34 protein-coding genes (1 of these 34 only partly in view) are annotated in these 41,244 nt (G+C 61.3%); 16 read left to right on the plus strand and 18 right to left on the minus strand.

The window, feature by feature from the left end; translation table 11 throughout:
- Both BCY88_RS14785 and BCY88_RS14790 read left to right on the plus strand, forming a co-directional pair.
- On the plus strand, window positions 1–250 hold the end of the coding sequence (locus tag BCY88_RS14785; protein ID WP_120344955.1) for a DUF1697 domain-containing protein. The gene continues 269 nt to the left of window position 1, outside the view; the window shows 250 of its 519 coding nt (coding positions 270–519); its start codon lies beyond the left edge, outside the window; it ends in the stop codon at window positions 248–250.
- Between the two features lie 53 nt (window positions 251–303).
- Window positions 304–1,164 carry a PhzF family phenazine biosynthesis protein gene (locus tag BCY88_RS14790; RefSeq protein WP_120344956.1) on the plus strand — a complete coding sequence of 287 codons (861 nt, stop codon included), beginning with the start codon at window positions 304–306 and terminating at the stop codon, window positions 1,162–1,164.
- Here the strand turns inward: BCY88_RS14790 and BCY88_RS14795 are convergent.
- Window positions 1,154–2,344, minus strand: a complete 1,191-nt coding sequence (locus tag BCY88_RS14795; RefSeq protein WP_183081370.1) for an aminotransferase-like domain-containing protein — start codon at window positions 2,342–2,344, stop codon at window positions 1,154–1,156. The genes BCY88_RS14790 and BCY88_RS14795 overlap by 11 nt on opposite strands.
- A gap of 148 nt (window positions 2,345–2,492) precedes the next feature.
- Here BCY88_RS14795 and BCY88_RS14800 point away from each other — a divergent pair, with 148 nt between their 5' ends.
- Both BCY88_RS14800 and BCY88_RS14805 read left to right on the plus strand, forming a co-directional pair.
- Complete coding sequence (locus BCY88_RS14800; protein WP_120344958.1) at window positions 2,493–2,960, plus strand: Lrp/AsnC family transcriptional regulator; 468 nt, start codon at window positions 2,493–2,495, stop codon at window positions 2,958–2,960.
- Window positions 2,961–3,254: 294 nt separating this feature from the next.
- The gene (locus tag BCY88_RS14805; protein ID WP_120344959.1) at window positions 3,255–4,982 is read left to right on the plus strand and encodes an ATP-binding cassette domain-containing protein; all 1,728 of its coding nucleotides are present in this window, start codon (window positions 3,255–3,257) and stop codon (window positions 4,980–4,982) included.
- Between the two features lie 212 nt (window positions 4,983–5,194).
- On the opposite strand, the gene BCY88_RS14810 is transcribed toward BCY88_RS14805, so the two are convergent.
- Window positions 5,195–6,046, minus strand: coding sequence for an aldo/keto reductase (locus tag BCY88_RS14810; protein ID WP_120344960.1), 852 nt, complete (start codon window positions 6,044–6,046; stop codon window positions 5,195–5,197).
- Between the two features lie 207 nt (window positions 6,047–6,253).
- Between BCY88_RS14810 and BCY88_RS14815 the strand changes: the two genes are divergently transcribed.
- Together BCY88_RS14815 and BCY88_RS14820 are read left to right on the plus strand one after the other, a co-directional pair.
- Window positions 6,254–7,225, plus strand: a complete 972-nt coding sequence (locus tag BCY88_RS14815) for a LysR family transcriptional regulator (RefSeq protein WP_120344961.1) — start codon at window positions 6,254–6,256, stop codon at window positions 7,223–7,225.
- Window positions 7,226–7,677: 452 nt separating this feature from the next.
- Window positions 7,678–9,093 carry a phospholipase D-like domain-containing protein gene (locus BCY88_RS14820; RefSeq protein ID WP_259461396.1) on the plus strand — a complete coding sequence of 472 codons (1,416 nt, stop codon included), beginning with the start codon at window positions 7,678–7,680 and terminating at the stop codon, window positions 9,091–9,093.
- 250 nt (window positions 9,094–9,343) lie between these two features.
- Here BCY88_RS14820 and BCY88_RS14825 read toward each other — a convergent pair whose 3' ends face one another.
- Complete coding sequence (locus tag BCY88_RS14825; RefSeq protein ID WP_120345030.1) at window positions 9,344–10,255, minus strand: LysR family transcriptional regulator; 912 nt, start codon at window positions 10,253–10,255, stop codon at window positions 9,344–9,346.
- Window positions 10,256–10,420: 165 nt separating this feature from the next.
- On the opposite strand from BCY88_RS14825, the gene BCY88_RS14830 reads away from it, so the two are divergent.
- Genes BCY88_RS14830 through BCY88_RS14840 form a run of 3 tightly spaced genes read left to right on the plus strand, consistent with a single transcriptional unit; the run spans window position 10,421 to window position 16,304 of the window.
- Window positions 10,421–13,867 carry a molybdopterin-dependent oxidoreductase gene (locus BCY88_RS14830; RefSeq protein WP_120345031.1) on the plus strand — a complete coding sequence of 1,149 codons (3,447 nt, stop codon included), beginning with the start codon at window positions 10,421–10,423 and terminating at the stop codon, window positions 13,865–13,867.
- Between the two features lie 25 nt (window positions 13,868–13,892).
- A complete protein-coding gene (lhpI, locus tag BCY88_RS14835; protein WP_120344963.1) occupies window positions 13,893–14,828 on the plus strand; it encodes a bifunctional Delta(1)-pyrroline-2-carboxylate/Delta(1)-piperideine-2-carboxylate reductase in 936 nt (311 codons plus the stop codon).
- Between the two features lie 24 nt (window positions 14,829–14,852).
- Window positions 14,853–16,304: a short-chain fatty acid transporter gene (locus BCY88_RS14840; protein WP_120344964.1), complete on the plus strand. Its 1,452-nt coding sequence runs from the start codon at window positions 14,853–14,855 to the stop codon at window positions 16,302–16,304.
- A gap of 316 nt (window positions 16,305–16,620) precedes the next feature.
- Here BCY88_RS14840 and BCY88_RS14850 read toward each other — a convergent pair whose 3' ends face one another.
- The 4 genes from BCY88_RS14850 to BCY88_RS14865 form a co-directional block, all read right to left on the minus strand.
- Window positions 16,621–16,944 carry a VOC family protein gene (locus BCY88_RS14850; protein ID WP_259461398.1) on the minus strand — a complete coding sequence of 108 codons (324 nt, stop codon included), beginning with the start codon at window positions 16,942–16,944 and terminating at the stop codon, window positions 16,621–16,623.
- 176 nt (window positions 16,945–17,120) lie between these two features.
- Window positions 17,121–17,786, minus strand: a complete 666-nt coding sequence (locus BCY88_RS14855) for a glutathione S-transferase family protein (RefSeq protein WP_120344967.1) — start codon at window positions 17,784–17,786, stop codon at window positions 17,121–17,123.
- Window positions 17,787–17,966: 180 nt separating this feature from the next.
- Window positions 17,967–18,431, minus strand: a complete 465-nt coding sequence (locus tag BCY88_RS14860; protein ID WP_120344968.1) for a cupin domain-containing protein — start codon at window positions 18,429–18,431, stop codon at window positions 17,967–17,969.
- Window positions 18,432–18,644: 213 nt separating this feature from the next.
- Window positions 18,645–21,011, minus strand: a complete 2,367-nt coding sequence (locus tag BCY88_RS14865) for a DNA polymerase II (protein ID WP_120344969.1) — start codon at window positions 21,009–21,011, stop codon at window positions 18,645–18,647.
- 169 nt (window positions 21,012–21,180) lie between these two features.
- Here BCY88_RS14865 and BCY88_RS14870 point away from each other — a divergent pair, with 169 nt between their 5' ends.
- On the plus strand, window positions 21,181–21,606 hold the full coding sequence (locus BCY88_RS14870) for a PRC-barrel domain-containing protein (protein ID WP_120345032.1): 426 nt from the start codon (window positions 21,181–21,183) through the stop codon (window positions 21,604–21,606).
- 70 nt (window positions 21,607–21,676) lie between these two features.
- On the opposite strand, the gene BCY88_RS14875 is transcribed toward BCY88_RS14870, so the two are convergent.
- The 4 genes from BCY88_RS14875 to BCY88_RS14890 all read right to left on the minus strand — a co-directional run bounded on the left by BCY88_RS14875 (window position 21,677) and on the right by BCY88_RS14890 (window position 25,606).
- Window positions 21,677–22,687: a DUF2891 domain-containing protein gene (locus BCY88_RS14875; protein WP_120344970.1), complete on the minus strand. Its 1,011-nt coding sequence runs from the start codon at window positions 22,685–22,687 to the stop codon at window positions 21,677–21,679.
- A 10-nt stretch (window positions 22,688–22,697) separates the two neighbouring features.
- Window positions 22,698–23,648, minus strand: a complete 951-nt coding sequence (locus BCY88_RS14880) for a DUF979 domain-containing protein (RefSeq protein ID WP_120345033.1) — start codon at window positions 23,646–23,648, stop codon at window positions 22,698–22,700.
- A complete protein-coding gene (locus tag BCY88_RS14885; protein WP_120344971.1) occupies window positions 23,648–24,373 on the minus strand; it encodes a DUF969 domain-containing protein in 726 nt (241 codons plus the stop codon). Before BCY88_RS14885 ends, BCY88_RS14880 begins: the two co-directional genes overlap by 1 nt.
- Before the next feature lie 324 nt (window positions 24,374–24,697).
- On the minus strand, window positions 24,698–25,606 hold the full coding sequence (locus tag BCY88_RS14890; protein WP_120344972.1) for a LysR family transcriptional regulator: 909 nt from the start codon (window positions 25,604–25,606) through the stop codon (window positions 24,698–24,700).
- A gap of 135 nt (window positions 25,607–25,741) precedes the next feature.
- On the opposite strand from BCY88_RS14890, the gene BCY88_RS14895 reads away from it, so the two are divergent.
- From BCY88_RS14895 to BCY88_RS14915, 5 genes are all read left to right on the plus strand, one after another.
- Window positions 25,742–26,905 (plus strand): amidohydrolase, encoded by a 1,164-nt coding sequence (locus tag BCY88_RS14895; protein WP_120344973.1) that lies wholly within the window; start codon window positions 25,742–25,744, stop codon window positions 26,903–26,905.
- 52 nt (window positions 26,906–26,957) lie between these two features.
- Window positions 26,958–27,737, plus strand: a complete 780-nt coding sequence (locus BCY88_RS14900) for a transporter substrate-binding domain-containing protein (RefSeq protein ID WP_120344974.1) — start codon at window positions 26,958–26,960, stop codon at window positions 27,735–27,737.
- 91 nt (window positions 27,738–27,828) lie between these two features.
- On the plus strand, window positions 27,829–28,977 hold the full coding sequence (locus BCY88_RS14905; RefSeq protein ID WP_120344975.1) for a porin: 1,149 nt from the start codon (window positions 27,829–27,831) through the stop codon (window positions 28,975–28,977).
- Between the two features lie 186 nt (window positions 28,978–29,163).
- Window positions 29,164–30,381, plus strand: coding sequence for an amidohydrolase family protein (locus tag BCY88_RS14910; RefSeq protein WP_120344976.1), 1,218 nt, complete (start codon window positions 29,164–29,166; stop codon window positions 30,379–30,381).
- 78 nt (window positions 30,382–30,459) lie between these two features.
- Window positions 30,460–31,296 carry a bifunctional allantoicase/(S)-ureidoglycine aminohydrolase gene (locus tag BCY88_RS14915; RefSeq protein WP_120344977.1) on the plus strand — a complete coding sequence of 279 codons (837 nt, stop codon included), beginning with the start codon at window positions 30,460–30,462 and terminating at the stop codon, window positions 31,294–31,296.
- Window positions 31,297–31,309: 13 nt separating this feature from the next.
- Here the strand turns inward: BCY88_RS14915 and BCY88_RS14920 are convergent, their stop codons facing one another.
- From BCY88_RS14920 to BCY88_RS14935, 4 genes are read right to left on the minus strand one after another with little or no spacing between them, the layout of a single operon-like run.
- Entirely contained in the window at window positions 31,310–32,761 is a 1,452-nt protein-coding gene (locus tag BCY88_RS14920) for an amidohydrolase family protein (RefSeq protein WP_120344978.1), read from the minus strand.
- Window positions 32,762–32,796: 35 nt separating this feature from the next.
- Complete coding sequence (locus tag BCY88_RS14925) at window positions 32,797–33,993, minus strand: amidohydrolase family protein (protein WP_120345034.1); 1,197 nt, start codon at window positions 33,991–33,993, stop codon at window positions 32,797–32,799.
- 5 nt (window positions 33,994–33,998) lie between these two features.
- Window positions 33,999–35,477, minus strand: a complete 1,479-nt coding sequence (locus BCY88_RS14930; protein WP_120344979.1) for a sodium:solute symporter family protein — start codon at window positions 35,475–35,477, stop codon at window positions 33,999–34,001.
- Window positions 35,474–35,692: a DUF3311 domain-containing protein gene (locus tag BCY88_RS14935; RefSeq protein ID WP_120344980.1), complete on the minus strand. Its 219-nt coding sequence runs from the start codon at window positions 35,690–35,692 to the stop codon at window positions 35,474–35,476. The genes BCY88_RS14930 and BCY88_RS14935 overlap by 4 nt, the downstream gene beginning before the upstream one ends.
- Before the next feature lie 349 nt (window positions 35,693–36,041).
- Between BCY88_RS14935 and BCY88_RS14940 the strand changes: the two genes are divergently transcribed.
- Entirely contained in the window at window positions 36,042–36,923 is an 882-nt protein-coding gene (locus BCY88_RS14940) for a LysR family transcriptional regulator (protein WP_120344981.1), read from the plus strand.
- 16 nt (window positions 36,924–36,939) lie between these two features.
- On the opposite strand, the gene BCY88_RS14945 is transcribed toward BCY88_RS14940, so the two are convergent.
- The 3 genes from BCY88_RS14945 to BCY88_RS14955 all read right to left on the minus strand — a co-directional run bounded on the left by BCY88_RS14945 (window position 36,940) and on the right by BCY88_RS14955 (window position 41,217).
- Window positions 36,940–38,262 carry an NAD(P)/FAD-dependent oxidoreductase gene (locus tag BCY88_RS14945; protein ID WP_120344982.1) on the minus strand — a complete coding sequence of 441 codons (1,323 nt, stop codon included), beginning with the start codon at window positions 38,260–38,262 and terminating at the stop codon, window positions 36,940–36,942.
- A complete protein-coding gene (locus tag BCY88_RS14950) occupies window positions 38,262–39,554 on the minus strand; it encodes an NAD(P)/FAD-dependent oxidoreductase (RefSeq protein ID WP_120344983.1) in 1,293 nt (430 codons plus the stop codon). Before BCY88_RS14950 ends, BCY88_RS14945 begins: the two co-directional genes overlap by 1 nt.
- Window positions 39,555–39,627: 73 nt before the next feature.
- Window positions 39,628–41,217, minus strand: coding sequence for a DUF3138 family protein (locus tag BCY88_RS14955; RefSeq protein ID WP_120344984.1), 1,590 nt, complete (start codon window positions 41,215–41,217; stop codon window positions 39,628–39,630).
- Between the last annotated feature and the right edge of the window lie 27 nt (window positions 41,218–41,244).

Here is a 41,244-nt window from a genome sequence, read left to right on the forward strand (position 1 = left end):
CGAGTTCAAGCTCGGGTCGTCGGTCAAACCGGTTGTCACTTTTCTCCACAGTCCCGTCTCGCCAGACGTGAAGCTGCCCATCGAGCGCGACGGAGCAAGCATCGTCAAGGCGAATGACACGGAGGTCTTCAGCGCCTACGTGCCTGACCCGAAGAAGGGCCCCGTATTCATGAGCCTGCTCGAACGCATATTCGGCAAGGACATCACCACTCGAACGCTCGACACAGTTATCAAGTGCGCCAAGGCATAAACCTGATGCGCGAGCATAGCCGATAGCCGACCCGTCACCAAGGTAACCATTGAATGAAATCCTACGCATTCCGCCTGCTAAACGTGTTCGCCGAATCTACTTTTGGCGGCAATCCGTTGTGCGTGTTCGAAGATGCACGGGGCCTGGATGATTCAAGCATGCTTGCGCTTGCCGCCCAGTTCAATCTTTCCGAAACGACGTTTGTTTTGCCTTCAGATCGAGCAAGCGCCCAGGTTCGCGTTTTCACGCCTGGCTATGAAATGCCTTTTGCGGGACATCCGGCGCTTGGCACTGCACACGTGGTGCGAGACGTCGTTCATACCGGTGACAGCCTCACGCTCGAGTTCAAGGCGGGGGTTGTACCGGTAAGCGCACGCGAGGACGTGTGGACCTTCGCAGCGCCGCATGCCGGCAAGCCGAAAACAGCAGTCTGTACCTTGAGCGACGCAGAAATGGCGTCGCTGCTAGGCTTGCACGAAGACGATCTGCTCACGTCGCCCGTGTGGGTCGATACGGGTTCAGATCAGTTACTGGTCGCGCTGAACAGCACAGACGCGGTTCGCCGTGCACGGCCCGACAGCACGCGCCTGGATATCTGGCCGCAAAGCAGTCTCGGTAGAAAGACTGCTTACGTGTTCGCATTCGATGCTGCCCGGCCGGGACGAGTGCTGTCGCGCTATTTCTTTGCAAAGCAGAGCGGAGGCTTTGCCGAAGACCCAGGCACAGGTTCCGCCTGCGCAAACCTGGGCGGCTGGCTGCTCGCCAACGAGCGTGAATTGCCGGCGGCATTTGAGATCGAGCAGGGCGACGCGGTAGGCCGCCCCAGTCTGCTGCGGCTTTCAGTGACTGAGAGCGGCGAAATCCGTGTGGGTGGACGTGTGATTGAGCTGGGGCGGGGTGTCATCACGCTTTGAGTTCGGCGGCTATGGTGTCGGCAAGCCGGCGAATGGCTTCGTCCATAAACTGAGGATCGGTGCTTGAAAAGCTGAGACGGAGATTCGGCGAGCCATGCGCGTCATGATGAAATTCCGAACCGGGCACATACGCAACCCCGTTCTCAATGGCCTTGTTCAGTAGCTCGCGTGCGTCGATGGGAACACTGAGTGTTACCCATACAAAGAATCCGCCCTCTGGCGCGTTCCACGTTGCGTACGGAGCCAGGTGTGTTTGCAACGCGTCGAGCATTGCATCGCGCCGCGCCTGGTATCGTTCCTGAACACGCGCCACGTGCCCGTCTATCCCGCGCTTGAGCAGATTGACCACAATCTCCTGCGAGAGCGTGCCGGGCTGGAGATCGCCGCCCTGTCGCAGGAGCGTCAGCAGCGAGATGAGGTTTGCCGGACCAACAATCCAGCCAATCCGAAGTCCCGGGGCAATGATTTTGGAGAACGAACCGATAAATAACGTCCTGCCTGTGTCGGGTGATGCGTTGCCGCAATCCATTTCGAGAAGTGTGGGCGGAAGCTCACGCTCCGAGAATCTGATCTCACGATACGGGCTGTCTTCGACCAGAAATGTGCCGCGTTGACGTGCAGTCGCGAGGAGCGTCGCACGCTCGTCGGCGCTGAGAATCTCTCCAGTGGGATTCTGGAAATCGGTCATTGCGTAAATAAACTTCGTATTGCCCCCTTGCATGGCGTCATCTCGATCAGCGAGCGATGCGACCCTCGCGCCCCGGGCTCGAAACACCTGCAATGCGCCCGGATAGGTATTGGGCTGCACCAGCACGGCATCGCCATCATCTATGAGCAACTGGGTAATCAGGTCGATTGCCTGCTGGGCGCCCGCGGTAATAAGAATGTTCGACGCGTTGCATGTGACGCCCCGCTTGAGCATGTGCTGTGCCAAAAGCGCCAGCAGTTCCGGATTGCCCTGAGATTGGCCGTACTGCAGAGCGCGTGCGGCCGCATCCGGACTGTCGAGCACAACGCTCAGCGCGCTGAAAATCTCGGTGGACGGAAACAGCGTGCCATCGGGTTGCCCTGGTCCTAACGAAATGAGACCGGGCGTGTCCTGGGCCAGTTGCTCGAGTTTCCGGATGCCCGACGGTGCAAGGCGGGTAGACAGGCGCGACAGCAGATTCGGGTGCGGCATTGTTTGGCCTCGCATGGTTCAGTTGGCGATTCGTTCGAATTCTCTGAAAATTATCGTAAGTCCATTTGTTATCGTGGGTAGAGGGATAATTTTGTGATTAAAATCGGTAGAAAGTGAAAATCACCGATGAATTCGCAAGGAATCCACCATGATTGACGACCGCGACCGACGAATCCTCACCGCTCTTGCCGGAAACAGCCGGATAAGCTTTCGTGAGCTCGGCGAGGTGGCGAACCTGAGTGCCAACGCGACGGCCGAACGGGTGCAACGACTGGTGGAAACCGGCGTGATCTCAAAGTTTTCGATCGAAATTCCTGCGGCCGCGATGGGCCTCGGTCTGCAAGCCTTCATCGACGTGCGGTTGCAGCCGGGAACGACCATGGCGGCCTTCGAGAAAGCGATTCAGCGCATGGACAGTGTTCTCGAGGGGACGGTTCTGACGGGCACGTTCGACGCTAGGCTTCGTGTTGCGTGTTCGGACCCGGAACACCTCAACCGGATCATCGAGGAGTTGCGTGGCGCCTGCGGCATACTGGAAACCAGCAGCGCGATCATATGCCGGCAGATGCAGTTGATTTCGCATAGCCGGGGAGGCAGCCGGCTTCCATTGAAATAGCAGGCAGTGTTGATCGATCGTTCCTGCGGATCGATCAGCCTGAATCGTTATAAACTCTCCAGTCGAATCTAACTTTTTTAGAAAGGAGGTAAATATGGTTCTGCTTGCGCGCCCACTGATGTTGGCGCATCTGTTCAGCACATTTGCCCGCTCTTACCTGAGTTCTATCGCGCTGCGATAACCTGGTCAGAGCAAAGTCCACTCCACATTCCCGGGTCCTTTCTCGACTCACTGTTGTCGCCAGCGCTCCTGTTGACAGGGACGAACACGTCCCGCAAAAACGAGAGCACAAGCATGACAACCCTGATCTCCGCACTTTCCCTGCAACTGGAAACCGGCCATGGCCCATTGTTCCAGGATCTTTCTTTTACCGTAAGACTTGGCGACCGTATCGGCCTTCTGGGCCACAACGGCTGCGGCAAGAGCAGTCTGCTCGGCATACTGGCCGGCAGCCGTGAACCCAGTGCAGGCAAAGTGCACTATGCCGGGCTGTGTCGGTTGCAGCACGTCGAACAGCATCTGCCGGCAAGACTTGCGGGTCTAACGGCACGCGAGGCCTTGCTGGAGGCAATAGACAGGCAACCGGCACAGCGTTGGCGAGTAGACGGCCTGTTGGACGAACTGGCGTTATCGGCGGCGGCAGACGCGCCGATTGCCAGTCTCAGCGGCGGTCAACATACCCGTTTGCTGCTGGGGCGTGCCGTCCTGCCCGAACCGAATCTACTTTTGCTGGATGAGCCGAGCAACCATCTGGACCTGCCGTCGCTACTGTGGCTGGAGGACTTCCTGCGCCGCTGGCAGGGCGGTTTCATCCTGGTATCGCATGATCCGCGGCTTCTGGACACGCTGAGCGACAAGAGCTGGATTCTGCGCGATCAGCGCTTGTACAGCTTCGATCTGCCGTGCAGCCGCGCTTTGGCTGCGTTGGCCGACGCGGACGTGGCAGCGCAGGCTCGCCATATTGGCGAACAAAGGGAAATCGACCGGTTGGCCGCCAGCAGCAAGCGCGTGGCTATCTGGGGGCGCGAGCACGACAACGAAAAGCTGCTGCGTCAGGCCAGATCCATGCAAAGGCGCGTCGACCGGATGAAGGATGAGCAGACCTTTGTCAGCCGTGGCAGCCCATGGCGCCTGAAGCTGCCAGGTAGCACGCTGGATGCGGATCGTCTGCTGGCATTCGAAGGTTTTCAGGTACGGGCTCAGCCCGAGCAACCGCCGTTGTTTCAGATCGATAGCTTGTGGTTGCGGCCAGGTGACAAGGTAGCGCTGCTGGGCAGCAACGGCACGGGAAAGTCATCGTTACTTCGCCAGTGCTGGGGCGACGTGCAGCAAGGTGAGGCACGCGCCGGCTGGCGTTACCATCCCGCGGCGCGCATCGCGTACTACGATCAGTCTTTGCAGCAACTGCCCGACGACGCCACGCTATCCGACGCGCTGTACAAGTTTGCGCGGGTCAGTGACCAGGCGCGGCGGCAAGCCTTGATCGCCGCTGGATTTGCCTATCCGCGTCACAATCAGATCGTGGCTGCTCTCAGTGGCGGCGAGCGGGCACGCCTGCTATTCCTGGCGCTCTCCCTCGTCAGCTATCACCTGCTGTGGCTTGATGAACCGACCAATCACCTGGATATGGAAGGCAAGCGCGAACTTGCTGCAGCGCTGGCCGAGTTCGCCGGGGGTTTCATCCTGGTTTCGCACGACCGGGAATTGATCGAGCACAGTTGCAATCGCTTCTGGGCGATCAATGACGGGCAGTTGCAGGAATGGCCGGATGCTGAAAGTGCCTATCAACGTCTGTTTACCGCCCGCGACACTGCAGTAGCCGCGCCTGCGCCGGCAGCGCCGCCCCCCGTCAATGCTGCTGAATCCGCGGATAGCGAAGCTGAGGCGCAATGGCAGCGCTGGTGCCAGTTGGAGGCCTGGCTGACGATGGATCTCGCGCGGAAGCCGAAACATCAGAAGCCGAATTTGCAACAGGAATGGCGTGAAGAGATGTTGCAACTGGAGCGGGCACTTGGGCTTTAGAAGTTAAGCGTAGCTTCGCAATCCACCATGCCCATCGTTCATTTTTGAACGATGGGCGTACTATCAGTTTCGATTGGGTAGCAGTGCAAATCACCTGCTTGTAAGCCGCATTGCTTGCGTGCAGGCGCATTCACCGATGTCGCTAGAGGCGCCTTGGTCGAGGCACCTTTCGCGTGCAGGTCCTGAATTTTCCTCGTCAACCAGAACGCTCGTCAGAGGCCAAGTTTTCGTTCGCTCATCCACTTCACGATTGCCGGATCGCGATGCGAGAAGAAGCTGCTCGTGCCGGTCTCCAGCGCAGCAACGGCCTGCATGTCTTCTCCGGACAACTCGAAGTCGAAGACCGCCAGGTTTTCCAGCATCCGTTCCTTTCGCACGGACTTCGCGAGGGTAACGACGCCGCGCTGAACCAGCCATCGCAGCACGACTTGCCCCACGGTCTTGCCGTGGAGCGCGGCAATCGTCATCAGTTGCTCGTTCTGGAACAGGTTGTTCCGTCCTTCGGCGAAGGGCGCCCAAGCCTCCGGCTGAACGCCAAGCTCGCGCATGAAATCGATGCTCCCGGTCTGTTGATGAAAGGGGTTGATTTCGATCTGATTGACGGCGGCCGTGATCTCATTGAAAGCCGTGATGTCCATGAGACGATCCGGGTGAAAGTTGCTCACTCCGATCGCACGCAGCTTGCCGGCGCGATGCGCCTCCTCCATCGCTCGCCATGCGCCGTGAACGTCTGAGAACGGTTGGTGGATCAGGAACAGATCGAGGTAATCCAGGTCGAGCCGCTTCAGCGATTTGTCGATGGCCAGTCGAGCACGTTCATAGCCGGCATCTTCAACCCACAGCTTGCTCGTGACAAAAAGCTGGTCGCGGGGTATCCCGCAACGCTTGAGGCCACGCCCCGTCGCCGCTTCGTTCTTGTAGGACGCAGCGGTGTCGATGAGGCGATAGCCAGCCTGTACCGCGTCTACGACGCAGCGTTCGCATTCCGCCTCGTCGGCGATCTGGAAGACGCCATAGCCGAGGATCGGCATCTTCATCCCATTGTTCAGGGTCACGTGTTGCATGGTCTGTCCTTAGTGTTGAGAGCCGTTGGCGGTGTCCAGGAGGCGCTCCTCGCTGTAGACGACGAGGGCGGTGGCCCGATGTCCGTTACTTTAGGGGGTGCACTTTCAAGCGACTAGTCGATTGCACCTTGCACCAGTATCAAGCTCAGGTTGATACTGGATGGCCCGCGCGACACTTCCGTCCGTGCTTCTGCAGAAGAACCGACTATGCCCATCAACGATTTCAAGGCCATTGCGACGTTCGCCAGAGCAGTGGAGCTCGGCAGCATCCGGCAGGCGGCGCTGGCCCAGGGCGTCACGCCCCAGGCCGCCAGTCAGGCCATTGCGCAGCTGGAACAGCATCTGGGAGTCCGCCTGTTGCATCGGACAACGCGCAGCCTGGCGCTAACCGAGGAAGGCCAACGGTTCCTGGAGAACACCCAGCCCGCCCTGGCTGCGCTGGATAGGGCGCTAGCGCTGGCGCGCGAGTCCAAGGATGAGATCGCGGGGCCGCTGCGGATCGTTGGGCCGAAATCGTCGTTCGCCGCCATCCTGATGCCGCTGCTCGACGAGTTCTGCCGGGACTACCCCGGTATCCAGCCGGACGTCCAGCTTGATGACGGTATCGGCAACTGGGTGCTGGACCGGGTCGATGTCGGCTTCAGGATCGGGGCGTCGGCCAGCGAGGGCGTGATCGGCCGGCAACTCTTCCCGATCCAGATGATCGTGTGCGCGGCGCCCGCCTACCTGAAGGCGTATGGAGCACCGTCGACGCTTGGCGAGCTGGCGGCGCATCGCTGCAGCGTGTTCCGGCATTCGGTCACCGGCAAGGTGGCGCCCTGGTACTTGACCGTGGATGGCAAGCTCGAATATCGGCAGATGTCCCCTGCGTTCTCGACGAACGACTCGGAGTTGGAACTGCAGGCGGTGCTCTCAGGGCAAGTCATCGGTCAGCTTGCGAGCTTCTCGGCGGCGCCCCACATCCGGGCGGGACGACTGGAGCCGGTTCTCGTGCAGCATATGAGTGCACATATCGGTTTGCATGTGTACTACGGAAGCCGGGCGGCTCAGCCCAAACGAGTACGAGCGTTTCTGGATCTCGCCTTCGCCCGTCTGCTTGATTCCAGAGAATACGCGCTTGCCGACAAGGAGTTGGCACAGTTCAGGTCGCGATCGATACGATCCGGCCGGGTTCGCTAGTGTGCCTGGTTCGTCGAGAATGGGGCTTGCGCTTTCAAACTGAACGCGCTGTGGCTGGTTGTGAAGCCGTTGTTCACCGTGCTTGGCCGAGGAGGGGAGTGGGGTGAACTGAGCCGGTCGTCATCCAGCTGGGTTTGGCCAGTTTGAGACCTTCGACTTCTTCGGTCGAATGGTTGACAATCCTGCGCAGAAACCGGTGCAAGGGTCATCTACGATACCAGCGGCGTCGATTGACAAGCCTGCACATTAATTTTTAACTGACAAACACAAATGCAATTTCAGGCGGCATCGGGGAACCCCGGCGCGTGGGTCGCCCCGAGAGCTGTGAGCGTGAACGTCAGCTATGTAGCGTGACAATTGTCCGTTCAGGATCGACCTGAGCTAGCGCGACAAAGCCTTCCAGACCTTCACGGACCTGGAGCCCGAGACACATCGAACCAGTTCGCCACATCATGACGACAACGAGAAGCCTGGCGCTCATTCTGGCATGCGTGTTTGCCTTTTCTCAGCACGGCCACGCGCAATGTGTCGACCTGGTCGCCAGTCTTGACGACGGTCAGTTGATGCAGTCGCGGCTTGCGCTGGTCGACCGTGCCACGCCTACCGAGCAGATTCACATCCTCGCCTACATCTTCGAAATCGATCAGACCGGCGGCCTGCTGTTGCGTCATCTGGTCGACGCCGCGCGCCGAGGCGTGCCGGTCAAGCTGCTGATCGACGGCATCGGTCCCGAGCCGCACTTCCCGTTCGAGGACGAGCTCATCGTCGCCCTGCACGAGGTGGCTCCCGGCATCGAACTCCGAATCTTCCATCCACGATCAGATCTCGTCGAGATTTCGCATCGCATGCACGACAAGCTGTTCCTGGTTGGCGACACGGCCGTGATCGGCAGTACCTCGATCTGGGATGCGAGCTTCCGCAACTGGCTCAGCGAACGCGATCTGATAGTGTCGGGCGACGCCGGCCAGGACGCCTCCTCACTGCACGCCATGTACCAGCATTTCGCCTTGTTCTGGAATAGCCCGGAAGTGGTTCGCCCCGAGCCGGAAAAATTCCTCGAAATCGCAAGTCCTTATCGCGTCTCACAGAGTTATGCGACGCTGGACCCGGCGCGCATCCATTATTGGCGCGAATGGCTGCTGGCTCCGCCCGACGCCGCAGCCCAGGCGACGGACCTGGCCGCTACCGATACACCAACTGCCTCCGATACGCCCGATGATCCCGCCGCTCCCGGGGCGTATTTTGATCCCGCCTGGACGCCGATCGCCTGCGAGCGCCTGCGCTATGTTCACGACTGGCCCGACAAGCGCTCACCCGGCACGTTGCGGGACATGCTGCAAGCGTTCGATACGGCGCAGCACGAGATCCTGATCATCAACCCCTACCTGATCCTGGTGCCGGAACTGCGCGAGGTGCTTGAGCGCAAGCAGCGCGAAGGTGTCCACGTGATCCTGGTGAGCGCCTCGCTGGCGAGCATCACGCAGGAATTCCCCGCAGTCGGGCGCGCCTATGCCGACGATCTGCCCGGCCTGGTGAATGCCGGGATCGAGGTGCGCGAATATTCCGACCGGGAGAACCGCATGATGCACGCCAAGCTGGTCCTCATCGACGGCCATCGATACTATCTCGGCAGTTTCAATTTCGATTCGCTGTCGGCCCGCCTGAATACCGAAAACGGGCTGTGGATAGATATCCCTGAGGACGGGCTCGATCCCTTGCAAGACAGCGTGGCGTACTTCCTGCGCAACTCAAGTTCGGTGAGCGACGCCAATGGCCGCCTTCTGGCGGATCCCAATGCGCGCTGCCGGGCCGTCGGCTGCGGCGGTGCCTGGCGATGGGTGACGACGCTGATCAGGAACTTCCTCTGAGCGCGGCGTGCCCTGTCGCTAAACTACGTGGCCAGTTCGGGTCGCCGTCCGCATTGTGTCGCGCAGTAGTCGGCCATGAGTGGTCCCTCACCTGGCTCGTAGGTATGACGTTCGTGTGTTGGCTTCGCATCAGTTCCCGGCCGCTCGCGTACCGATGATGCATGCCGCCTCTTCCGCCGGAGCGGTCGGTCAGCAGCCGCGGCTGCGAAGGCGATCACGAACGTCCGCTATGCCCGTGAGGCAAGATCAACTATTGGATTGTCTTCTTCCAGGACCGGAAGAGATCTAACAGCACTCTCGCGGGCGTCGGCAGGATGCCCTTTCGGTGCCAGACGGCGCCGACGTCCATGGTCGGGATCGGAATGCTCAGATCACGCCTCATAATCCGGTTCCCTTCGAGCGACCACGGACGATAGACGAGGTCCGAAAGAATCGTCACGCCCAACCCGAGCGCGACCATGCTTCGCACGGCTTCGATCGACTTGCTCTGGATACGCACGTGCGGTTCGAGGCCATACTTTCCCCAATACTTGCGAACAGTGCGGACATGCTCGTCCATGTCGAGTAAAAGGTAGTCCTCCTGCACAATGTCCTGCAGCGTGACCTGTTGTGCATCTTGCAACGGGTGATCCGGATGGGTCCAAAGCCGGCGCGTGGAGCGCAGAATCGTTTCATATTTCAGCTCGTCCACGTTGGCCGTATTGGACACAAGCATCAGACCGATATCAAGCTGATTGTCGACGAGACGTTGCTCGATATCCTCGCGCGCGTCTTCGATGACCTCGACAGTCAGGTGCTCGAAGCGCTGCGCGACGGTAGCAAGCATTGACGGCATCAGGTAAGCCGAGACGGTTTCCGTGACGCCGACCCGAACGTGGCCCGAAATCTGTTCAGGTTCCTCCTGGGCCGCGACCACGGCGCGCCCGATGGACACATTAGCGTTCTGCACATGCCGAAGAAATCGCTCGCCGGCTCGGGTCAGCCGGACGCCCCTCGCGTGGCGCTGCAGCAGCGGCACCCCCACGGTGTCTTCGAGATTCTTCAGCGCGATCGTCATCGACGACTGCGAAACGGCGCAGAGATTGGCGGACCTGGAGATCTGCCCGGTATCAGCCACCGAGATGAAGTATTCGATCTGGCGAAGCGTAATGTGTGTGGCCACGTTGACGTACTCCGCTGGGTTGTGGCGCCGTGCAAACCGGCGGCGCGAACCGACGGCCAATCTGAGGTATTGAAAAATTATATATCGCGAGGCATGAAATATGAATTAGGCAGGGCGATTTCGGCTGCATAGCATCCCGTCATGAAAGGAAACAGTGGAACGATGATGGAGACGCAGGAGAAGAAGGGATACTGCACGCTATGCCGGTCAAGATGCGGCACGATCAACACGGTCCGCGGCGACGCGTTGCTGAAGGTGCGTCCCGACAATACGCACCCGACCGGCAACGCGATGTGCATGAAAGGCAAGGCCGCGCCGGAACTCGTACACAGCCCCGACCGGGTGTTGTATCCCATGCGCCGCACTGCTCCAAAAGGGGCGGCCGATCCGCATTGGAAACGGATCAGCTGGGACGAGGCGCTTGACGAGATCGCGACGATGCTCGCGCACATCAAGCGGGAAAACGGCGCCGAATCGGTGGTGTTCGGTGTGACCACCCCGAGCGGTACGCCGATGAGCGACAGTATCGACTGGGTGGAGCGATTCGTCTGGTCCTTCGGAAGTCCGAATATCTGCTACGCGACCGAGATCTGCAACTGGCACAAGGATTTCGCGCACGTGTTTACGTTCGGCTGTGGCATGCCAACGGCCGATTACCGGAATTCCGACGTCATCGTGCTTTGGGGTACGAATCCAGCCAACACGTGGCTGGCCCAGGCGGACAGTATTGCAGCGGGTCGGCGCAACGGCGCGAAGCTGATTGTCGTGGACCCGAGACCCACGGCGCTTGCGCGCGATGCGGATGTATGGCTGCGCGTGCAGCCAGGCACGGACGGCGCGCTTGCTATGGGAATTGCCCGGCAAATGATCGCGACGGGAAATATCGACGATACATTTGTCCGCGAGTGGACGAATGGCGCGTTCCTGGTTCGTCGTGACAGCGGACATTTTTTGCGTGAGCGCGACATCGATCCGGAGTCGCCGAACAATCGATATGCGGTCTGGAATGACACGCTCAATCGACTCGAACTCGTCGGAGAAGAGGCGCGCACGTCGCCGTCCGATCTTTCGATTTCAGGCTCGCACCAGATTTCCGTATTCGACCTGACCGGCCGGGTGATCGAGGTCACGTGTACGCCCGCTTTCGAGTTGTACTGGGGTGCGCTGTCTGATTACACGCCCGAACACGTGAGCAAAATCACCGGTGTCGACGCCTCGGCGATCGAAATCGTGGCGGCGATGCTCAGCCCACGCCAGCGCATTGCCTATCACGCGTGGTCTGGCGTTGGACAGCACACGAACGCGACGCAAACGGAGCGGGCGATCGCTACGCTGTATGCACTGACAGGTGCATTCGATACGCAGGGTTCAAACCGCGAGTGGCGGAAGCAACCAGCAAATCCCCTCAGTAACTACGCCATGCTGAGTCCCCAGCAGCGGACAAAGGCACTCGGACTTGACGAGCGGCCGCTCGGTCCGCCGTCCCAGGGATGGGTGACCGCGCGCGACGTTTATCGCGCGATTCTCGAGTCCAAGCCCTATCGGGTGCGCGCGCTTGTCGCGTTCGGCACCAACATGGTGATGTCGCAAGCCGACAGCGCATTGGCGCACGACGCGCTGTGCGCACTGGATTTTCATGTTCATTGCGACCTGTTCGAAACGCCATCCGCCCGCTACGCGGATATCCTCCTTCCGGTCAACACGCCTTGGGAACGGGAAGGACTGCGTCTGGGCTTCGAGATCAATGAACGGGCCGTCGAACTGGTCCAGTTGCGGCAGCGGATGGTGACGCCCCGCGGGGAGAGCCGGGCAGACTACAACATCGTGCTGGATCTGGCGGTCAGGCTCGGGATGGGGGATCAATTCTTCGGTGGCGACGTCGAAAAAGGATGGAACCATGTTCTCGAACCGTTGGGCCTGGACGTCGCGACGCTGCGCTCACATCCCCAGGGCATTTACCGGCCGCTCAAGCAGCAGGAAAGGCAATACGCTTGCACGACGCCGAATGGCCCGCGAGGCTTTGCGACCGAAACGCGGTGCGTCGAGTTCTATTCGGAGAAGCTGCATCGGTACGGCTATCCGGCCGTACCTCAGTATGTACCGCCGAGCGGCGGAGAAGGAGCACGCGCAGCTGACCGCCGACGCTTCCCGTACACGCTCACTTCCGTCAAGAACGGCTACTACTGCCACAGCCAGCATCGTGGCCTGCCAAGCCTGCGTCGCCGTGCCCCTTATCCCGTCGCGGAACTGAGCGCCGATCTGGCGGCCATCAAGGGCATTGTCGACGGCGACTGGATACGCGTCGCCAGTACCAACGGCACCGCGCGATTTCGTGCACTAGTGGTTCCCGAACTCGCGCCGGATGTCGTAGTCGCGGAGTATGGCTGGTGGCAGGCGTGCGACGAAATCGGCATGGAATCGTCGGCGGCCCTGGGAAGCACCAACAGTAACTACAACAGTATCGTGTCCGGCGCCGTCGGCGATCCGCTGAGCGGTTCGACACCGCTTCGTGCCGTGCCATGCGACGTCACGCTCGACCCGTCGGTCGATCCCGCGCGACGTGCATGGCAGGGATTCCGGGACTTTCTCGTCTCGGCTATACATGAAGAAGCGGAGGGCGTTCGCACGGTTACGTTCAGCGCAGCCGACGGTGGACCGCTCCCCGACTATCTGCCCGGACAGCATGTGACGATTCATATTCCGGAATTGCGCGAAGGAGGAACGACGCGTGCCTATTCGCTCACTGGCCATGCGATTGAAAACGATCGCCGGACATACTCGATCTCCGTGCGCCATCAGCGAGGCCGAAGTGTCGATGGTGAGCAGTTCGAGGGTGTCATGTCCTCGTATATTCATCGCGAGCTGGCAGTTGGACACAGGGTCTTGCTTCAAGCGCCCAGCGGCACCTTCATCGTGCCCCCGGCTTCGAAGCGACCGGTCGTCATATTCGCGGGTGGGATTGGAATAACGCCCTTCATTTCGTGGCTGGAAACGATCGGACAGCTGGGCACACAAGCGCCCGAATCCCAGCTGTTTTACGCGAATCTCAATAGCTCGACTCATGCGTTCCGGAATCGAATTGCGCAATTGCAGCGTGCGTTGCCAACGCTCAAGATCGTAAATTGCTATAACAAACCGCGCGACGAAGTACTCGGACGCGACTTCGAGATGCAGGGCTACCTCACTGCGGACGTCGTGGACGACGCATTGATACAGCACCGCGCGCGATTCTATTTATGCGGCCCAGAACCGATGATGAACGCAATCACGGAGGGCCTTGTCGAGCGTGGCGTACCGCCGTTCGATATCTTCAGCGAGGCCTTTCGGTCTCCATCGAAGCCGGTCCTCGATCCATCAAAGCGCTTTGCCGTCGAATTCCGGCGCTCGCGGATCAAGGCTGAATGGGCGCCCGAACGGGGAAGCCTGCTCAGCTTCGGCGAGAGCCTCGGCATCAGCATGCCGAGCGGCTGCCGGGTCGGGCAATGCGAGAGCTGCGCCGTCAAGGTCCTGGCGGGCAAGGTGTCGCATATGACAGGGCATGGGCCGGATGAAGCCGATATGTGCCTCGCCTGCCAGGCGATCCCGGCCACTGATATTTCCATTGAAGCGTGAACGACTCACGAGGAGCAAATCGAGTATGAAATTTTTCGACACGTCGGCGACACGCGAAGCGCTGGACTTCGCCACGTTGATTCCGTCACTGAAGCAGGCGTTCATCAAGGGGTGTGAGGTACCACGCCGACACTCGCACACGATCAATAGCGGCGACGGCAACACCGGCACCGTATTGATCATGCCGGCGTGGGAGGCGGACCGATATCTCGGCATCAAGACCGTGAACATTTTCCCGGGTAACCAGGGCCGCGGAATGCCTGGCTTGCACTCGACTTACGTGCTGTACGACGCCAGCACGGGCGAGCCACTCGCGCAGATGGACGGCAATGAAATCACCTCACGCCGGACCGCCGCCGCCTCGGCACTCGCTGCCACCCTTCTGGCGCGCGAAGACTCGTCTCACATGGTGCTGTTGGGCGCCGGGCGCGTGGGAAGCCTGGTGCCGGCAGCGTATCGAAGCCAGCTGCCAATCACGCATGTCGAGGTCTGGGACATCTATCCGGAGTCGGCCGCGCGACTCGTGCGGCAACTGCAAGACGAAGGTTTCAATGCGGCAGTTGTCTCCAGCCTGCCGGACAGTGTGGCGCGCGCGGATGTCGTGAGCTGCGCGACGCTCGCCACTGAGGCGATCGTACGCGGCTCGTGGCTGAAACCGGGAACGCATCTCGATCTCATCGGAAGCTTCACGCCGCAGATGCGCGAGGCTGACGACGATTGTTTCCGCCACGCACGCGTGTTTGTCGATACGGACGAGGCAGCGCAGAAGTCCGGCGACCTGATTGGGCCGTTGTCGCGCAACGTGATTTCACCGGCGGACCTGAACGGTACGCTCGCCGCCCTGTGCCGGGGCGACGTCGGTGGGCGATTCGACCGCAGCGAGCGCACGGTATTCAAAGCGGTGGGGACCGCACTCGAAGACCTGGCGGCGGCAGCGCTGGTTTATGAAAAGCATGTTTAATCACTTGAAGCGTCGGAGACCATGATGAAGGAATTGAACCGTCAGCAAGACCTGGCCGCCTCGACAGCCGACGATGCAGTCGGTCTCGAGCGTATGGCGGCAGCCGTGACCCGTTGGTCGGAAAAGTGGTTTCCCGACGCCTACATATTCGCGGCGATCGCGGTTGTCGTCGTCGCTGTCGGCGCTCTGGCGACGGGCGCGCCTGCACAACGTGTGGGCGTTGCCTTCGGAGACGGATTCTGGAGCCTGATTCCCTTTACGATGCAGATGGCGATCGTGGCCATTTCAGGCTACGTTGTCGCGGTATCTCCGCCTGCCGCGAAATTGATCGCATGGCTTGCCCGCTTGCCGTCGAACGGCAAGTCTGCGGTGGCATTCGTCGCGCTGGTCAGCATTTCGGCGTCGCTTTTCAACTGGGCGATCAGCCTGATCTTCAGCGGCCTGCTGGTTCGTGCGCTCGCTCGTCGCACCGGACTCCGTATGGACTACCGAGCGGCAGGTGCCGCCGCCTATCTCGGCATGGGCGCGACCTGGGCGCTGGGATTGAGTTCGTCGGCATCGCAATTGCAGGCGAATCCGGACAGTTTGCCGAAAGCGCTGCTGGCGATCACTGGTGTCATTCCGTTCTCCGAGACAATTTTCCTTCCCCAATCGTTACTGTTAGTCGCCGTTCTGACTGTCGTATCGCTTTTGATCGCGTATCACTCGGCGCCCGGCGCGGAACGCGCCAAAACCGCGCAGTACCTGGGTGTCTCGCTGAACGAGGCGGAACTTGAAGTAGCAGCGCCTGCACGTCCCGGTGACTGGCTCGAGCACAGTCCCCTAATCACAATCCTGATCGTTGCACTCGGTTCAGTTTGGGCCTGGCACGAATTCAGCACTAAAAATCCGGTGCTGGCCATTTCGAATCTCAATACCTACAACTTCGTGTTCCTGTTGGCCGGGATGCTGTTGAACTGGCGCCCCCGCCGCTTCCTGAACGCCGTGGCGAAATCGGTGCCGTCTGTGGCTGGTGTGTTGATCCAGTTTCCTCTCTATGGGGGCATTGCGTACATGCTAACGAAAGCCTCCGCGCCGGCGGGACTACCGTTGGCCGATCATCTTTCTCATTTCTTCGTCACAGTGTCGTCGCACGCGTCGTTTCCGGCGCTGATGGGCATCTACTCCGCCGTCCTTGGATTCTTCGTGCCGTCGGGTGGCGGGAAATGGATCATTGAAGCACCGTACGTGATCGCGGCAGCCAGGGAACTGCAGGTTCATCTGGGCTGGGCGGTAACCGTCTACAACGCGGCGGAGGCGTTGCCGAATCTGATCAACCCTTTCTGGATGCTGCCGTTGCTCGGCGTGCTCGGATTGCGGGCGCGTGACGTGGTGGGCTTCACGTTTACCCAGTTCATCGTGCATCTTCCGCTCGTGATCTTCATGCTGTGGATTCTTGCAGGGACGCTGACCTTCCATCCCCCCGTCATGCCTTGATCCGTCTGTGGCGCGAGCCCGGTGCAGCAGGTTGTCAGTTTGGTCTGCTCGTCGTCCTGACAGGTAACGAGCAGACGGACGTTGATCTGGCGATGTCGCTCGCCTCGGCGCGCGACTGGGCGCGTTTTGGCACGCTGTATCTCGACGACGGTATGGCCAACGGAAAACGCATCCTTCTCGCTGAGTGGATTCGGGAGAATGCGTGCCGTGTCAGGCATGGGCCGGCTACAACCCGGCACTCGAACGAAGCCCTGACGGTTGACAACGCGCTCTGGAAACGAAGCACCCAACTTGCTCCTGCTCCCCAGATCTCGGCCTATCCGTCGTTGGCCAAGCTTGAACGGATCTCTGCATCCGGGAAATCGCGCTGATGTGTAGCAATTTGCCAGGTGTTGCCCCACGCATCTCTCACCATCGCGCGCCTGTCGCCGTATGGCGTGTCGGCCGGAACCTCGAGCGAGATCGCATTTGCGGCAATGGCTCGCCGATAGGTCGAATCGGCGTCCTCAACATAGACATACAGAAACGCCGGCATCGGATCGCGAAGGCCGTCTTCGCCGCTAACCATCACGATGGAATCGCCGATCATGATTTCGGCAGGCCGCCCGCGACGGAATTCGCCCTGTGCCTGAAACACCATTTTGATGAATGCGATCAGGTTTTCCGGATCCCGTACGACGATTCGGGGCGTAACGGTATGCCATCCATCAGGTTGAAATTTAGCCATGTTGCGCAGCCTCGGAAGAGATTCGCATGGGCATTGTCCTCCGCGCGTGGGATGTCCGCAAACGGTCGAACGCGCAGAGCCGACCTTTATCAGCTGGTCGCAGGCTGGCCCGTGAAAACCGCCAATTGAGCGGCGAAAGCGCGCTTGTACGCGGGCCGTGCCTCGCCGCGGGCGACGTAGGCGGAGAGGTTCGGATATTCGTCGAGGAGACCCGATGCTCTCAACCTGAGCAGCACCGTAACCATCACCAGGTCGCCCACACTGAACGCACCATCGAGCCAGTCCGCGTTGCCAAGGCGATCGGCAAGCTCGCCCAGCCGGCCGCGGATGCGATTCTCGACGAGGGGCAGGCGCTCTTCATACCATGTCCTGTCGCGCTCCAGGAATCTGGTGGTCTGGAGATCGAGGATCGGCGGTTCAACCGTGTTGAGCGCGGCAAACATCCATGTGATCGCACGTGCCCTGGCATTCGCATCGTCAGGTAGCAGGCCTGCATGGCGCTCCGCGATATGGAACACGATCGCCCCCGATTCGAACAGGGCAAGCGTGCCTTCTTCATAGGTCGGAATCTGCCCAAAAGGATGAAGCGCCCGATGCGCGGGTTCCTTCATCGCACTGAAAGAAACAAGGCGGACCTCGTAAGCCTGGCCCACTTCTTCAAGCGCCCAGCGAACACGCATGTCACGCGCGAGTCCCCGGCCGCGATCGGGCGACCGTTCAAAGACGGTGATAACGGGGGTAAGTGGAGAGGGCACGGTGATTTCTCCTTGGCTGGATGTCTGGTTGGGTGCCGGATACGCAAATCCGGCGCTCACCTACCAGACGTTCGAGATAAGGTTAAATCGACATCGCTGAACGAATTTCTTCTCAAGGGTTGGGTAAACCAGCGGTACCTGTCCGGCGTCGATCAGGGCACGCCGGATATCAACGGCACGTCATGGAACCATCTGCATGTCGCCTGGCGCTTGCGGCGGCAGCTTGATGGAAATGACCTTGAATTCGCCGCTGGTCGGCTCGGACCCCGCATGGACCGTGCCCTTCGGGATAATGATCAGGTCGCCGGCGTGAATCTGGCGCTGTTCGTTACCTAGCCAGAAAGTGCCGCTTCCCGACACCACATACTGGATTTCGTCAGAATCCCGATGCGTATGCTTGGGTACGTTACCGGTCTGCACGGCGATGGTCCCGCTCGGTGTGACCACAAGGCCTTTCGAGCGCAAGCTGCCCATGTTCGGAATCTGTGGGCCGAGATCGGCATCGGTCAAGGCTGCCACGTCGACGATCTGCGCTGTTAGCGGTACGTCTGACGCCTGGGCGTGCGCCAGTGTGCCCAGATGGGATGCAAACATGCCGGCAACGAAGGCGGCAGGCAATGCCGCGAGATAGATGTATCGACGCATGTTCTTATCCTTTCAGATTGAGCGGACCATCGGTGGGCAGTGTCAATGCATGGCTTGCGCTCATTCGATTGTCGCACCATCGGGAAGGCAACTCATAACCAGGGCAACACCTGAGTACCCGCCCGGTCAGGGCAGGCCGCGCTGCTGCCAATCGGGTTGATGGGCGCTCGTACGACGGGGCTGGAATTGAAGAAGATGCCGAAGTAGATCGGTTCAGAACAACTGTCTTTGCCCCGACATCAAGGTCGTAAAGTCATCGCGCAGGAGCGGCAGGATCGCATCCGCAACGGGTTGCAACTGCCGTGTCAGGTAGTGTTCGTAGTCGATTGCCGAGCGCAGCGTTTCGAGCGGTTCCGGTCCGGCGGTGGTCATCACATAGCTGATCCAGCCGCCGTTCTGGTATTGCAGTGGACGCCCCTGTTGCCGGTTGAATTCGTCGGCCACGCGTGCCGCTCGCACGTGCGGGGGCACGTTGCGTTCGTACTCGCCGAGCGAGCGGCGCAACCGCTTGCGGTACACGAGTTGATCGTCCATTTTCCCCGCCAGCGTATCGCGCACGTAGTCGCGCACATAGTCCTGATACGGCTGTTGCCTGAATATGCGCCCATAGAGTTCCTGCTGGAACTGCTGGGCGAGTGGCGTCCAGTCGGTCCGCACCGTTTCGAGCCCTTTGTAGACGATGTTTTCGCTGCCGTCCGGCAAAACAGTGAGTCCTGCGTAGCGTTTCTTGCTGCCTTCCTCGGCACCGCGAATCGTCGGCATGAAAAAGCGCTTGTAGTGCCGCTCAAATTGCAATTCGAGCGCGCTCTCGAGGCCGAAACGCGTCTGCAGATTCTGCTGCCACCGCGTGTTGATATGCTCGACAAGCGCGCGGCCAATACGGCTCGCTTCTTCTTCGCTATGCGCGTGCTTCAGCCACACGAAAGTCGAATCCGTGTCGCCGTAAATGACTTCATAGCCTTGTGCCTCGATCAACTCGCGCGTGGCGTGCATGATTTCATGGCCGCGCATGGTGATCGACGAGGCGAGACGCGGATCGAAAAACCGGCAGCCCGTGGAACCAAGCACGCCGTAGAACGCGTTCATGATGATTTTCAACGCCTGCGAAAGCGGCCCGTTGTGCTCGCGTTTGGCGGCTTCGCGCCCTTGCCACACCTGGCCGACGATCGCCGGCAGACAATGGCGCGTGCGCGAGAAACGTGCGCCGAGAAAGCCCGGCACCGATTGATCGTCGGCCGGATTCAGCATGCCTTCCACGAGCCCCACCGGGTCGATCAGAAACGTGCGGATGATCGACGGGTACAGGCTCTTGTAGTCGAGCACCAGCACGGAATCGTAGAGGCCGGGCCGTGAATCCATCACGAAGCCACCCGGGCTCGCGGCGCCGGCCACGTCGCCGAGATTGGGCGCGACATAGCCTTGCCGATGCATTCGCGGCATATACAGATGCGTGAACGCCGCGACCGAGCCGCCGCTGCGGTCCGCGGGCAGGCCGGTGACGGTGGCGCGCTCCAGCAGAAACGACAGCAACTCGGTCTTCGCAAAGATGCGCGTGACCAGCTCGCAATCTTTCAGGTTGTAGCGGGCGAGGGCGGGCTTGTCTTCGTCGAAGCGGCGCTGGATTTCGTCCATGCGTTGATAGGGATTGTCGATCGCCTTGCCTTCGCCCAGCACGGAACGCGCCACATATTCGAGGCTGAACGAAGGGAAGCTCCACGTTGCGGAACGCAACGCTTCGATACCGTCGATGATCAGTCTGCCCGCGGCGCCGGCGAAGAAATGATTCTGTTTATGGCCGTGTTCGCGCCATTCCATCACCGCACCACCGCGGCCGAGCCGTAGCGGTACGCGATATTGTTCAGCGTGCTGCTGCAGCACGCGTAAATCGAACTGCACGAGATTCCAGCCGATGATCGCGTCGGGATCGTGCCGTTCCAGCCACGTGTTCAATTTTTCGAGCAACTGTGCGCGCGTTTCGCAGTATTCGAGGTCGAAGTCGACAGCGCCGGCCTCGCCATTCGGCGGTCCGAGCATATAGACCTGACGCTGTCCGCAGCCTTCGAGCGCGATCGAATAGAGCTCGGCGTGCGCGCTGGTTTCGATATCGAGCGACACCAGCTTCAATGACGGACGGTAGTCCGTAGCCGGCTTCAGTTCACTGTTCAACCGTGGGCCGTCATGCTGTGCATCGCCGCCGAACCATACCGGCGCGGTGATGAACCGCTCCATCATGTAGCGCTCGGGCGGGAAAATATCGGCCTCGTAGACGTCGACACCGCCTTGTTTCAGGCGCTTCTCGAAGCCCGTCAACTGACGGTATTGCGCACAGTAAAGCCCCATCACGGGGCGATGCTGGAAATCGCATAGATCGAGCGGGCGCAGATCGAGCGGCGCCTCGCGGCGCAGGATCGTTTCGGCGCGCTCGCGGTGCGCGGCCGGAATGAAAGCCACGGAAGGCTGCGGCCGCAGACGGATATGACGGGGCCCGCCGTCTGTTGCCAGCCAGAAATCCACTTCCGTGCCGGCGGGCGTATCCCGCCAGTGTCGGGTCAGAATGAAACCCTGTTCAAGCTCAGTCAAACTGCCACCTCTAAACGGGCGTCATCGCCTGGCTCGATTTTACCGTCATGCGCTTGCCGCCGTGGCACGCTGAATGCAGACGCGCCGCGTAGTCTGTATGATCGTTTTGCAGCGATTCCTTTGGCGCGGGCCATGCGCCGTCAAGTCCATCAAAAACGGAGTGAACAATATGAGGTTGAGCAAGCTTGTTATTGTGGTCGCGGTAGCTGCAACCAGCTTTGGCGCGCAGGCGCAAGTAGCCGGCACGCAGCCCCTGAGCGTCACGGTCGAGCAATCGAATGCGCTGCTGAGCGGCTGGAGTGTGAAGAAGAGCATTCTCGGCAAGGGCGTGTACAACGACCAGAACGAAAAGATCGGTACGATCCGCGATCTGGTGGTTGCGCCTGATGGCTCGCTGTCCGCCGCCATTGTCTCGGCCGGCGGATTTCTGGGCGTGGCGTCGCATGACGTAGCGGTGCCTATCGCCGCGTTGGATATTCGGTCGGGGAATTTCTATCTGGCCGGCGCGACCAAGGACGCCTTGAAGGCAACGCCCGCGTTCCAGTACAACAAGGTTCAGTCGCCGCCGAAGCCTAAAAAGCTGACTGGCCAGTAAGGCACGAAACCCCGCACGGAGCCGGCGAGTTCGCCGGCTGGGCCGCGACAGGCGGCCCGCAGTGCGCCGCTTACGCTTCCAGCGCGAGCGTGGCGAACGTGCCCAGCCAATGTTCACCCATGTAGTCGCCGGCTACGTGCGGCAGGGCGCTCTGAAGATGACGCTCGGCCGAATCGAACAATATGGTCCGGCGCACGTCGCCCGCCGGCAGCGCGCGCGCTAGCGAACGCTGGCACCATGCGCGGCTCAGGTTCAGGCCATCCAGGTGGGCAATCTTGCCGTCGGTGCGGTCGGTCACGGTGACGGGTTCGAACAGCGTGGCCGGCTTCTTCGCGCCGAGATCGGGCAGAAAGCGCCGGAACCATTCGCTGAATTGCGCGGGCGGCAAGATGCGCCGCATCAGTTCCGCTTCCATCAGCGAAGGCGACAGGAATTCGTCGCCGGCGGGCTCCCAGGCCTGACATGCAACGTCGTTCAGAAACCAGCGCTCTGCCGTATTCACCAGCAGCGCCTCGAGCGATTCGTGCGACGTCTGGCGCGCGAAATCGAGCGTGAGCGCAAGCGCGAACGCCATGTTGAAGTGCGTGCCGACCCGCAACGGGTAGGTCGCTTTCGGCAGAAATTCCTCGAAGCGTTCGACAAAAGCCGCGGTCAGCGGCGCAAAAACCCTGGACCAGCGCGCGGCTTCCGATAGCTTCAGCGTATGGAGTTGCGCGCTCAACGCAAGCAGCCATGCCCATCCATACGGACGTTCGAAACCGCGGTTGTGCGGCAGGTCGAGATAGGCGAGCTCGCCGGCTACATTCGCCTCGGTGAAATGCTCGTCGACCACCGCCACGATGCGCGATGCCTCGGGCAGATCGGGAAAACGATCGAGCAGATGCAGGATCAACCAGTAACCATGCACGCACGAATGCCAATCGTAGCTGCCGTAAAAAATCGGATGCAGCGCGCGCGGCCCTTGCACGTCTTGTGGGCCGGCAAGCGAATGGGTCAGCTTGTTCGGATACTCGCGCGTGAGATGGGCGAGTGCGAGATTGGCGAATTTAGACGCGAATTCGGGCGTGAGTTGAACAGTCATCGGCGCCTCCTCAAAAGCGGAAAACAAATAAATACAACAGTATGGTGTTGACGATCAGCAATAGTAAAGCAGTTGGCCACTGCGCCTTGATTACGCCATTCTGGTCTTTCAGTTCAAGCAGCGCGGCCGGCACGATATTGAAGTTGGCGGCCATTGGAGTCATCAAAGTGCCGCAGAAGCCGCACAGCATGCCGATCGCGCCGAGAATGGCCGGGTTGCCGTGGAATTGATGCACGATCAATGGCAGGCCGATGCCGGCCGTCATCACCGGGAAAGCGGCGAACGCATTACCCATGATCATCGTGAAGATCGCCATGCCGAATGTATAGGCCGCGACCACCGCGAAAGCGGAGTCGACCGGAATCCAGGTTTTCACGAGATCCGACACCACGTGACCCACACCGGCAACCGCGAACAGCGCGCCGAGGGCGGCCAGCATCTGCGGCAGAATGGCGGCCCAACCCACCGTATCCATGGTGTGCCGCGCGTCTTTCAGCGCGTGCACTGGTGAGTCGCGCAACATGAACAGCGCGGCGCCGAACGCGACCAGCGTGCCCAGCACCAGCGAAATCAGTGTGACGTTCTTTGGTTCAACGAACGGTACGTACTTCAGCGTCAAGGTGCCGAGCAAGGTGATGACCGGAATCAGCAATGCCGGAATGAAAAGCTTATTGCCGAAACGCTGTGCGTTGGCTTCGCGGCGCGTGGCGGCCGCTTCGCTATTGCTATCTGTCTTGCCTTTGCCGAGCTTGCCGGAACCGGCGATCAGGGCGAGTGCAATGGCGAGGCAGCCGGTCACGAAATGCGGCAGTTCTCCGCCGAACATGAAAGTGATCGAGTAGATGCCCCAGAACAGAAAGTTGACGACGCGGCGCGGATTCGAGCGGTCCTGCAGATTGAAGAGCGCGAACGCGGCAAACATCAAACCGGCCAGCACGTAGAGGGATTCGAGCTTGATCATCATGGTGCGATACCTCGTTTCTGTCCCTGTGCCGCCTGGGCCACCTGTGCCATGCCAAGCTTGTTCATCTTGTGCGAGAGATTACGGTCGAGCAGCATCAGGCGCACGACGTGAATCACGAGTGCCGCCACGGCCGTGGGAATCGCCCACACGGAAACGTGCAACGGTTCGACGATGATGCCGTTCTGTTCGAGAAAGCCTTTGATCAGCAGGATCGACTGGATCGCAATGAAAATGTCCTCGCCGAAGAACACGGCAATGTTGTCGACTGCCGACGCATTCGCGCGAATCTGCTGACGCACCGCATCAGGCAATTCGCCGTAGCGGTTCGCGGCGGCCGCTTCGGCCATCGGCGCGATCAGCGGGCGCACCATCTGCGCATGGCCGCCGAGCGAGGTCAGTCCAAGCGCGGCCGTGAGCTGGCGGATCACGAAATAGAGCATCAGCACGCGGCCGGTGGTGGCGGCGTGCAGGCGCGAAATCAGGTGCTTGGCCTGTTCTTTCAGGCCGTTGCGTTCGAGCAGCGCGATCACGGGCAACGTGAGCCAGATCAAGCCCATGTAGCGGTTATCGGCGAATGCCTTGCCGAATGCGCTGACGATCTCGACCGGTTGCAAGCCCCCGGCGATGCCGGTGGCGATTCCCGCGATCGTCACCACCAGTAGTGCGTTGAAGCGCAATGCGAAGCCGAGTACGACGATCGGCACGCCAATCAAAACCCACATGCTGCTCTCCTGTATCGCTGCTATGTCGTTGTTTTATCGCTGTGCGCGCTGCCCCAAATGCCAGGCGAAGACCGGTTGCGCCTGCGAAATGGCAGGTTGCGCCTGGTTGCAATGGCATGCAGGCGACGAAATCTAACACGATAATTTATCGATAAATAGTCAACAAAATGCGCTTTTCGGGTAAACGCCAGGGCGGCAGGCGCATCGGCCGGTGAGTTTGCGGGGTGGGACGCTGTTGTTAGGGCGCTGCGTTCAAGCAGGCTGCCTGTGGTGCTCCGGCACGGCGCGGCGTGGACGTGTTCCGTTTCGCGCCGTGCTGCGCATTCAATCCGGCAGCGCGTTGTGCCTGAGGCAATCGATGAAATATTCCGCCGCATCGCCCAGCACGTCATCCTTGCGATGAATCAGGCTGAGCGCGAGACGCGGTAGCGCGATATCGAGCGCCACACGCTCCAGCGCGCCGCGTTCGATTTCCTCGTTCAACTGGAAGTCCGGCCAGACGCTCACCACACCCGCTTCGCTGGCGAGCTCTGCATAGAGCCGCCGCGCGGTGCAGACCGTGATGCGTGAGGGCGGGGGAATCGTCCCGGCGGTGTCGCCCGTGCGCGCGCTCAGCGCAGTCCAGAATGCGGGCACGCTCTTGCGCGTGTAGTTGTAGAGCCAGTGCGCTTCGCGCAAACGCGCAAGCCTGGTCTCACCCGCCAGCGGATCGCCTCGTTTGACCGCCAGCGATTGCGATACCTTGCCGAGCGAGGTCACGCGAAACTCGTTGCTCGGATCCCCTTCACCGGTAAAACCGATGCACATGTCGAACGAACCGTCGCGCAGGCCGTCGATGAGCCGCATGGTCTGGTACTCGTGCACGTCGAGCTGCACATCGGGAAACCGTGCACGGAACGCGTGAATCGCCTCCGGTACGACGATCGACGCGGCGAGCAGCGACACGCCGATCTCGAGCGTGCGCCCAACCGACGACTTCATCTCCTCCAGTTCCTGCTCCGCGCGCGCGATCTCCGTTACGACCGTTCGCGCGCGCCTGAGCAGCGCTTCGCCATACGGTGTCAGGCGAATGCCCGAGCCGCTGCGCAACAGCAACTGGACGCCGAGGCGCGCCTCCAGCTCCTTGATGCTTTTGGTGACGGCAGGTTGCGACAGGCACAGCGCCTCGGCGGCGGCCATCAGCGTGCCGTGCTCGGCAATCGCCACAAGGGTGCGTAGTTGAGTGGTTTTCATGATTTCCGCGGCCCATAAGCGTTGGCTATGTACATAAAAAACTGGAAATTGACCAGTCGCGGAGCTGGCTAGTATAGCCACTCCGCTGCTGCCCAGGAGGCGCGCGGCCGGGAGTACTCAAGACAAGGAGGGAAAGTGGGACTGAACGTCATCGATGCGGACATCGACGAACTCGTTGCATTGCGGCGAGACATTCACGCCAATCCGGAGACAGCGTTCGACGAGACGCGCACAAGCGAACTCGTCGCCGCGAAATTGCGTGCCTGGGACATCGAAACATGCACGGGCGTGGGCAAGACGGGCGTGGTCGGTGTCATTCGTGGCACGCGTACGGCGCAGGGCAGCGGGCGCAGCATCGCGTTGCGCGCCGACATGGACGCGCTGCCGATGGAAGAAGAGGGCCGCCCGTTGCACCGCTCGTTGCGGCAAGGGGTATTTCACGGTTGCGGGCACGACGGCCACACCGCGATGCTGCTCGGCACGGCGCGCCACTTTAGCCGTCATCGCGACTTCGCGGGGACACTCGTGCTGATCTTCCAACCGGCCGAGGAAACCGGCGGTGGCGCATTGGCCATGCTTGCCGACGGGCTCGAAACCCGCTTTCCATACGACGAAATCTACGGCATGCACAACGCGCCGCATTTTGCGCCGGGCACCTTCGGCGTGCGTGACGGCGCCATGCTGGCGTCGTGCGACGAGATGCGGATCGACGTGACCGGCATCGGCGGTCATGGCTCGTCGCCTGAAAAGACCCGCGACCCGATTGCGGCTTCGGCGCAACTCATCTGCGCGCTGCAGACGGTGGTGAGCCGTGCGATCGATCCCGCTTCGGCCGCCGTGCTCAGCATCGGCAGCATTCAGGCGGGCACCACGTCGAACGTGATTCCTTCGCATGCGCGGATGACGGGCACCGTACGCACGTTCGACGAAAGCGTGCGCGAACGGATGAAGACGCGCATTGAGTCCATCTGCGCGGGCGTCGCGCTCGCGACAGAATGCGAAATCGCGGTGACGTTCTACGGCAGCTCGCCCGCGACGATCAACCATCGCGAGCAGGCCGAAGCAGCGGCAGCAGCAGCGGCCGACGTGTTCGGCGCGCAGAACGTACTGCGCGATTTCCCACCGCTCAACGGCTCCGAAGACTTCTCCGAATTCCTGCTGCGTCGCCCCGGCGCGTACGTGCTGCTCGGCCAGGGCGGCGTCTACTGCCATCACCCCGAGTTCGATTTCAACGACGCGGTGCTGCCGCTGGGTGTGCGTTTCTTCGTGACGCTGGCGCTCGCGCGTCTCGACGCGTAGCCCGTCTTTTCGCATCAGAAATACAGCCAATCAATCCAGTCAGGAGATACCTATGAAGCAGCGTTTGCTGCCGGCACTCGCAGCCGCCGCCCTTGCTCTCGTCGTGGCACAGTCCGCGCAGGCCGAGACCTTGCGCTTCGGCACCGATCCGACTTATCCGCCGTACGAATACAAACTGCCGAGCGGACAGCTCGTTGGGCTCGACATCGAAATCGGCAACAGCTTGTGCGCCGCCGCGCATGTGAAATGCGAATGGGTGGAGGGGAGCTTCGACGGGTTGATCGCCGGGCTGCAATCGCGCAAGTTCGATGCGATCAATGCGTCGCTTGCCGCCACGGCCTCGCGACGCGCGGTGATGGATTTCACGACGCCGCTGTATCCCGCTGACATTCGTCTCGTCGCCGCGAAGGCCGCTCATTTGCAGCCCACCGCGGCGTCGCTCGCCGGTAAGCGTATCGGCGTGCTGCAAGGTTCGACGCAGGCGGCATTTGCGAAGCAGAACTGGGCTGCGCACGGCGTGTCGATCGTCGAGTATCAGGATCAGAACAGCGTCTACGCCGATCTTCTGAACGGCCGGCTCGACGGTACGCTGGTGGTCGGCGCCGCCGCCCAACTGGGCTTTCTCGCCAAGCCTGAGGGCAAGAACTTCGAGTTGGCCGGCGCGCAGATCGTCGATCCGGCGTTGCTCTCGGCGAGCAGCGTGATAGGCGTGCGTAAGACCGACGCACACACGCTACAGATGCTCGACGCAGCGATCGCCCAACTCAAACAGAACGGCACGATAGACCGCCTGACGCACAAGTACCTGGACGCAGGGGCCACCACGAAGTAAGCGCCGTACCTTTCGGGTGCGCTACTGCCGGCGCGCGGGACAGGCCCCCGCGCGTGGCATTCCGTTCGACCTCCATCCGCTGAACCACAACATGAAACGACACGCACTATTGGGCTGCGTGCTGAGCGCGGTCGCGCTCGGCGCACATGCAAGCAACGACAATAGCATCACGCTATTTGGCATCATTGACCAGGGCGTGGTCTATAGCCCGAACCAGGGCGGCTCGCGCGCGATCCAGATGGTCAGCGGCACCACCGCGCCAACGAAATGGGGCCTGCGCGGCACCGAGGATCTCGGCGGCGGCAACAAGGCGCTGTTCATGCTGTCCACCACGTTTTCCGCCAATAACGGCACGTCGTGGCCGAGCGGGCGGATGTTCGGCGACTACGCATGGCTCGGCCTCGCGAATGACCGCCTCGGCACACTCAAACTCGGTCGCCAGTCCGATTCGATGATTGCTTATCTCGGCGATTTCTCCGCGGTCGGCAGCTGGGGCGGAACGTTCTTCGCGCATCCGTTCGACAACGACAATCTGTGGGACTCCTTTCTGTTGAACAACGCGGTGCGATATGAAAGCATCAGCGTTGCCGGCTTTGATGTTGGCGCGACCTACGCGTTCAGCAACAAGGCCGCGTCGACTTCGGGCAGCGGCTCGGGTTTCGCCGACAACCGCGTGTGGGAAGCGGCCGCACGCTACCGGGCGGGGCCTTTCAGTGCCGCGCTTGTCTACGAACAGCTCGATCATCCTGGCGACGACGGCCCCGGCACCCTGGGCGCGGTGGATGTTGCCGATGCCAATTTCACCTCGAACGGGCAGCGTATCTATGGCATCGGTATGGGCTATGCGTTCCAACGTGCGGAGTTGCACGCCAACCTCACGCGCACGACGCTATCGGAACCCACCAGCGAGTACCAGAGTCCAGGTTTCAACGGCGCGAGTTCGATGAGCTTCGACAATGTGGAGATCAATGCGGTCTATCATTTCACGCCCGTCTTCAGCGTCGAGGGCGCATACACGTACACGGCGGCCAAGGTGAACGGGAGCGCACCACACTGGAACCAGTTCGGCCTGGTGGCCGAATATGCGCTGTCGCATCGCACCAGCATCTATGCACAAGGCGTTTATCAACGCGTCACCGGCGACGGGTCACCGTTCGCGCACGCGCAGATCAATACGCTTTCGCCTGCGTCAGGCGACGTTCAGTCGGTAGTTGGAATCGGGTTGCGGCACTTCTTCTAACGGGCGCGGATTCAGATCTATTTGGAAAATGAATACGGGTTATCGCAACATTTAATTTGTCGATACTGCCGTTGTCCGATATGGTGCAGTGACCTATTCCACACAGGGCCATTGCAGCGCGACGAACGTTATCCGATCAGGGCGCGCTGGAGGAGTCCTCGAGTCCTGATTTGCAGAGGCAGAACCATGTTCGACCGCGTATTCGTCAATGCCGTAGATGCCGACGGCAATCCGCTCAACCTCGCCGTACGTGAGGGCCGTTTTGCCGGCATCGGTCCGGCGCGCCCTCAGACCGGCGGTGCGGAGATCGTCGATCTGGAAGGACATGTGGTGTTGCCGGGATTCGTCGATGGACATATTCACCTCGATAAAAGCTTCGTGGGCGACCGCTGGCGTCCTCATCGCCATGTCGCGAGCCTGCGTGAGCGTCTCGCTATCGAAAAGCAGGAACTGGCGAGCGCCGCGCCTATCGTCGAGCGCGCCGATGCGTTGATCCGCCAGGCCGCCTCGTTCGGCACCATTGCGATGCGCAGCCACGTCGACGTCGACGCGACGACGGGGCTGACCAACCTGCATGCCGTCATGGACGCGCGCGAGAAATGGCGCGGCGTCGTGGATATCGAACTGGTCGCGTTCCCGCAGGCGGGCGTCGTGTCGTGTCCCGGCACGGCGGAGATTCTCGATGCCGCGGCCCGTGAAGGCGCGCAAGTTGTGGGCGGTATCGATCCGACAACGCTCGACGGCGACGCGGAAGGTCAGCTCGATATCGTCTTCGGCATTGCGGAAAAGCGCGGCGTGAAAGTCGATATTCATCTCCATGAGCCGGCGCAGCAAGGCATCGATCAACTGCACCGCATTGCCGCGCGCACCCGGGCATTGGGGTTGAACGGCCGGGTCTCGGTGAGTCATGCCTACGGCCTCGGCGACGTCGCACCCGAGGTGGTCGACCGGGTCGCCGCCGCGCTGGCGGAAGCGGGTGTATCGATCATGACGAATGCGCCGGGCGATCGTGCGTTCCCGCCGATTCTGCAACTGCGCGCAGCAGGTGTGCGTGTGTTCACGGGTAACGACAACATCCAGGACGCGTGGTGGCCGTATGGCAACGGCGACATGCTGCAACGGGCCATGCTGGTCGGTTACCGCTCGGGCTTCTATACCGACGAAGAACTGCGCGTGGTGTTGCACATGGCGACGGAAGCGGGCGCTGCTGTGCTGGAGAAAAGTGGCTACGGACTGAAGGTCGGTCATGAGGCCACATTTGTCGTGGTGAAAGCACCGAACGCCGCTGCCGCCGTCGCTGCGGTACCGGCCGATCGGGCCATTGTCCGAAGCGGGCAATTCTGGGGCGATGTGTCCCGTTTGCAGTTCAAGGTCACGACGCCGCGACAAGGCGTTGCCGGCTGAAACCATCGTCCGGCAGGAAGCCGATGCATGGCTGGCCGACGCCGGAACATCAACGTGAACCATCAAGGAGAGTGGCGAATGTCACGGAGCACTTACTATGCACCTCACGGCGGCCATCCCGCCCAGACCGAATTGCTGACAGACCGCGCGATGTTTACCGAAGCGTATGCGGTCATTCCCAAAGGCGTGATGCGCGACATCGTCACCAGTCATCTTCCGTTCTGGGAGAAGACCCGCCTGTGGGTACTGGCGCGCCCGCTGTCCGGATTTGCCGAGACGTTTGCGCAGTACATCATGGAAGTCGGCGCCGGTGGTGGCAGCGAGCGCCCCGAACAGGACGAGAAGGCCGAAGGCGTGCTGTTTGTTGTCGAGGGCGAAATTGAAGTCACGCTGCACGGCGCCGCGCATGTTCTGAAGCCCGGTGGCTACGCATTCATTCCACCCGGCACGGACTGGTCGTTGCGCAATCGCAGCGGCGACACGGCCCGTTTCCACTGGATTCGCAAGCACTATGAGCGCGTTGATGGCCTGCCGCTGCCGGAGGCCTTCGTGACGAACGAGCAGGATATCGAACCGATCCCAATGCCCGGTACCGAGGGCCGCTGGGTGACGACGCGCTTCGTCGACATGAGCGACATGCGCCACGATATGCACGTCAACATCGTCACGTTCCAGCCTGGCGGCGTGATTCCGTTCGCCGAGACCCACGTGATGGAACACGGCCTGTATGTACTGGAGGGCAAAGCGGTTTACCGGTTGAACCAGGACTGGGTCGAAGTCGAGGCCGGTGACTTCATGTGGCTGCGTGCTTTTTGCCCGCAGGCCTGCTATGCCGGCGGACCAGACCGTTTCCGCTACCTCCTGTACAAAGACGTCAACCGGCATATGAAGCTGACGCTCAACGCACCGCGATAGAACCGCTCAGGCTTCAATAATGACTGCGCCGCCACAGCGTTGGTGGCGTGTCCAGCAGATGGCGCAGTCCTGCGCGATCGAACGCACGATCTGCAGCCACCGTTACGCGTTCGAGAATGTCGCCTTCATCGACCGATAGCACCCGGTAGTTCTCCATCAGGATCTTGCCGCCGACCATCGTCATGCACACGTCGCCGGCATTCGCGAAGCAGGTGACGCGATGGACGGGCATATTCATCGGCATGAGGTGCGGCTTGTACAGGTCGACCAGAATGATGTCGGCCAGCTTGCCCGCTTCGAGCGAACCGAGCTCGTGGTCGAGCGACAACGCCTTGGCGGCGTCGATCGTGACCATTTCGAGCACCTTGCCGTGCGGCAGCACGTCCGGGTCGCGGAAATGACGGCGGTGGTAATGCATGCATTGCCACATGTGACGGAACATGTCGTAACCGCGGTCGGGCGCCGCGCCATCCGAGCCGATCGCCACCGTCACACCTGCATCGATCAGTTCCGGCACAGGGCAGCGGCCGATAATCGACATGATCGCGCTTGGGTTATGCACGATCGAGGCGCCTGTTTCCACGCATGCAGCGATGTCTGCGGCGTTCAGATCGATGGCGTGCGACATGAACGACTTTGCGTTCAGCAGTCCAAGTTCCCGACGCGCGAAATCCAGCGTGCCGGTGCGATGGCCGTCCTGTGTCAGGCTTAGACCGCGTTCGCGGGCCAGCTCGGCGTAGCGCCCGGCTTGACGCCGGAAAACCTGCTCATGCGCCGCGTGCCCGGGATAGTGCTGCGGCGCATAGACCGGCAGCGTCAGCGCAATCTGGATGCGGCCGTTGGCGTCGCCATGGCATGCGTCGATAATGTCCTTGCACACCTCGTACATTTGCTCGAAATCGATCTCGCGCGTCACGCTGCCGTTCGCGCCGTGCCGGGTGTAGGCGCGTGGCTCGGGCGGCCGCGACGGACCCACCGCGACGATCGAGCGCGTGCCCGTTCTGACCACCGCGTCACAATGGCGCCGCGCGTAGACGGGGTCGTCGACGCGCATGATCGAGTCCCCGCCGCCGAGCAGCGATACGCCTGTCGTCACACCTGCCTTGAGACGCTCCAGTGCCGCAAGATGCGATTCCATTTCCCAGAACGTTTCGTCCGATGCGCACGTATAGATCGCCTCGCACGCGGCCGACCACGCATCGCCGTTCGCCCCGCCAATCGTTCTGAGCATCGCGTGCCCGGCGTGGGCATGGGCGTCGATCAGACCCGGCAGCACCGCCTTGCGGCGTGCGTCGATCACGCGATCTGCCTGGTATTGCTGAACAAGCGCGCGGGTCTCGCCGACGGCGACAATACGATCGCCCTTGATTACCACCGCGCCGTCCTCGATGACCCGGCGTGCGGGATCGAGTGTGATCACGCAGCCGTGTTCGATCAGTATGTCGACCTTTTGCTTATCGTTCATGTGCGAGTTCTTCGTGTGAGCTTGCTCGTGCGCCGTTACAGAGCATCGACCAGTTCGCCGTTACGCGCGACGATGCGTCCGTTCGCCACCACCAGGCGGCGTTTGGGCCGGCTAACCACGGCGTGCGCAACGGATTGCGCATCGACCAGCACGAGATCCGCGCGTGCGCCGACGTGCAGGCCGTAGTCGCTGAAGCCGCAACCTCGAGCGGCAGCATGGCTCACGCAGTCGAATGCCATCGCGATGGCGTCGTCGCGCCGCAAGTCGTAGCGCATGCCGATCAGCATCGCGCGTTCGAGCATGTCCGGTACGCCATACGGCGACCAGGTGTCGCGAATGCCGTCGTTGCCGCCGAAAATGGTGATGCCTTTGTCCTTGCAAAGCTTGAGCGGCGGAACCGGACGGGATGGCGGGGCGCTGGTCAGAAGCGCCACGCGCAGATGGGCGAGCCGCTCGAGCAGCGCGTCGCGTTCGCGTTCCGGCAACGCGCCGAGACAGAACGCGTGGCTGACCACTACCTGGCCCTGCATGCCCATCGCCTCGACGCGATCGAGCAGCAGTTTCAGTGTGAATGCGCCGACTTCGCCAGGCTCGTGCAGATGGATATCGATCGGCTTGTGGTGGCGTTCCGCCAGTTCAAAGGTCGCGTTCAGCGACGCGACGGGATCGCCGTCGATCAGGGCGGGATCGAGCGCACCGAGTACGTCGGCGCCTGCCGCGAGTGCGCTGCCGAGCAGTTCGACCGTGCCGGGACGGATCAGCATGCCTGACTGGGGAAACGCGACGATTTGCATGTCGAGCACATCGCCCAATGTTTGCCGTGTACTGAGCACGCCGTCGATGTAACGCAGCCGCGCATCGGTATCGACGTCGACATGGGTGCGCAGGCGTGTTGTGCCTGCCTGCACGAAAGCCCGCGCCAGCGCGAGCGACTGGGCGGCGGCATCGTGTCCCGACGTTCTGCGCCATTCGCGTTCATTGCTGATCCGGTCGGTTAAAGCGGGGCCGACCTCGTTGCGATACCACGCCTGGCCCCAGTTGGACTTGTCGAGATGCGTATGCCCTTCGACGAAACCTGGCAGCAGCAATGCGCCGCCACCGTCCTCGGCCACCGCGCCAGGTTGCGCTTCGACGTGTGCGCCGAGCGCCGCGATGTGACCGTCGGCGATGGCTACGGAAACCGCCTGGCCGTCAGCCAGCCGGACATTGGAGAGAAGCAGGGAGCGTGTCATATGGGTCATGCCGATTCGACGGAAGTGGCAATACGGGCCTGCAACGCGCGCTGCGCGGCGCTGATCGCGATGAACACCATGGCATTGGCGAACAACGCGACGAGGCCCGTGTTGATGGAAGTGAAGGCGATGGGCGCGGCCGGGAACACGGAGGCCAGCGTCATGCCGCGCCAGTTCACCAGCGCCAGCACGACGGCGCCCGCGAAAATGCCGCCGAATGCCGCTTCCCGCGTACCGAACGGCCGCTTCAGGAAACTCGATGCGAGCATGGGTACGAGTTGCGTCAGCAGGCTCGACGAGAAGATCGCGAGGGCGACGAAGTTCGAACCGCCATACAGTACGAAATAAACGACCACCAGCGTGAACAGCGGCAACGCGATTCGCGCGACACGCGCGACTTCCCGGTCGCTTGCCTGCGGTGCGAAGCCTTCGCGGTAGATGTTGCGTGCGATCATCGTCGAGGCATTGAGCATGATCAGCGAGCCGGGTACCAGTGCGGTAAGCAGACCGGCACCGCCGACGATCCCGACGAACCACGAGGGGAACGTCTGCTTGACGAGGCGCAGCAGTGCGAGATCCGTTTGCGCGCCCTCGAGCCCGTGCACGGTCAGTACCGCGGCGAAACCGACGAGGAACAGGAACGCGATCAACACCTGGTAAATCGGCATCAGCATGGTGTTCTTGCGCAACGCCGACGCGTCGCGCGCCACGTAGACGGCCGTGAAGCCGTGCGGGTACAGATAATAGCCAAGCGATGTCAGCAGCAGCGTGGAGTTGTACCAGCTCAGATTGAAGCCACGCTCCGGCATGCGCAGCAGTTCCGGATGCACGGCGTCGATACGCGCGAACATTTCGCCGAAACCACCGAAGTAGTGTAGCGGCAAATAGGTGCCGAGAAAAATCGCGAGCCCGAGGATCAGCACGTCCTTGAAGATCGCGATGCTGGCAGAACCGTGAATGCCCGAGACGCTCATGTACAGGACCATCAGTGTCGCGCTGATCCAGATGGCCGTGTCTTGCGAGATCAGGCCATACGACATTTCGGAGACGATAATGCCCAGGCCGCGCAACTGGATGATCAGCAGCGACACCATCGCGAAGACTGCCACGATCGATACCAGAACGCCGATGGCGCGGCTGTTGTACTTCGAGGCGAAATAATCGGCGAACGACACGAGGCCGTGGTCTTTCGCGTAACGCCAGATGGCCGGCAGCATCCAGTAACCGAACATGTACGCCAGACAGCCGTACGACAGAATGTAAAACGCCGGTACCCCTTTGCTGTAGGTCCAGCCACTTGCGCCGAGAAACGAGAAGGTCGAGAAAGCCTCACCGGCCATCAGCAGGAAGGTAAGCAGCGAGCCGAAGCCGCGTCCCCCGACGGCCCATTGTTCCAGACTGAGCGTCTTGCCGCGGCGTGCATACAGACCGACTGCCAGCGCGAAGAGGGCAAACAGGACGATGATGACGAGCGCGGCGTTCATTGTCCGTCTCCCGTGTGCGCGCTCACACGCGCCGCTTCGTCGCGATTGTCGAGGCAATAGATGATGGCGAGGATGGCAGCCGTGGCAGCCATCCAGAACAGATTCCATACGAGCAGGAACGGCAGGCCGAACACGAGAGGCCTCGCGGCGGCGAGCGAGCCGCCCGAGTAGATGCCGATGAACGGCAGCGCCGCCAGTAGAAAGCGAAGCTTCATGGAATTCCTCCTGAGGTATCTTGCGTGTCTCGTCAGAACTTCTGCCGCGGGCGAAACATGGCACGGTAAAGCCGAGCCGTGTTTCGCCCACAATCAGGTTCTTTTTTTGTCTGATGTTTAAGCGGCGCAGCCGGCTATTGAGTGGCCACGCATCGACATCGCTGGATGTTATCCATCTCGCCCTGCATTCAAAAATTAAATGTTCAAATGCCTGTCAGTTGAAAATCGAATACTATTGGGCTGACTCGAGCAGGGCAGGGATGAGTTGTCTACGGAGCCCGCGCGCGATTGCCAGCCTGCTTGATGCGTGATAGAAGTCAGCGTCCGTATTCAAAGATCAAATGATTCAATGAAACACAACGCCAAAGCACGTACACCGTTGTTCGATCTGGATCTGCTGAAGGCCATTGTCATGGTGGCCGATTGCGGCACTTTCACCGCGGCCTCGGCGCGGCTTCATTCCACGCAGTCCACCGTGAGCCAGAAAGTGCGGCGCCTCGAGGACATGGCGGGACACAAGCTGCTCGAACGAGGCAGTCGTGACGTGAGTCCGACCGATGCCGGCGAAACCTTGCTCGCCTATGCACGCCGAATGCTGGCTCTCAACGATGAAATGATTGAGGCGCTGTCGGGCGCGACGGTGGGGTTGACGGTCCGGCTGGGCGTGCCGGAAGATTTCGTGGGCGGACCGACCACCCATATGCTCGCCGCGTTTAACCGCAAGCATCCGCAGGTCAAGCTGGAAGTCACTAGTGGATTGAGCCGCGACCTGAGCAATAGCTACGATCGTGGCGACCTCGATCTGATCCTCGTCAAGCAGCGGCGCAACAGCCGTGAAGCGGTTGCGTGCTGGCCGGAGCAACTGCGGTGGATCGACAGTGCGAAGAGTCCTTCGATCCAGCTCGACCCGATTCCCCTCGTCGCGTTTCCGCCGCGCGGGCTATATCGTGACGACATGACCAATGCGATTGAAGGGCTCGGACGCCGCTGGCGGCTCAGCTTTATCAGTTCCAGTTTGAGCGGAATCCAGGCGGCGGTTGCCGACGGTCTCGGCATCAGTCTTCTGCCCGCGCGCGCGGTGACGGCGGATCACGTCGTGTTGACGCCGAAAAGCGGGCTGCCTTCAATCGAATCCATGGATATCGCGCTGCTTCATCGCCCAACCGCCGATGCCGCCGTCAAGGAGCTCGCGCGCGCGTTGGCACGTATGTTGGGGTCGCAGCGGCGCTGAAGTACTCAAGCGCCGTCTAGAACAACTCAAGTATCCGGTGATACATCATCCCGAGTTCCAGCGCCGGCCCGCGCAGAGCCGGACCGCCTGGAAAGCGCGCATGCCGTAACTGCGCGAACAGATCGAAGGCCGCTGTCTCACCAGCCATGGCCTTCGCAATCACGCGCCCGGCAATCCCGGTCAACGCCACGCCGTGGCCGGAAAAACCCTGCACGTAGAAGTAATTCGGGTCGATGGAGCCGAAATCCGGCGCGCGATTTCGCGTCACGTCGACAAAACCGCCCCACGCATAGTCGATTCGCACATCGTCCAACTGTGGGAACACGTCGATCATGCGCTTGCGAATCTCCTCGCCGAGTTGCACGGGAGACGCGCCGGTCGAACTCGCGCGCCCACCGAACAGCACGCGATGATCCGCCGACAGACGGAAGTAGTCGAGGAAGAAGTTGTTGTCGCAAATCGCCTCGCGGCCTTTGATCAGGGCGTCCGCACGTTCTTTGCCGAGTGGCTCCGTGGCGACGATATACGACGCGATCGGCGCGATGCGCGCGGCCACCGGGGCGGGGAGCACCCCGCCGATCGTGGCGTTGCCGCACGCGGCGACGAAGCGGCAGCGCACCTCACCGCTGGCTGTGCGCACAACCGGCCGCGCGCCGCGCACGACTTCGATCGCCGGCGAATGCGCGAACAATTGGGCACCTTCACGACGTGCTGCATCGGCGAGTCCAAGGCAATATTTAAGCGGATGCAAATGGCCGGAGAACGGATCGTAGACCCCCGCCAGATAGCGTCGCGACGCGACGCGTGAACGCACCTCATCGGTATCGAGCCACGAGAGCTTCGTATAACCCCAGCGTTGCGAGGCCGACTCCATCCACGAACGCAAATCCGGCACGCGCTTCGGTTTGGTTGCGACCGTCAGATAGCCTGAGGTGAAATCGCAATCGATACCGTAGCGCTCAATACGCTCGCGTACCAAGGCGACACCTTCCACCGACATCGCCCATGCAGCGCGCGCACCGTCGAGACCGAGCTGACGCTCGATGATCTCGTCTTTCGCGAACCCCACCAGCGTCTGCCCGCCGTTGCGGCCCGATGCACCCCAACCCGGACGGTGCGCATCGAGCACGACCACCGACAAACCGCGTGCCCGGCATTCCAGTGCCACCGACAAACCGGCGAAACCCGCGCCGATCACACAGACGTCGGCTTCCACAGTGCCGCTGAGCATCGGATCGTCGGCAAGCGGACGCGTGGCGCTTGCTTCGTAGTACGAGTTGGCGATCAGCGCGTCGGCACGGTGGTCGAGAGTGTTAAAGCCGGGAGTCGGAGCATTCATCAGAGCAGGTCCTTCATTCGATACCAGGCCATCGCGAGCACGAGGGCAGGGGTACGCAGTGTAGCGCCGCCCGGGAAGTCGTGGTGGCGAATCTTGCCGAACAGATCGAAGCGCGATGCCTGGCCGTCGATTGCTTCGGCGATCAGTTTTCCCGCGAGCCCGGTAGTGTTCACGCCGTGACCGGAGAAACCCTGCGCGAAATACACAGTAGGCGATAGCCTGCCGAAGTGTGGCGCGCGATTCATCGTAATGTCGACGAAACCACCCCACGCATAGTCGATTTTGACATCGTCGAGTTGCGGGAAAGTCTTCAGCATATCGCGGCGCATCGCCTCGCCGAGGTTGCGCGGCGCGAACGTCGAATAGCTGACCTTGCCGCCCCACAGCAGACGGTTGTCGGGCGCCGGCCGGAAATAGTCCAGCACGAAGCGGCTGTCGCACACGGCCGCTTTCGCCGGCATCAGTGCTTCGGCACGATCAGGGTCGAGCGGTTCAGTGGCGATCACATAGGTGCCGACCGGCATGATCTTGCTGGCGACATCCGGCGCGAGCTGGCCGAGATAGGTGTTGCAGGCGAGCACGACGAACTGCGCATTCACCTTGCCGCGCGCGGTTTCGGCCACATGCCGGCCGTTTTCCTTGCGCAAAGCGGTGACGCAGCTGTCCTCGAAAATCTGTACACCGGCGGCGCGTGCCGCGCGCGCCAGCCCGAGCGTGTAGTTCAGCGGGTGCAGATGACCGCTGTCCGCATCGAACAGGCCGCCAAGGTAGCGTTGCGATTGAACATACTCGCCGACGCCGTCGGCATCGACATAGCTGTAGCGGTCGTAACCGAAGCGGTGTTGCGCCTCGTCACGCCATTTTTGCAGCGCATCCGTATCTCGGGGCTTGTTCGCCGCGGTCAGGTAACCCATGGTCAGGTCGCAATCGATCTGATGCTTCGCGATGCGCTCCTTGACGATATCGAGGGTTTCAAGCCCCATGTCCCAAACACGCTTCACGTCATCCGCGGGCATGAACTTCGCGAATGTATCGATATCGCAGGCAAAGCCGCCGATCAGCTGGCCGCCATTGCGGCCGCTCGCGGCCCATCCTACCTTCGATGCTTCGAGCACCGCGACCGAGTGACCGCGTTCGGCGAGATTCAACGCCGCCGAGATGCCGGTGAGTCCCGCACCGATCACGCAGACGTCGACATCGAGCGTTTCGTCGAGCGTGGGATGGCGCGTACTGTCATTCGCAGTTGCTGCGTAATACGAGGTGACGTGAGGCTGGTTTGAGAATCGGAGCATAGGCAGAGCATGCAGAAGAGGCCCTGGCGCGTGGCCCGCCATCGAGCCGGGCCACGCGATGAGGCAGGTCGTGTTAGAACGAGTAGATGAACTGTGTCGCGAGGATGTCGTTGGACTTGCCGTACGAACCGTCGTTCTTCAGGAACACCTGTTTGTTGGCCCAGTCGTGACGATATTCCACCTTCACAGTAATCTGCTGGGTCGGATAGAACAGCAGGTCGAGCGCCGCATCCTGGTGGATCGCACCCTTGCACTCGAAGCCAACGCCGCCGCCAGCCTTCGAATTGGCGAGGCAATCCGCGCCAATACCGAAGCCGTCCGCCGTGTCCATGCCGTTCGAGTTCAACGCAATGCCGCCACCGCCGCCGCCGTTCTTGCTGTCCACCAGCACGTCATAGCGGGCCGTCACACCCATGCGGCCCACCACCGGCAGCGAGAACTTGCGGTGCGCGAGCAGCGAGAGGCCGTACCACTGCGCCTGGCCGCCGTTGAACGCGGCATTCTGCTGCTGACCGTAGTCGACTTCGGCGTTGTACTGAACGTCAGCCTGCGTGTAAGCCAGATCCGCTTCGCCGAAGAAGAACGTGCCATACGGGTTCGGCGCGTTGCCGCCTACGCCGTACAGAACCGGGATCGGGTTGCCGTTCTTGTCGGTCGGTGACGAGGCAGACAGCGTCTGACGGCCGATGTTGAACGATCCGCCAATATCCAGCGCGCTCGACCACGTGTAGTCGACGCGGGCCGTGAACGTCGGGATCTTGTTGCTGCTGGTGATCGGGTCGCCAAACGCGTTGGTGCCGGTCTGCACCACCGAGCCATAGGTACGGTACTGCTCGTTGCCCAGCATGAACTTCCATGCCCAGTTGCTGCCGTCACCCGTGTAGTTCACGCCGACGCCGACATAGCTGCCCGGATCGGAGAAGTCATACAGCAGGTTGTGCGTGAGCGTGAGCATCTGGTTCGACTGCTGCACTTCATAGCCGCCGAAGCTCGGCATCAAACCGGCTACGAAAGTCGTGGTGGCCGTCACAGGCACGGTCACGACTGCCGTATTCAGAATGTTGTTGCCGATGTTGCCGTGCTCGTTCTGCAGCAGCGTGATGCCGTTGCCACGGTTCGGCATCAGGGTGATTTCGGCCGACGGCGCCATCGGGCCGACACCGAAGGTCTTCTTGATGTCGAGGTACAGATCGCCGAACGTGCTGTTGAAGTAGTTGTAGCTGCTTTCGTGGTTGGCGAACAGGAACGACGAGCTGCTTGCCGCGCGGTTGAACAGGTAGGTCGGATCGATGTAACCCGTCACCGAAAGACCGGCGATCGGACCGGTATTCTGCGCGTCCACCAGCGAATCGACCTTCAGCTGCTGGTTGGCGATCTGCTGCTTCATCGAATCGACCTGATCGTTGGTCAGCGTCGCCTGAGACTTGCCGTAGTCCGGCGAGGAGATGTCGACCGGCGCCGCGACCACCGCCGGGGCAGGGGCCGCTGTCGTCGCTGCCGCCGCTTTAGGTTTGCTCGCCACTTCGGAGCGCAACTGCTTCACCTCTTTTTGCAGCGCGTTGAGCTGGGCCTGGAGCGCCTTGATCTGGTCGCTGGTGGCGTCTGCCATGGCCATGCCAGGCAAACTCCCCGCCACCAACAGACAGATGAGCTTCTTTCTCATGCAAATTCTCCTTATTGGTCGTATTGC

The sequence above is a fragment of the Paraburkholderia fungorum genome, assembly GCF_003610895.1.
Classification (GTDB): Bacteria; Pseudomonadota; Gammaproteobacteria; order Burkholderiales; family Burkholderiaceae; genus Paraburkholderia; species Paraburkholderia fungorum_B.

Bases quoted from the DNA above. Each gene is read 5' to 3' on its own strand.
- BCY88_RS14935 (WP_120344980.1), bottom strand. From the start codon at position 35,692: ATGAAGCTTCGCTTTCTACTGGCGGCGCTGCCGTTCATCGGCATCTAC.
- BCY88_RS14860 (WP_120344968.1), bottom strand. From the start codon at position 18,431: ATGCGTCGATACATCTATCTCGCGGCATTGCCTGCCGCCTTCGTTGCC.
- BCY88_RS14945 (WP_120344982.1), bottom strand. From the start codon at position 38,262: ATGAATGCTCCGACTCCCGGCTTTAACACTCTCGACCACCGTGCCGAC.
- BCY88_RS14910 (WP_120344976.1), top strand. From the start codon at position 29,164: ATGTTCGACCGCGTATTCGTCAATGCCGTAGATGCCGACGGCAATCCG.
- BCY88_RS14840 (WP_120344964.1), top strand. From the start codon at position 14,853: ATGAAGGAATTGAACCGTCAGCAAGACCTGGCCGCCTCGACAGCCGAC.
- BCY88_RS14790 (WP_120344956.1), top strand. From the start codon at position 304: ATGAAATCCTACGCATTCCGCCTGCTAAACGTGTTCGCCGAATCTACT.
- BCY88_RS14830 (WP_120345031.1), top strand. From the start codon at position 10,421: ATGGAGACGCAGGAGAAGAAGGGATACTGCACGCTATGCCGGTCAAGA.
- BCY88_RS14815 (WP_120344961.1), top strand. From the start codon at position 6,254: ATGCCCATCAACGATTTCAAGGCCATTGCGACGTTCGCCAGAGCAGTG.
- BCY88_RS14820 (WP_259461396.1), top strand. From the start codon at position 7,678: ATGACGACAACGAGAAGCCTGGCGCTCATTCTGGCATGCGTGTTTGCC.
- BCY88_RS14925 (WP_120345034.1), bottom strand. From the start codon at position 33,993: ATGACACGCTCCCTGCTTCTCTCCAATGTCCGGCTGGCTGACGGCCAG.
- BCY88_RS14920 (WP_120344978.1), bottom strand. From the start codon at position 32,761: ATGAACGATAAGCAAAAGGTCGACATACTGATCGAACACGGCTGCGTG.
- BCY88_RS14955 (WP_120344984.1), bottom strand. From the start codon at position 41,217: ATGAGAAAGAAGCTCATCTGTCTGTTGGTGGCGGGGAGTTTGCCTGGC.
- BCY88_RS14930 (WP_120344979.1), bottom strand. From the start codon at position 35,477: ATGAACGCCGCGCTCGTCATCATCGTCCTGTTTGCCCTCTTCGCGCTG.
- BCY88_RS14850 (WP_259461398.1), bottom strand. From the start codon at position 16,944: ATGGTGTTTCAGGCACAGGGCGAATTCCGTCGCGGGCGGCCTGCCGAA.
- BCY88_RS14870 (WP_120345032.1), top strand. From the start codon at position 21,181: ATGAGGTTGAGCAAGCTTGTTATTGTGGTCGCGGTAGCTGCAACCAGC.
- BCY88_RS14795 (WP_183081370.1), bottom strand. From the start codon at position 2,344: ATGCCGCACCCGAATCTGCTGTCGCGCCTGTCTACCCGCCTTGCACCG.
- BCY88_RS14940 (WP_120344981.1), top strand. From the start codon at position 36,042: ATGAAACACAACGCCAAAGCACGTACACCGTTGTTCGATCTGGATCTG.
- lhpI (WP_120344963.1), top strand. From the start codon at position 13,893: ATGAAATTTTTCGACACGTCGGCGACACGCGAAGCGCTGGACTTCGCC.
- BCY88_RS14805 (WP_120344959.1), top strand. From the start codon at position 3,255: ATGACAACCCTGATCTCCGCACTTTCCCTGCAACTGGAAACCGGCCAT.
- BCY88_RS14800 (WP_120344958.1), top strand. From the start codon at position 2,493: ATGATTGACGACCGCGACCGACGAATCCTCACCGCTCTTGCCGGAAAC.
- BCY88_RS14905 (WP_120344975.1), top strand. From the start codon at position 27,829: ATGAAACGACACGCACTATTGGGCTGCGTGCTGAGCGCGGTCGCGCTC.
- BCY88_RS14915 (WP_120344977.1), top strand. From the start codon at position 30,460: ATGTCACGGAGCACTTACTATGCACCTCACGGCGGCCATCCCGCCCAG.
- BCY88_RS14810 (WP_120344960.1), bottom strand. From the start codon at position 6,046: ATGCAACACGTGACCCTGAACAATGGGATGAAGATGCCGATCCTCGGC.
- BCY88_RS14885 (WP_120344971.1), bottom strand. From the start codon at position 24,373: ATGTGGGTTTTGATTGGCGTGCCGATCGTCGTACTCGGCTTCGCATTG.
- BCY88_RS14900 (WP_120344974.1), top strand. From the start codon at position 26,958: ATGAAGCAGCGTTTGCTGCCGGCACTCGCAGCCGCCGCCCTTGCTCTC.
- BCY88_RS14890 (WP_120344972.1), bottom strand. From the start codon at position 25,606: ATGAAAACCACTCAACTACGCACCCTTGTGGCGATTGCCGAGCACGGC.
- BCY88_RS14880 (WP_120345033.1), bottom strand. From the start codon at position 23,648: ATGATCAAGCTCGAATCCCTCTACGTGCTGGCCGGTTTGATGTTTGCC.
- BCY88_RS14950 (WP_120344983.1), bottom strand. From the start codon at position 39,554: ATGCTCCGATTCTCAAACCAGCCTCACGTCACCTCGTATTACGCAGCA.
- BCY88_RS14875 (WP_120344970.1), bottom strand. From the start codon at position 22,687: ATGACTGTTCAACTCACGCCCGAATTCGCGTCTAAATTCGCCAATCTC.